This window comes from Mesorhizobium sp. dw_380, assembly GCF_018588885.1.
GTDB lineage: Bacteria > Pseudomonadota > Alphaproteobacteria > Rhizobiales > Rhizobiaceae > Mesorhizobium.
The window spans coordinates 1-56000 of sequence record NZ_JAFFIW010000009.1; the positions used below are offsets into that span (position 1 = coordinate 1).

At 62.6% G+C, this 56000-nt stretch carries 55 protein-coding genes, 1 tRNA gene and 1 pseudogene (1 of these 57 running past the window's edge); 32 read left to right on the plus strand and 25 right to left on the minus strand.

The annotated features are described in order from the left end of the window. The first annotated feature begins 178 nt into the window (after positions 1 to 178). The 4 genes from JT360_RS11270 to JT360_RS11285 all read left to right on the plus strand — a co-directional run bounded on the left by JT360_RS11270 (position 179) and on the right by JT360_RS11285 (position 5427). On the plus strand, positions 179 to 1342 hold the full coding sequence (locus JT360_RS11270) for an ABC transporter permease (protein WP_214471697.1): 1164 nt from the start codon (positions 179 to 181) through the stop codon (positions 1340 to 1342). After that, the gene (locus JT360_RS11275; protein WP_214471698.1) at positions 1339 to 2277 is read left to right on the plus strand and encodes an ABC transporter ATP-binding protein; all 939 of its coding nucleotides are present in this window, start codon (positions 1339 to 1341) and stop codon (positions 2275 to 2277) included. The genes JT360_RS11270 and JT360_RS11275 overlap by 4 nt, the downstream gene beginning before the upstream one ends. After that, positions 2274 to 3023: an ABC transporter permease gene (locus JT360_RS11280; protein WP_214471699.1), complete on the plus strand. Its 750-nt coding sequence runs from the start codon at positions 2274 to 2276 to the stop codon at positions 3021 to 3023. The genes JT360_RS11275 and JT360_RS11280 overlap by 4 nt, the downstream gene beginning before the upstream one ends. Positions 3024 to 3285: 262 nt before the next feature. Then, a complete protein-coding gene (locus tag JT360_RS11285; protein ID WP_214471700.1) occupies positions 3286 to 5427 on the plus strand; it encodes a sodium-translocating pyrophosphatase in 2142 nt (713 codons plus the stop codon). 218 nt (positions 5428 to 5645) lie between these two features. Here the strand turns inward: JT360_RS11285 and JT360_RS11290 are convergent, their stop codons facing one another. After that, positions 5646 to 6161: an outer membrane protein assembly factor BamE gene (locus JT360_RS11290; RefSeq protein WP_214471701.1), complete on the minus strand. Its 516-nt coding sequence runs from the start codon at positions 6159 to 6161 to the stop codon at positions 5646 to 5648. Between the two features lie 114 nt (positions 6162 to 6275). Between JT360_RS11290 and JT360_RS11295 the strand changes: the two genes are divergently transcribed. From JT360_RS11295 to JT360_RS11325, 7 genes are all read left to right on the plus strand, one after another. Next, positions 6276 to 6818, plus strand: coding sequence for a ubiquinol-cytochrome C chaperone family protein (locus JT360_RS11295; protein WP_214471906.1), 543 nt, complete (start codon positions 6276 to 6278; stop codon positions 6816 to 6818). A gap of 3 nt (positions 6819 to 6821) precedes the next feature. Further along, positions 6822 to 7370, plus strand: a complete 549-nt coding sequence (locus JT360_RS11300; RefSeq protein ID WP_214471702.1) for a YceD family protein — start codon at positions 6822 to 6824, stop codon at positions 7368 to 7370. A 113-nt stretch (positions 7371 to 7483) separates the two neighbouring features. After that, on the plus strand, positions 7484 to 8554 hold the full coding sequence (gene plsX / locus JT360_RS11305; protein ID WP_214471703.1) for a phosphate acyltransferase PlsX: 1071 nt from the start codon (positions 7484 to 7486) through the stop codon (positions 8552 to 8554). Positions 8555 to 8563: 9 nt separating this feature from the next. After that, on the plus strand, positions 8564 to 9535 hold the full coding sequence (locus tag JT360_RS11310) for a beta-ketoacyl-ACP synthase III (protein WP_214471705.1): 972 nt from the start codon (positions 8564 to 8566) through the stop codon (positions 9533 to 9535). A gap of 102 nt (positions 9536 to 9637) precedes the next feature. Further along, complete coding sequence (locus JT360_RS11315; RefSeq protein WP_010915609.1) at positions 9638 to 9961, plus strand: integration host factor subunit alpha; 324 nt, start codon at positions 9638 to 9640, stop codon at positions 9959 to 9961. A 210-nt stretch (positions 9962 to 10171) separates the two neighbouring features. Further along, the gene (locus tag JT360_RS11320; protein ID WP_013895974.1) at positions 10172 to 10711 is read left to right on the plus strand and encodes a MerR family transcriptional regulator; all 540 of its coding nucleotides are present in this window, start codon (positions 10172 to 10174) and stop codon (positions 10709 to 10711) included. Positions 10712 to 10814: 103 nt separating this feature from the next. After that, positions 10815 to 11117 (plus strand): hypothetical protein, encoded by a 303-nt coding sequence (locus tag JT360_RS11325; RefSeq protein ID WP_214471706.1) that lies wholly within the window; start codon positions 10815 to 10817, stop codon positions 11115 to 11117. A 301-nt stretch (positions 11118 to 11418) separates the two neighbouring features. Here the strand turns inward: JT360_RS11325 and JT360_RS11330 are convergent, their stop codons facing one another. Further along, positions 11419 to 11610, minus strand: coding sequence for a hypothetical protein (locus tag JT360_RS11330; protein WP_214471916.1), 192 nt, complete (start codon positions 11608 to 11610; stop codon positions 11419 to 11421). A gap of 195 nt (positions 11611 to 11805) precedes the next feature. Then, positions 11806 to 12417, minus strand: coding sequence for a hypothetical protein (locus JT360_RS11335; RefSeq protein WP_214471708.1), 612 nt, complete (start codon positions 12415 to 12417; stop codon positions 11806 to 11808). Positions 12418 to 12685: 268 nt separating this feature from the next. On the opposite strand from JT360_RS11335, the gene JT360_RS11340 reads away from it, so the two are divergent. The 3 genes from JT360_RS11340 (at position 12686) to JT360_RS11350 (ending at position 13772) form a co-directional block, all read left to right on the plus strand. Then, the gene (locus JT360_RS11340) at positions 12686 to 12970 is read left to right on the plus strand and encodes a helix-turn-helix domain-containing protein (RefSeq protein WP_214471710.1); all 285 of its coding nucleotides are present in this window, start codon (positions 12686 to 12688) and stop codon (positions 12968 to 12970) included. A gap of 178 nt (positions 12971 to 13148) precedes the next feature. After that, positions 13149 to 13610: a YbaK/EbsC family protein gene (locus JT360_RS11345; protein WP_214471712.1), complete on the plus strand. Its 462-nt coding sequence runs from the start codon at positions 13149 to 13151 to the stop codon at positions 13608 to 13610. Positions 13611 to 13695: 85 nt separating this feature from the next. Then, a tRNA-Pro gene (locus JT360_RS11350) sits at positions 13696 to 13772 on the plus strand. 988 nt (positions 13773 to 14760) lie between these two features. On the opposite strand, the gene JT360_RS11355 is transcribed toward JT360_RS11350, so the two are convergent. The 4 genes from JT360_RS11355 to JT360_RS11370 all read right to left on the minus strand — a co-directional run bounded on the left by JT360_RS11355 (position 14761) and on the right by JT360_RS11370 (position 19334). Further along, positions 14761 to 16008, minus strand: coding sequence for an O-antigen ligase family protein (locus JT360_RS11355; protein ID WP_214471713.1), 1248 nt, complete (start codon positions 16006 to 16008; stop codon positions 14761 to 14763). Beyond that, positions 16005 to 17540 (minus strand): undecaprenyl-phosphate glucose phosphotransferase, encoded by a 1536-nt coding sequence (locus JT360_RS11360; RefSeq protein WP_214471715.1) that lies wholly within the window; start codon positions 17538 to 17540, stop codon positions 16005 to 16007. Before JT360_RS11360 ends, JT360_RS11355 begins: the two co-directional genes overlap by 4 nt. Before the next feature lie 89 nt (positions 17541 to 17629). Next, positions 17630 to 18760, minus strand: coding sequence for a glycosyltransferase (locus JT360_RS11365; RefSeq protein WP_214471716.1), 1131 nt, complete (start codon positions 18758 to 18760; stop codon positions 17630 to 17632). A 10-nt stretch (positions 18761 to 18770) separates the two neighbouring features. Beyond that, the gene (locus JT360_RS11370; protein WP_214471717.1) at positions 18771 to 19334 is read right to left on the minus strand and encodes a polysaccharide biosynthesis/export family protein; all 564 of its coding nucleotides are present in this window, start codon (positions 19332 to 19334) and stop codon (positions 18771 to 18773) included. A 257-nt stretch (positions 19335 to 19591) separates the two neighbouring features. On the opposite strand from JT360_RS11370, the gene JT360_RS11375 reads away from it, so the two are divergent. Then, positions 19592 to 21883, plus strand: a complete 2292-nt coding sequence (locus JT360_RS11375) for a GumC family protein (protein WP_214471718.1) — start codon at positions 19592 to 19594, stop codon at positions 21881 to 21883. A 30-nt stretch (positions 21884 to 21913) separates the two neighbouring features. On the opposite strand, the gene JT360_RS11380 is transcribed toward JT360_RS11375, so the two are convergent. From JT360_RS11380 to JT360_RS11405, 6 genes are all read right to left on the minus strand, one after another. After that, complete coding sequence (locus JT360_RS11380; protein ID WP_214471719.1) at positions 21914 to 22750, minus strand: GNAT family N-acetyltransferase; 837 nt, start codon at positions 22748 to 22750, stop codon at positions 21914 to 21916. Positions 22751 to 22756: 6 nt separating this feature from the next. Continuing rightward, complete coding sequence (locus JT360_RS11385; protein ID WP_214471907.1) at positions 22757 to 23503, minus strand: aspartate/glutamate racemase family protein; 747 nt, start codon at positions 23501 to 23503, stop codon at positions 22757 to 22759. A gap of 2 nt (positions 23504 to 23505) precedes the next feature. After that, on the minus strand, positions 23506 to 24324 hold the full coding sequence (locus JT360_RS11390; RefSeq protein WP_214471720.1) for an ABC transporter permease: 819 nt from the start codon (positions 24322 to 24324) through the stop codon (positions 23506 to 23508). A 1-nt stretch (position 24325) separates the two neighbouring features. Further along, positions 24326 to 25237, minus strand: a complete 912-nt coding sequence (locus JT360_RS11395; protein ID WP_214471721.1) for an ABC transporter permease — start codon at positions 25235 to 25237, stop codon at positions 24326 to 24328. Between the two features lie 87 nt (positions 25238 to 25324). After that, on the minus strand, positions 25325 to 26614 hold the full coding sequence (locus JT360_RS11400; RefSeq protein ID WP_214471722.1) for an ABC transporter substrate-binding protein: 1290 nt from the start codon (positions 26612 to 26614) through the stop codon (positions 25325 to 25327). Between the two features lie 34 nt (positions 26615 to 26648). Next, positions 26649 to 27737: an ABC transporter ATP-binding protein gene (locus tag JT360_RS11405; RefSeq protein WP_214471723.1), complete on the minus strand. Its 1089-nt coding sequence runs from the start codon at positions 27735 to 27737 to the stop codon at positions 26649 to 26651. Between the two features lie 263 nt (positions 27738 to 28000). Between JT360_RS11405 and JT360_RS11410 the strand changes: the two genes are divergently transcribed. Then, positions 28001 to 28714: a GntR family transcriptional regulator gene (locus tag JT360_RS11410; protein WP_214471724.1), complete on the plus strand. Its 714-nt coding sequence runs from the start codon at positions 28001 to 28003 to the stop codon at positions 28712 to 28714. A gap of 3 nt (positions 28715 to 28717) precedes the next feature. On the opposite strand, the gene JT360_RS11415 is transcribed toward JT360_RS11410, so the two are convergent. Beyond that, complete coding sequence (locus JT360_RS11415) at positions 28718 to 29947, minus strand: GNAT family N-acetyltransferase (protein WP_214471725.1); 1230 nt, start codon at positions 29945 to 29947, stop codon at positions 28718 to 28720. A 90-nt stretch (positions 29948 to 30037) separates the two neighbouring features. Between JT360_RS11415 and JT360_RS11420 the strand changes: the two genes are divergently transcribed. After that, on the plus strand, positions 30038 to 31096 hold the full coding sequence (locus JT360_RS11420) for a polysaccharide deacetylase family protein (RefSeq protein ID WP_214471726.1): 1059 nt from the start codon (positions 30038 to 30040) through the stop codon (positions 31094 to 31096). Positions 31097 to 31120: 24 nt separating this feature from the next. Here the strand turns inward: JT360_RS11420 and JT360_RS11425 are convergent, their stop codons facing one another. Then, a complete protein-coding gene (locus JT360_RS11425) occupies positions 31121 to 31336 on the minus strand; it encodes a DUF2842 domain-containing protein (protein ID WP_214471727.1) in 216 nt (71 codons plus the stop codon). A 152-nt stretch (positions 31337 to 31488) separates the two neighbouring features. On the opposite strand from JT360_RS11425, the gene JT360_RS11430 reads away from it, so the two are divergent. Continuing rightward, a complete protein-coding gene (locus JT360_RS11430) occupies positions 31489 to 32580 on the plus strand; it encodes a COX15/CtaA family protein (RefSeq protein ID WP_214471728.1) in 1092 nt (363 codons plus the stop codon). Positions 32581 to 32719: 139 nt separating this feature from the next. On the opposite strand, the gene JT360_RS11435 is transcribed toward JT360_RS11430, so the two are convergent. The 4 genes and pseudogenes from JT360_RS11435 to speB form a co-directional block, all read right to left on the minus strand. Continuing rightward, on the minus strand, positions 32720 to 33037 hold the full coding sequence (locus JT360_RS11435) for a hypothetical protein (RefSeq protein ID WP_214471729.1): 318 nt from the start codon (positions 33035 to 33037) through the stop codon (positions 32720 to 32722). A 77-nt stretch (positions 33038 to 33114) separates the two neighbouring features. Next, a pseudogene (locus tag JT360_RS11440) lies at positions 33115 to 33953 on the minus strand (aminoglycoside phosphotransferase family protein). Beyond that, positions 33953 to 34879, minus strand: coding sequence for an N-acetyl-gamma-glutamyl-phosphate reductase (gene argC / locus JT360_RS11445; protein WP_214471730.1), 927 nt, complete (start codon positions 34877 to 34879; stop codon positions 33953 to 33955). The pseudogene JT360_RS11440 and the gene argC overlap by 1 nt, the downstream one beginning before the upstream one ends. A gap of 30 nt (positions 34880 to 34909) precedes the next feature. Beyond that, on the minus strand, positions 34910 to 35917 hold the full coding sequence (gene speB, locus JT360_RS11450; protein ID WP_214471731.1) for an agmatinase: 1008 nt from the start codon (positions 35915 to 35917) through the stop codon (positions 34910 to 34912). Positions 35918 to 36040: 123 nt separating this feature from the next. Here speB and JT360_RS11455 point away from each other — a divergent pair, with 123 nt between their 5' ends. Both JT360_RS11455 and JT360_RS11460 read left to right on the plus strand, forming a co-directional pair. Further along, positions 36041 to 37249: an acyltransferase family protein gene (locus JT360_RS11455; protein ID WP_214471732.1), complete on the plus strand. Its 1209-nt coding sequence runs from the start codon at positions 36041 to 36043 to the stop codon at positions 37247 to 37249. A gap of 150 nt (positions 37250 to 37399) precedes the next feature. Further along, positions 37400 to 38458, plus strand: coding sequence for a glycerophosphodiester phosphodiesterase family protein (locus JT360_RS11460; protein ID WP_214471733.1), 1059 nt, complete (start codon positions 37400 to 37402; stop codon positions 38456 to 38458). A 301-nt stretch (positions 38459 to 38759) separates the two neighbouring features. Here JT360_RS11460 and rpsI read toward each other — a convergent pair whose 3' ends face one another. The 3 genes from rpsI to JT360_RS11475 all read right to left on the minus strand — a co-directional run bounded on the left by rpsI (position 38760) and on the right by JT360_RS11475 (position 40388). Beyond that, positions 38760 to 39242 carry a 30S ribosomal protein S9 gene (rpsI, locus tag JT360_RS11465; RefSeq protein ID WP_214471734.1) on the minus strand — a complete coding sequence of 161 codons (483 nt, stop codon included), beginning with the start codon at positions 39240 to 39242 and terminating at the stop codon, positions 38760 to 38762. 1 nt (position 39243) lies between these two features. After that, positions 39244 to 39708, minus strand: coding sequence for a 50S ribosomal protein L13 (gene rplM / locus JT360_RS11470; protein ID WP_010915638.1), 465 nt, complete (start codon positions 39706 to 39708; stop codon positions 39244 to 39246). A gap of 215 nt (positions 39709 to 39923) precedes the next feature. Then, positions 39924 to 40388 carry a PaaI family thioesterase gene (locus JT360_RS11475; RefSeq protein WP_214471735.1) on the minus strand — a complete coding sequence of 155 codons (465 nt, stop codon included), beginning with the start codon at positions 40386 to 40388 and terminating at the stop codon, positions 39924 to 39926. Between the two features lie 154 nt (positions 40389 to 40542). Here JT360_RS11475 and JT360_RS11480 point away from each other — a divergent pair, with 154 nt between their 5' ends. The 7 genes from JT360_RS11480 to JT360_RS11510 all read left to right on the plus strand — a co-directional run bounded on the left by JT360_RS11480 (position 40543) and on the right by JT360_RS11510 (position 46591). Further along, positions 40543 to 41364 carry an enoyl-CoA hydratase gene (locus JT360_RS11480; protein ID WP_214471736.1) on the plus strand — a complete coding sequence of 274 codons (822 nt, stop codon included), beginning with the start codon at positions 40543 to 40545 and terminating at the stop codon, positions 41362 to 41364. Between the two features lie 13 nt (positions 41365 to 41377). Beyond that, positions 41378 to 41800 (plus strand): VOC family protein, encoded by a 423-nt coding sequence (locus JT360_RS11485; RefSeq protein ID WP_214471737.1) that lies wholly within the window; start codon positions 41378 to 41380, stop codon positions 41798 to 41800. After that, entirely contained in the window at positions 41800 to 42576 is a 777-nt protein-coding gene (locus JT360_RS11490) for an AAA family ATPase (RefSeq protein WP_214471738.1), read from the plus strand. Before JT360_RS11485 ends, JT360_RS11490 begins: the two co-directional genes overlap by 1 nt. Then, positions 42573 to 43094, plus strand: a complete 522-nt coding sequence (locus JT360_RS11495; protein ID WP_214471739.1) for a CoA-binding protein — start codon at positions 42573 to 42575, stop codon at positions 43092 to 43094. The genes JT360_RS11490 and JT360_RS11495 overlap by 4 nt, the downstream gene beginning before the upstream one ends. A 158-nt stretch (positions 43095 to 43252) precedes the next feature. Next, positions 43253 to 44533 carry an O-acetylhomoserine aminocarboxypropyltransferase gene (locus tag JT360_RS11500; RefSeq protein WP_214471740.1) on the plus strand — a complete coding sequence of 427 codons (1281 nt, stop codon included), beginning with the start codon at positions 43253 to 43255 and terminating at the stop codon, positions 44531 to 44533. A 355-nt stretch (positions 44534 to 44888) separates the two neighbouring features. After that, positions 44889 to 46094, plus strand: coding sequence for an NAD-dependent formate dehydrogenase (locus JT360_RS11505; protein WP_214471741.1), 1206 nt, complete (start codon positions 44889 to 44891; stop codon positions 46092 to 46094). Positions 46095 to 46240: 146 nt separating this feature from the next. After that, positions 46241 to 46591 (plus strand): cupin domain-containing protein, encoded by a 351-nt coding sequence (locus tag JT360_RS11510; RefSeq protein ID WP_214471742.1) that lies wholly within the window; start codon positions 46241 to 46243, stop codon positions 46589 to 46591. 55 nt (positions 46592 to 46646) lie between these two features. On the opposite strand, the gene JT360_RS11515 is transcribed toward JT360_RS11510, so the two are convergent. Further along, positions 46647 to 47897: a cytochrome P450 gene (locus JT360_RS11515; protein WP_214471743.1), complete on the minus strand. Its 1251-nt coding sequence runs from the start codon at positions 47895 to 47897 to the stop codon at positions 46647 to 46649. Positions 47898 to 48001: 104 nt separating this feature from the next. On the opposite strand from JT360_RS11515, the gene JT360_RS11520 reads away from it, so the two are divergent. Continuing rightward, a complete protein-coding gene (locus JT360_RS11520) occupies positions 48002 to 49105 on the plus strand; it encodes an NAD(P)/FAD-dependent oxidoreductase (protein ID WP_214471744.1) in 1104 nt (367 codons plus the stop codon). A 12-nt stretch (positions 49106 to 49117) separates the two neighbouring features. Here the strand turns inward: JT360_RS11520 and JT360_RS11525 are convergent, their stop codons facing one another. Then, the gene (locus tag JT360_RS11525) at positions 49118 to 49708 is read right to left on the minus strand and encodes a hypothetical protein (protein ID WP_214471745.1); all 591 of its coding nucleotides are present in this window, start codon (positions 49706 to 49708) and stop codon (positions 49118 to 49120) included. A gap of 340 nt (positions 49709 to 50048) precedes the next feature. Between JT360_RS11525 and clpP the strand changes: the two genes are divergently transcribed. The 4 genes from clpP to JT360_RS11545 all read left to right on the plus strand — a co-directional run bounded on the left by clpP (position 50049) and on the right by JT360_RS11545 (position 55505). Next, the gene (gene clpP, locus JT360_RS11530) at positions 50049 to 50678 is read left to right on the plus strand and encodes an ATP-dependent Clp endopeptidase proteolytic subunit ClpP (RefSeq protein WP_214471746.1); all 630 of its coding nucleotides are present in this window, start codon (positions 50049 to 50051) and stop codon (positions 50676 to 50678) included. A gap of 295 nt (positions 50679 to 50973) precedes the next feature. Further along, the gene (clpX, locus tag JT360_RS11535) at positions 50974 to 52248 is read left to right on the plus strand and encodes an ATP-dependent Clp protease ATP-binding subunit ClpX (RefSeq protein WP_023759839.1); all 1275 of its coding nucleotides are present in this window, start codon (positions 50974 to 50976) and stop codon (positions 52246 to 52248) included. A gap of 273 nt (positions 52249 to 52521) precedes the next feature. Then, entirely contained in the window at positions 52522 to 54933 is a 2412-nt protein-coding gene (gene lon, locus JT360_RS11540) for an endopeptidase La (protein ID WP_214471747.1), read from the plus strand. A gap of 299 nt (positions 54934 to 55232) precedes the next feature. After that, entirely contained in the window at positions 55233 to 55505 is a 273-nt protein-coding gene (locus JT360_RS11545; protein WP_023798342.1) for an HU family DNA-binding protein, read from the plus strand. Positions 55506 to 55582: 77 nt separating this feature from the next. On the opposite strand, the gene JT360_RS11550 is transcribed toward JT360_RS11545, so the two are convergent. Further along, positions 55583 to 56000 carry the end of an aldo/keto reductase gene (locus JT360_RS11550; protein WP_214471748.1) on the minus strand. It continues 605 nt past the right edge of the window, so the window shows 418 of its 1023 coding nt (coding positions 606-1023); its start codon lies off the right edge, out of view — the gene reads right to left on this strand; its stop codon occupies positions 55583 to 55585.

The following is a 56000-nucleotide window of genomic DNA, read 5'->3' on the forward strand; positions in this document are numbered from 1 at the left end:
AGCGTCGGCGTCGGCACTCATCTTGCACCGCTGAAAATTGGCGAAAGCCATTGGGCTATCCGATCTCCCCACTTGAGGGGGAGATGGCCGGCAGGCCAGAGGGGGGCGCCTCGCGCAGACGTTACATCAGCGGAGCCGCTTCTCTCCCAGGGACCGTCGCTTCGCACAGATGCGCATCATGACCCTCCGCTTCGACAAGCTCGGCGTGGTCATCGCCGCGATTGCAGCCTACGCGGCGTTCGCCGCACCTTTCGCCACGTTCCGCGCCAACCGCATCGTTCCCGGGCAGGCGCGCTCGATTCTCGAGGCGTTGCCGGCGACGACCGGGCCATTGCTTTTGGCAATCGTGATCGTGGCAGCGCTCATAGCGCTGCTCAGGACACCGCTCGTGCTGCGGCTTGCCGTCAGTGTGGTCGCGCTTGCCGCACTTGCATTGCTCGTCGGCGTTGCCGGCACATTCCTCACGCCGGCCGGCAACACCTTTGCCAGGGTATCTCCAGCCTCCGGCTTCTGGATACTCATCTTTACCTTCACGCTCTTGCTGGCCGACGTGCTTACGCGCCTGAATTTGTCACCGTCGGCACGCATCGGCATGCTTGTCGTTGCGGCGGTGGCGATCGGCCTGCTGCTCGTCTCGGGAGCCTGGAACGATCTTTCCATCCTCAAGGAATACGCCAACCGTGCCGACAGTTTCTGGGCCGAGGGCTCCAAGCATGTGACATTGGCACTCGGCTCCCTGCTCGCCGCGGTGGTCGTGGGCCTGCCGCTCGGCATCCTCTGCCATCGTGTCGAAAGACTGCGCTCCGGCGTGCTCAATGTGCTCAACATCATCCAGACCATTCCCTCGATCGCGCTGTTTGGCCTGCTGATCGCGCCGCTCGGCTGGATCGCCACGCATGTGCCGGGCGCTGCCGGGCTCGGCATTCGCGGCATTGGCACAGCACCTGCCTTTGTCGCCCTGTTCCTCTATTCGCTGCTGCCGGTGGTGGCCAACACGGTGGTCGGCCTTGCCGGCGTTCCGCGTGCCGCCAATGATGCGGCGCGCGGCATGGGCATGACCGATAGGCAACGCCTGTTCGGCGTCGAGTTTCCGCTGGCTTTTCCGGTGATCCTGACCGGTATCCGTATCGTGCTGGTGCAGAATATCGGCCTTGCCACCATCGCAGCACTCATCGGCGGCGGCGGCTTCGGCGTGTTCGTCTTCCAGGGTGTTGGCCAGACGGCGATGGACCTTGTGCTGCTCGGTGCGGTGCCGACCGTGGCGCTGGCCTTCGCCGCCGCTATCATCCTCGACGCAGTGACCGAAATGACCGCCACCAAGCGCAGGGTTGAAACGGCATGATCGAGATTGAAGGCATTACCAAGCGCTACGATGCGACGACGGTGGTCGACGATGTGTCGATGGTCATCGAGCCACGCACGATTGCGGTCATTGTCGGCACTTCCGGCTCCGGCAAGACGACACTGCTGCGCATGATCAACCGGCTGGTCGAGCCGACTGCCGGCATCATCAAGCTCGACGGTGCCGACAATCGTTCGGTGCCCGGTTACGAACTGCGCCGCAGCATCGGTTATGCCATCCAGGGCCACGGCCTGTTTCCGCATCGCACAGTGGCGCAGAACATCGCCACCGTGCCGGTGCTGCTCGGCTGGGACAAGGCCCGCATCAAGGCCCGCGTCGATGAACTGATGACGCTCTACCAGCTCGACCCCCAGGAATTCGGGCCACGCTATCCGCACGAACTGTCCGGTGGCCAGCAGCAGCGCGTCGGCGTGGCCCGCGCGCTCGCCGCCGAACCCAACGTGCTGTTGATGGACGAGCCGTTCGGCGCGCTCGACCCGATCATCCGCACCAAGGCGCAGGAAGACCTGCTGGCGATCCAGAAGCGCTTCGGCACCACCATTATCCTCGTCACCCATGACATGGAGGAGGCCGTGCATATGGGCGACAAGATCGCCGTCATGGATGCCGGCAAGCTCGTGCAATACGCAAAACCCGCAGAGATCCTGGCAAGCCCGGCCAGCAGCTTCGTCGAGACCTTGGTCGGCGCCAGCGAAAGGCCATTCAGGCTGCTGTCGCTCGGACGGGTGCGTGACGCCGTGGAGAACGGCATCGCCGACGGCGAGGCGATCCCCGGCGACGCCAGCCAGCGCGATGCGCTGGCTGAACTCCTGTGGTCGGGCCGGCCGGCGCTGCCGGTGAAAGGCGCCGACGGCAAGCCGCTCGGCCGCGTCACGGTGGACGGACTGATCAAACGCGCGGCGAGGCCGGCATGAAAGCCTGGCTGCCTTTGCTGCTCAGGCTGGCGCTGGTGGTGTTGCTGGTTGCCTTCATCACCAGTCCAGCCTGGTTCGAGCCGCTGCTGAAGCCGCTGACCGAAAACAACGCTCCTGTGATCTACAATCAGGGCAGCCTGCTGACGCTGACGCTGCTGCATCTGCGCACCGTGCTGATCGCCACCGTCGCTGCGACCATCGTTGCGGTGGCTCTGGCCATCCTCGTCACCAGGCCGGCCGGTGCCGAATTCCTGCCGTTGTCACGCAGCCTGGTCAACATCGGCCAGACCTTTCCGCCGGTGGCGGTGCTGGCGCTCGCCGTGCCGGCTGTCGGCTTCGGCGAGAAGCCGACGTTGATCGCCCTGTTTCTCTACGGCCTGCTGCCGATCTTCGAGAATGCACTGACCGGGCTGACGACGCTGCCGGCCAATGTCGTCGAGGCGGCGCGCGGCGCCGGCATGACCGGCTGGCAAAGGCTCACCAAGGTCGAACTGCCGCTCAGCGCACCGATCATCCTTGGCGGCATCAGGCTCTCCGTGGTGATCAGCCTGGCCACCGCCACCATCGGCTCGACCGTGGCCGCCAAGACGCTGGGCGAGGTGATCATCGCCGGCCTGTTGTCCAACAACCTTGCCTTCATCCTGCAGGGCGGCCTGATCGTGGCGGCCCTTGCCGTGCTGATCTATGACGGGCTGTCGGCGGTTGAGCGCTACGCGGCGCGGCGGATGGGACGCGAGGCGGAGTAGTCCTCAGGGAAGCCAGCATCTTGTGCGAGTGGTTCCCTCGCGTCATTTTAATCGATCTAAATTGAAGACCATGCCGGCGGGGCCGTCCCACCCTATGCCTTTTGGGCGAAAGCCGGACAAAAACCGAACAATATCTTGACGTTCGCGACCCTGTTTCGCATACACCGCTGCGAAGAGGTGGATTCCGTCCGCGGATTCCGGTCTTTGTCTCAACGGCCCAGGGAGGGGTTCTTTTGGGCCATCAATCGAGGAAAATCCGGCAATGACAATTATTTCCGCCGTCATCGCCTGCGGTCTGCTTTCTGTCCTTTACGCCATCTGGGCGACACGTTCGGTTCTCGCGTCCGATCAGGGCAATGCACGCATGCAGGAAATCTCCGCGGCCATCCGCGAGGGCGCACAAGCCTATCTGGCGCGCCAGTACACCACGATCGCCATGGTCGGCGTCGTCGTGCTCGTGCTCGCCTGGTGGCTGCTTTCAATCACCGCCGCGATCGGCTTCCTGATCGGTGCCGTGCTTTCGGGCGCCGCCGGCTTCATCGGCATGCATGTTTCGGTGCGGGCCAATGTGCGCACCGCGCAAGCCGCGTCCAACAGCCTGGCCGCCGGTCTCGACATCGCCTTCAAGTCGGGCGCCATCACCGGCATGCTGGTGGCGGGCCTGGCGCTGCTCGGCGTCTCGATCTACTACCTGATCCTGACCCACTTCATGGGTCTTCAGCCTAACGATCGTATCGTCATCGACTCGCTGGTTTCGCTCGGTTTCGGCGCCTCGCTGATCTCGATCTTCGCCCGTCTCGGCGGCGGCATCTTCACCAAGGGCGCCGACGTCGGCGGCGATCTGGTCGGCAAGGTTGAGGCCGGTATCCCGGAAGATGATCCGCGCAATCCAGCCACCATCGCCGACAATGTCGGCGACAATGTCGGCGACTGCGCCGGCATGGCTGCCGACCTGTTCGAGACCTACGCGGTGACGGTCGTCGCCACCATGGTTCTCAGCTCCATCTTCTTCGGCGGTACTGCCGTTCTTGGTGCCGCGATGCTCTATCCGCTCGCAATCTGCGGTGCCTGCATCCTGACCTCGATCGTCGGCACCTTCTTCGTCAAGCTCGGCTCCAACGGCTCGATCATGGGCGCGCTCTACAAGGGCCTCATCGTCACCGGCCTGTTGTCGATCGTCGGCCTTGGTGTCGCCACTTCGGCGACGCTCGGCTGGGGCGAGGTCGGCACCGTCGCCGGCATGGTCATCACCGGAAAGAACCTGTTCATCTGCGGCCTGATCGGCCTTGTGGTGACCGGTCTCATCGTCGTGATCACTGAATATTATACCGGCACCAACAAGCGCCCGGTCAACTCGATCGCCCAGGCCTCGGTGACCGGCCACGGCACCAACGTCATCCAGGGCCTCGCGGTCTCGCTGGAATCGACGGCGCTGCCGGCAATCGTCATCGTCGGCGGCATCATCTCGACCTATCAGCTCGCCGGCCTCTATGGCACGGCGATCGCCGTGACGACGATGCTCGGCCTTGCCGGCATGATCGTGGCGCTCGACGCCTTCGGCCCGGTCACCGACAATGCCGGCGGCATTGCCGAAATGGCCGGCCTGCCCAAGGAAGTGCGCCACTCCACCGATGCGCTCGACGCGGTCGGCAACACCACCAAGGCGGTGACCAAGGGCTATGCCATCGGTTCGGCCGGCCTTGGCGCATTGGTGCTGTTTGCCGCCTATTCGAACGACCTGAAGTTCTTTGCCGCCAACGGCGACAAATATCCGTACTTCCAGGGCATGGGCGAGATCTCCTTCGATCTCTCCAATCCATACGTCGTCGCCGGCCTGATCTTCGGCGGTCTCATCCCGTATCTGTTCGGCGGCATCGCCATGACGGCCGTCGGCCGTGCGGCGGGCGCTATCGTCGAGGAGGTGCGCAAGCAGTTCCGCGAGGATCCGGGCATCATGGCCGGCACCTCGAAGCCGAACTACGCGCGCGCGGTCGATCTTCTGACCAAGGCGGCAATCCGCGAGATGATCATCCCGTCGCTGCTGCCGGTGCTGGCGCCGCTCGTCGTCTATTTCGGCGTGCTGCTGATCTCGGGCTCCAAGGCCTCGGCTTTCGCAGCCCTCGGCGCCTCGCTGCTCGGCGTCATCGTCAATGGCCTGTTCGTCGCCATCTCGATGACCTCGGGCGGCGGCGCCTGGGACAACGCGAAAAAGTCGTTCGAGGACGGTTTCGTCGACAAGAACGGCGTCAAGCACGTGAAGGGCTCCGAGGCGCACAAGGCCTCGGTGACAGGCGATACGGTCGGCGATCCCTACAAGGACACAGCCGGCCCGGCAGTCAATCCGGCGATCAAGATCACCAATATCGTGGCGCTCCTGCTGCTGGCTGTGCTCGCACACGGCTGAAAGGAGCGTTCTGAAATGAATATCCGCGGGGAGCGATCCTCGCGGATTTTTTTCGGCAGAGCGGTTCTGGTTGGAATGGATGCCGTCAACTGTCCTGGCGCCCCATTGCTGGCAAGTCGGCCTTGGCTTGGGCAAACAAAAACCCGTGGGATCGCTCCCACGGGTTTCCGGTCGCCTGAGATGGTGCTGCTTCCAGAGCGGAAGACAGGATCTGAAGATCAGGGAGTGCCGCCGCCGGGTATGCCGGGCGCCAGCTTGCTGGCGCCGTTGATGATCTGGCTGAGGAAGTTCTGGTCCTTGCCGCCAGTCGGCGTGGTGCGCGAGATGAAGTCGAAAATCTTGCCGTCCTTCAAGCCGTAATTGGCGATCTGGGTGACGCGGCCATCATCGCCGAAATACACCGCCAGCACTTTCTGGTCGACCAGCCTGGGCTTGTCGAAGGCGACGTAGCGCTTGCGCGTTTGCGAGATATAATAAAACGCCTCGTTGTCGAAAGTCGCCGTCGTCGACGGCGTACCCAGGGCCAGAAGCACCTGCTCGCGGCTGGAGCCGACGGGCACCGAATCGACTGCCTGCTGGTCGATGACATACCCTTGCGTGAACGTCTCGCTCGGACTGAGGTCGCCGACCATCTTGTTGGTGTGACATGCCGAAAGCGCCGAAACGACGAGCAGCAGCGAGATCGCGCCAGCGGGCCTGGACGAGAAGGTCGACTTGAAATTCAGCGCGCGCAACAACAATTCTCCATTATATCGCCGCAACTTGCGCTGGGCCGCAAAACCGGTAAACCAGCTTGCTTGCCGATGCAACAAGGCCAATTCAACAAACGGTCCCCGGAGACCATCCCCATGTTCCAGCGCCTTTTTGGCCGCGAACGCCACGCCAACCGCGCCATCACCGACGCGCTGTACGCACAAATCGTGGCGGCGGCGCGGCAGACTGTATTTTATTCCCACTGGAATGTGCCGGATACGCCGCTCGGCCGTTTCGAGATGGTTTCGCTGCACATGTTCTTGTTTCAGCATCGTTTGCGCGGCGAAGACGGCGTGGCGCAGGAGATCGCACAGGTGCTGATCGACGAGTTCTTCCTCGACGTCGATCATTCGCTGCGGGAACTGGGCATTGGTGACGTCGGCGTACCCAAACGCATGAAGAAACTGGCGAAGATGTTTTATGGCCGCACCGCCGCCTATGATGATGCGCTGGAAAGAAGCGATCGCGACGGGCTGACCGCTGCCCTTGCCCGCAATGTCAGGCCCGACGCCGACGTCTGGCCGGAAGCATCGCGACTGGCTCTCTATGTCACCGAAGCCTGCAATCAATTGGCTGCGCAGCCATCCGAATCGATTGTCTCCGGCACGGTGGCGTTTCCCGTCGCCAACGGAGGTTGATCGATGAAGCATGTTGATCCGCAAAGCCCGGTATCCTTCCGCGCAAACGTCGCCCGGCTGCCGCAGAAGGGTTTGCCTGTTGTGATCGAGGCCGATGCCGCACAGCGTGCGGCGCTCGCCGAGGAGCATGGATTGCTGTCGGTCGAAGCCTATCGCGCGGAACTCCTTGTGGCCTCCTGGAAGCGCAATGGCGTGAAGGTCAGCGGCCGCGTCGAGGCCGACATCACGCAGGCCTGCATCGTCACGCTCGATCCCGTCGAGGCGCATATCGACGAGCCGGTCGAAGCGCTGCTGCTGCCCGAGGATTCCAAGCTTGGACGGCAGGGATTCGAAGGTGGCGGCGAGATCCTGCTCGATGCGGAAGGACCCGACAGCCCCGAAACATTTTCCGGCGACACGATCGATGTCGGGGCGCTCGCCGAACAGTTCTTCGGACTGGCGATCGACCCCTATCCGCGCAAGCAGGGCGCGTCGCTGGATGCCGGCGGCGAGACTGAAGCGGCGGAGAATGAATTTCAGCAAAAACTGCGATCGTTGCTTGGAAAATCCTGAAAACCTCGCCCGCGATGGAAAAGCCGGTTGTGTGAAAACCCAAAACCGCTATTTTCGCCCAACCTTCGCGACCACTAAAGCGACCTGCCGCCAAACCGTGAGATGAACACCGCGTGATCAGGATTTCCATCGATGCCATGGGCGGCGATCACGGACCAGCCGTGGTCATTCCGGCGCTCATGACGGTCGCGACCCGCCGTCCCGACATACGCTTCGTCATCTATGGGCGTGAGGAACTCGTGCGCCCCGAACTGGCCAAGTTTCCCAAGCTCGCCGATATCAGCGAATTCTTCCACTGCGAGGTCGCGGTCAGGATGGACGACAAGCCGAGCCAGGCATTGCGCCATGGCCGCTGGAAGTCGTCGATGTGGAAGGCGGTCGAAGCGGTCAAGTCCGGTGCCGCGGACGCCTGCATCTCCGCCGGCAACACCGGTGCATTGATGGCCATGTCGAAATTCTGCCTGCGCACGATGGCCACCATCGAGCGCCCCGCGATCGCGGCGTTGTGGCCGACATTGCGCGGCGAGAGCGTGGTTCTGGACGTCGGCGCCACGATTGGCGCAGACGCGCACCAGCTCATCGATTTTGCAATTCTCGGCACCGGCATGGCGCGCTCCGTATTCGGCGTCGCCCGGCCCACCGTCGGCCTGCTCAATGTCGGCGTGGAAGAGATCAAGGGCCAGGAAGAGGTCAAGGAGGCGGGACGCATGCTGCGCGAAGCCAACATGGCCTCGATGAACTATCATGGCTTTGTCGAAGGCGACGATATCGGCAAGGGCACGGTCGACGTGGTGGTGACGGAAGGCTTTGCCGGCAACATCGCGCTGAAGACGGCGGAGGGCACCGCGCGCCAGATCGCAGGTTATCTGCGCGCCGCGATGAGCCGCACCCTGATGGCCAAGATCGGCTATGTCTTCGCCAAGGGCGCCTTCGATCGCCTGCGCGAAAAGATGGATGTCGGTCGCTCCAATGGCGGCGTCTTCCTGGGGCTGAACGGCATCGTCGTCAAAAGCCACGGCGGTGCTGATTCGGACGGTTTTGCCGCTGCGATCGAACTCGGCTACGATATGGTGCGCAACAATCTGCTCGACCGCATTGAGGCCGACCTGGACCTGTTTCATGCGCGCAACCCGCATGCCCTGTCATCTCGGAAATCCGACGTCGTTAGCGACGCGAAGGAATAGGAAAGAATTTTGATCAGATCAGTCGTGCGCGGCACGGGCGCCGCGCTGCCCCGCCGCATCATGAAGAATGCCGATTTCGAAGGCATGGTCGAAACCTCGGATGAGTGGATCGCCCAGCGCACCGGCATCCGCCAGCGTCATATCGCGGCCGACGACGAGACGACGGCTTCGTTGGGCGAGGCCGCGGCTCGTGCGGCCCTGGCCAATGCCGGGCTGACGCCAGATGACATCGACCTGATCGTGCTGGCGACCTCGACGCCAAACAACACGTTCCCGGCCACCGCGGTCGAGATCCAGAACCGGCTTGGCATGCATCATGGCTTTGCCTTTGACATGCAGGCAGTGTGCTCCGGCTTCGTCTATGGTGTGACCACAGCCGATCTCTACATCCGGGGCGGCCTGGCCAAACGCGTGCTGGTGATCGGTTCGGAGACATTCTCGCGCATCCTCGACTGGAGTGACCGCTCGACCTGCGTTCTGTTCGGCGACGGCGCCGGGGCGCTGGTCCTGGAGGCAGGCGAGGGCGGCGGCACGATTGCCGACCACGGCGTTCTGGCTGCCAGCCTGCGCTCGGACGGCACCCACAAGGACAAGCTCTTCGTCGACGGCGGACCGTCGACGACTGGAACCGTCGGCCACCTCAGGATGGAAGGCCGCGAAGTCTTCAAGCATGCGGTCGGCATGATCACCGACGTCATCGAGGCGACCTTCTCTGCGGCCGGCATCACTGCGGCCGACCTCGACTGGTTCGTGCCGCACCAGGCCAATAAACGAATTATTGACGCTTCCGCCAAGAAGCTCGGGATTGCAGAGCAAAAGGTGGTGGTCACGGTCGATTTGCACGGTAACACGTCGGCTGCTTCCGTGCCGCTGGCGCTGTCGGTGGCCGTCGCCGACGGCCGCATCAAGAAGGGCGACCTGGTGCTCCTGGAAGCGATGGGCGGCGGCTTCACCTGGGGTGCTGTTCTGGTTCGCTGGTAAGTGCAAAACGGTCCGGTTTCGGTCCTTGACCTTGCCGGATCAATTACTTAGGCTCTATCGTTGTTGTGCCGATTTTTATGTTTGAGCTGATGGGACGGTCGCATGGGGGGAAAGACACTTACGCGCGCCGACCTTGCCGAGGCCGTCTACCGCAAGGTCGGTTTGTCGCGCACTGAATCCGCTGAACTCGTTGAGGCTGTTCTGGACGAAATCTGCGAAGCCATCGTCCGCGGCGAGACGGTCAAGCTGTCGTCCTTCGCGACGTTCCATGTTCGCTCCAAGAATGAGCGCATCGGGCGCAATCCCAAGACCGGTGAAGAGGTGCCGATCCTGCCGCGCCGGGTGATGACCTTCAAGTCGTCGAACGTGCTGAAGAACCGCATCTTGCGCTCTCACCAGAACAGCAAGGCCAAGGGCGGCAAATAGCTCCATTGTACGGTTGAAAACCGGCCCCGCCATGACGCGGGGCTTGAATATTGCTTCACAAACCGCTGAAATAAGGTCCGATTCGGCAGCATGGCCGGATGGGTGTTCAGCGTATGATCCATTCCGCGCAACGGAATGAGCTTCTCTTTGGTGAGCCTGATCTCGTTGAAGACCGTTCCGGATCACGCTCCAGCGTGAGGATTTTCGCCCATGGACAAGAGCCCTGACGCCTTCCGCACCATCAGCGAGGTCGCCGAAGATCTCGACCTGCCGCAACATGTGTTGCGCTTCTGGGAAACGCGCTTCAACCAGATCAAGCCGATGAAGCGCGGCGGCGGCCGTCGCTACTACCGGCCGCAGGATGTCGAGCTGATCAAGGGCATCCGCCACATGCTCTATGACCAGGGCTACACCATCAAGGGCGTGCAGAAGCTGCTGCGCGAAAACGGCAATCATTTCCTGGTCGCCATCGGCAATGGCGACATGGCCGCCGTCGAGGCGATCTCGCAGCGAAAGCAGGCCGACCAGGTGCCGCTGACGCCGGCAGCGCAGCCGCGCGGCGGGGACGATGAACTGGTTGGCCAGCCGAGGGTCAAGCCCAGCCGCCGCTTTTTCGGCCTGGGCAAGGGCGATGAGGAAGGTCCGGTTCAGCCGGACGCGTCGAAACTCTCGCGCGACAATCGCGCGCTGCTGCAGGAAGCACTGTTCGACCTGCTGGAGTGCAAGCGACTGCTCGACCAGGTGCGCTGACCGCGGCGCGAAGTGCTGAAGCCTCGAAACCGGAACCCGCCTTGGCGTGGGGCGTTACGTTTCCTTCTGCAAGACGTCGTTTAGCAAGACAAGGAAACGCATGATGGCATCATTTTCGACCCTTTCGGACATCGACCTCGAAAAGCAGGTCGCGGCCCTGTCGAGGGAGATCGCGGCGTTGCGCAAGGCAGTGTCAAAGCGGGGCGGCGCATACTACGAAGACAGCCGCGATGCCGCTCTGGAAACATATTCGGATCTTGCCGGACGTCTGCGCGATGCCATGCCGGCGATCCGCAAACAAGGCAAGGTGATCGAGAGGTCGGCCCGCGATCATCCGGCGGTGGCCGCCACGGTGGGCCTTGTGGTGCTCGGCTTGATCGCCAGCCTGTTGTTCAGCCGCCGCTGAGGTGCCTGCGGGTGATGACTTCGAGGCGGAAAAGATCGCGGCTCACCTCGGGCGGCCGCCATTAGCGATGCCGGTCGTTGCTCTGGCATCTGGCGCGTAGCGCGTCGGCATCGCGATTTGGCTCCGCCTGAAAGATTCCGCTTACCGTCGCGGTATCGGGATTAGCGCCGAAAGTCCTGGGCCAGCGGTGTCGTCACGCTAAGGTCGATAGCCCCCGCTTCACGTCGAAGCCTTGGATGACCCAGGAGAGGCCAGCCTTGAGCAAGATCCCAAGGCCGGTCTTCTCGCTGGCAGTCTGTACTTAGTAGGCCTTATTCACGTGGTGGTGATGGTGAACGCGGTGGTGGTGACGAACATGATGACGATGATGAATGCGGTGATGACGGTGATGCTTCGCCATCGGGGCGGCATCCGCGCTGGTCGCGCCGATGACCGGCACCGTGAAAGCAAGTGCAACTGCAAGCCCAAGGGCCGAGAGGAGGGACTTCTTCATGGATCGTTTCCTTTTTCGCGGGCAGATTTATAATCGGGTCGACGCCCGACCGCCGCGCATGGAATTACGCGCCCGAATTTTTTCGTCAGTATTTCCTGATTGTAGAATTTTGTTTCTGGAGTGTTTCCGCGCAATCGGGGGCTGTACCGTCACCATCGCGCAGGCCGAAGGCTGCGCCCATGGCACCTGTTCTGGCTACATCGGCGGGACCACGCCGTTGTTTCCCACCACGACACGGCTGGAACTCAGCGTCCCGTCAGACTCCCGCTGAGCGGGAATGAAGACGGTCGTGCCCGGCTTGAGATCGGTCGGCGTGGCCGGGGCGAAGGTCACGACAGGCGTGCTGTCGGGGATCGAAATCTTCTTTGTCTGGCCGTTGTCATAGGTCAGCGTGACGGCGCGTCCGTTTATGTCGGTAACGCCGGCGACGGTGCCGTTGGTCATGCGGCTATTCGGCTGCAGGTCCCACGGGCGATCACCCTCGCCAGTGCCCTTCAAGGCGGCTGGGAAAATCACCACCTCCAGTGCGCCGCTGCCGCCATCTGCCTTCGAGACGGAGGCGATGCCGAGGAAATCGCCCTGCTTGATGTCCTTTTCGGAGGCGCTGGCGACGCCGGAAATCTTCCAGCCGGTATTGAGCTTAATCGCCGAGGTATCGCCCTGGCGGGTTTTAACGGTCAGCAGCGATGGCTCGAAGTTGACCACAGTGCCCCGCACGCGCATCGCGTCCGCCGCCTGGGCGCCCGCAGCGGCAATGGAAAGGCTGGTGATCGCGCCAAGCACGACCATGACTGTCTTGAAGTTCATTGCAGATATCCTTCTGGGAACGGGCTGGCTGGAACCGGATGGTTTTCACGCCAGCGCATCAGAACAACGAACAGGTGGGCCTAAACCTCCGAGCAAAAAGGTGGCTGGGGTGTTCAAAAGAACTTGATGGCGTGTGAAACCGCCTCGCAGGCATCCGGTTCACGATAGCGTGACGGGGTCTTGGCAAATCGCCGGCGAGCGGGCATCTTCCTGCTCGTCTCAGGCAACATCCATTTTGATCAAACTCTTTCAGCCACCGGAGTTGCCAATGCCCCACAATGCAAAAAGCCATGCCCTCTCCGAACCGTTAGCCAGTGAGGTCGGGCCTCATTACAGCTCCCTCAGAGCCATGCGGGAAGCCCGCGGATACAGTCTGGAAGAGCTTTCTCTGACCTGCGGCCTCGCGGTCGACGAAATCGAGGACATCGAGAACGGCAGGGCGGCCGATCCGGCGAAGCTGCGTCGTATCGCGTCCGCGCTTCGGCTGCCTCAGGACGCTCCCATTGCTTCCGCCGCACCGACACGGGCCCCACAAGGCCGGCCGCTGGCATAGAATCAGCAACAGGCATGCCCGAGAAACCCGCCAAGGCCCGCTTGGCGGGTTTCTTGTTGACGCCGCATTGGTCTCCAGCAGGCCGGGCTTGCCGAATTGTCAATCGCACGTGTTTATACGTGCGGCATCCAAATCCGCCTCAATCGCGCCGTGCATTTTTGAATCGTGGTTTTTCGATATGAGCCTGGAATCTGTTCGTGCTTTCTTCGCCGTTTATGCGCCTGATATCGAGGTTGTCGTTACGGAAGCGAGTTCGGCGACGGTAACGCTGGCGGCGGAGGCGCATGGCGTCCTGCCGGCGCAGATCGCCAAGACCATCTGCCTGCGCGTCGGCGATCGCACCATGCTCGTCGTGACCAGCGGCATCGCCAGACTGGACAACCGCAAGTTCAAGGACCAGTTCGGCGGCAAGCCGCGCATGCTCGACGCCGCCGAGGTTCTCGAGGCCACAAGTCATCCGGTTGGCGGCGTCTGCCCGTTCGGCCTGCCGTCGCCGCTGCCGGTCTATTGCGACCTATCGCTGCGCGAATTCGACGAGGTCGTCCCCGCCGCCGGCGCCACCAACGCGGCGGTACGGATCGCGCCGCAGCGCATGGTCGAGCTTGCCGGCGCTGAATGGGTGGACGTCTGTCAAGGCTAGGTGAGGTTCGGGAATGCCAACATCACGACAGTCGCCGAATTTCGGTTGACCCGAGCGGGGTTATCACGATACATCGCGACCGGTCCGGAGTGTAGCGCAGCCCGGTAGCGCACTTGACTGGGGGTCAAGGGGTCGTCGGTTCGAATCCGGCCACTCCGACCATTAGTTCCTTGAAATCCCTAGTTTTATCGAAGGCGCCTGTGGGCGCCCTTTCTCGTTTTCGGAACGGAAAGGCGATCCAATCGCCCGAGTCGGACCTCGGAGCCGCGAAAAAGTCCGAACTGGCAGCGAATGTTCCTGCATCCGTGCACGTCGGCGATTGTGGAATTCTCCTACAATTCAGCCCTTCGCTGTTCCTTGGGTGCCCACACCCACAGCCCGCTGCACTCCCAAAGAAGTCCCAGCGGCGGGTTGATCCCCGTGCGAGCCAACATTTTTTATTTTGGCGATGGCGGCTGAGCCGAGTTCAGCCGGCGGGCGACCGTGTAGGCAAACACTACCCCCCGAGCTTCATCAGTTACGCGAATCCAGTCCCTCGCCCATCTTTGAGATGCTGTCTCGCAGGCATTCATTTGCGATGCGGCCACAGCAGGGCCGGTCGCTTCGACTGCCTTGGATCTGATTACCCGATCGTAGCGCATTTCCGCGACATCGTAGATTGGCATGCCACCCGCCCTGCAAACCCTACACCCCATAAGGTAGTATTGCGCGGCGCAAGCTCGCCCGCAAGTGGCAAGGTATGGGGCAGATCTGGCGTTGGACACTTCACCGATGCTTAAGTCGAGACCAAAATCCCGGAGATTTCTGAAGTTTCAAGGCGGCCCGGTACCCGCGTTGGGTTGATTGGGGCACCGGGCCTAGCCAGCGGACTGTTAAGGGACCACGCGCTGGCTGGCGAATATATGCACAGACGCTAATATGCCGAAGCATGCAAATGAAGGAACCTGGCGATGAAAAGCCGGTTGCGATCTTCGTCGTTTCCGTTTTGAGAAGCACATCGGCGCACGGTCCTGACGACGAATGATGTTCGCGATGGCGCAGGAGATTGGCGACAAGGTGCGCATCAGTGGCCTAAGGGATTGGGAACTTGTCCATTTCGAACCAGGACTTCTCTGAGTCCGCCTGAGCTGGACCTGGCCAGATCAGGCCTTTACCTTCTTGTTGGAGCCAGAGTCGGCGGCAACCGCTGATGGCGGTATTCCAATGCGATGGCGCCCCAGATCAGGCCGAGCAGCAGGTAGACATGGCGCCAGTGGTCGATGTCGATGAAGGTGCCGAGCCCGATATTGCCGATGAAGGCGACATAGGCGCACAGGAGATAGGGCTGCCACGGCCGGTCGCGCAGAAGGATTCGAAATCCGGCTCCGATGGTCCACAGGACGAGCGTCAGGAACGACACGAAGCCTAGCCAGCCATAGTCCATCAGCATCTTCAGCCAGATGTCGTGCGTGTCCTCCCCGAAGATCGTGCCGAAGACCAGCGGCCCGATGCCGAATGGGTGCTCCATCGCCATCTGGAATCCGAGCGTGTAGCGGGCGAAGCGGCCGAGGCGGGCGGTGTCGTAGCTCTGCTCGAGATGCGCGCGGTTGGAGAACATCTCCGACACCCCGGGCAGCTGCAAGATGACGATGATGGCGACCGCAAGCAACGACAATGCGGCGATGGTCATGATCACCACGCGCAGCCGGAACATGCCGCTGGCGCTCTGCAGGAACAGGCAGCCGGTGAGCAGGATCGCCGAAATGGCGAACATGCCCCAGGCGCCGCGCGAGAAGGAGAAGAAGATGCCGGCCGTTATGATCAGCAGCGGCACCGCCAGCAGCGGCATGCGCGAGACCGACCCAGTCAGGATCAGATAGAGCAGGTAGATGCCGGGCAGCACCAGGAAAGGTCCGAAGACGTTCGGATCCTGGAACGCGCCGGCGGCGCGGTCATATTTGGTGAACATTTCCGCGCCGGGAAAGGCGTGGAAGTAGCCGGCTATGCCGAGCAGCGAGGTCATCACGGCCGAGATCACATAAGCAATGAAGATCAACCGGTAGAGGCTCGGCCGTGTGGCCGTGACGGAGGCGAAGAACACCGCGCTGAAAGCAAGAAACAGCGATACCGAGAGATAGAGCGGCGTGTTGGCGAGGTCCGCCATCTGCGTCATCGAAATCATGCCGCCGATATTCATCGTCACCAGCAGCACCAGCAAAGGCACGGCAGCACGGGAAATCTTCAGGCTGAAGAGAGCCCAGATGATGATCAGCCCGGCCATGTAGATTTCGTAAGGCGCCGGCTCGCTGATGACGAAGCCGGACAGAAGGATGCCGAACACCACCGCACTGGAAGAAATCAGCGCGATCAGCTTGGCGTTGACCGCGCCCGGTGACAGTTCGTGGGAAATCGCGCTCAATAGGCGTTTTCCGTGTTGAGCAACCGGACCGGAGTCAGGAACAGGATCCGCAGGTCGAACAGCAGCGACCAGTTCTCGATGTAATAGAGGTCATACTCCGTCCGCATGCGGATCTTCTCGTTGGTGTCCATCTCGCCGCGCCAGCCGTTGATCTGCGCCCAGCCGGTGACACCGGGCTTGACCTTGTGGCGTGCGAAATAGCCGTCGACCACCTCGTTGTAGAGAAGGTTGTGCGACTGCGCGGCGATGGCGTGCGGGCGCGGCCCGACCAGCGACAGCGTACCGAGCAGCGAGTTGAAGAACTGCGGCAACTCGTCGATCGAGGTCTTGCGGATGAAGCGGCCGACACGGGTGACGCGCGAGTCGTTCTTGGTCACCGTCTGCTTGGCGGTCGGGTCCGACCTGTCGGCATACATCGAGCGGAATTTGTAGACCTCGATCACCTCGTTGTTGAAACCATGCCTCTTCTGGCGAAACAGCACCGGCCCCTTGCTGTCGAGCTTGATGGCGATTGCGGTGGCCAGCATGACCGGCGAGAACACCACGATGCCGATAAGGCTGAAGATGATGTCGAAGGCACGCTTGGCGACTGAATCCCAGTCGTTGATCGGCTTGTCGAAGATGTCGAGCATCGGCACCGAGCCGATGAAGGAATAGGCGCGCGGACGGAACTGCAGCGCGTTTGAATGCGCAGAAAGCCGGATATCGACCGGCAGCACCCACAGCTTCTTCAACAACTGCAGCACGCGTGTTTCAGCGGTCAGCGGCAGCGATACGATCAGCATGTCGATGCGGGCGATGCGGGCGAACTCGATCAGCTCCGAAATGGTGCCGAGCTTGGGATAGCCGGCGACGATGGGCGGCGAGCGCTTGTCGCCGCGGTCATCGAAAATGCCGCAGATGCGGATGTCGTTGTAAGGCTGCTTTTCGACCGAGCGGATCAGGACTTCCGCGGCCTTGCCGCCGCCCACGATGACGGCGCGCCGCTCCATGCGGCCATCGCGCGCCCAGCGCCGGATCAGCTTCGACATCACCAGCCTGAGGCCGAAGAGGAGAACGAAACCGACGACGAACCAGGTGCCGAACAGCAGGCGCGAATAGTCTTCCGATATCTTCACGGTGAACGCGGTCAACGCCATCAGCGCGAAGGCTCCGGCCCAGGCCAGCAGGATGCGGCTAAAATTGGCGACCGGCCGCATCAGGGAAACAACCTGGTAGCAGTCGGTGACATCGAGCAGCACCACCGCGAGGAACGACGCGGCAGCGATCGTCACCGGATACTGCCAGGCGAAGTAGTTGAAGAAACCGACATAGTAGAAATAGACGCAGAGCCCCGAAACAAACAGCAACCCGAATTCGACCATGCGCAGGACACCGCTGACCATGATCGGCGACATCGTATCGCGCCGGTACTGCGTGGCGACCTGTCGGGCGACGTCGTTCATGCCGCCGGGCGCATCGCCATCGGCAGGGCCGTCGAATTTGCGCACCGCTTCTGATGAAAAGCGACGCGCGGGGTCGATCTCGTTCATGGAACAGTCCGCAAGCTTCCACGGGTGATTAGCAAAAGAGAGCTAAGAAACCCTTGAAACAACCCATGGTTTTGGAAAGGCTTGGAGAACTACCTGCCGAGCGCGGCGAAATAGGCCTTCTCGATTTCGGCGGCCATGACGTCGGCGCCGAAGCGCGCCCTGAGATCGGCGGCATCGGGCATCGATTTGCTGTAGGCTGCAACGTCCGCCAGCGCTTCACTCATCTTGTCGGCGAGTTCGATCGGGTCGGGCCGGATCAGAGCAGGGGAGTCGGAACCCAGAATCTCCGGTATGCCGCCGACCGCGGTCGCAATGATGGGTCTTGCCGCGGCAAGTGTTTCCAGCACGATATACGGCATGGCTTCGGCCCGCGAGGGAACCACGACCAGCGCCGCCAGCGCGAAGGCCTCCCGGGCCGACATCGGCGGCAGGAACCGGACATGGCCTTCAAGGCCCAGCCGCTTCACCTGTGCGTGGTAGTGCGGCAGGTCGTCGCCGTCGCCGATCATCACGGCGCTCAGCGCGCGGCCGAGCTGCGGGCCGGCAGCGGCGAGGGCGTCGATGAAGATGTCCGGTCCCTTGAGGTCGCGCATCATGCCGATATAGAGCAGATCGGCGGCATCGGCGCTGATGATCACCGGTTCGAATTCGGCGGCGCGCAGTCCGTTGTAGACCAGCATGTTCGGGATCGGCGGCTCGCCCACCTTCCTGCGATAGGTCCGCCGCTCATAGTCGGAGACGAAGAGCAGGCAATCGGTGAAGCGCGCCATGAAGCGCTCCAGCGCGAAGAACAGCTTTCCGGTGGCTGTGGTTTCGTCATAGTGGAGGGAGCCGCCATGCGGCGAATAAAGGCGGGCCACGCGAGACCTTGATACCCGCAACAATGAGCCGAACAGACGGGCATAGGCGCCACCCTTGGCGCCGTGCCCGTGCAGCACGTCCGGCCGCAATTCCTTGATGATGCTGTAGGTGCGCCGGGCCGAGGCGAGATCGCCCGGGCCGACATGGCGCTGCATCGGCGTGCGATGAATGCCCAGCGCCAGCATGTCCTTCATCTGCCCGAACAGACGCTCCTCGAATTCGCCGCCGGTGGTCGAATCGCAGACAATGCCGACCATATGACCGGCCGCGACCTGCGCTTCCGTCAGGTCGCGCACATGCCGGAAAATTCCTCCGACGGGTGAGCGAAAGCAGTGGACGATCCTGAGAGTGTCCGCCACGTGGTGTCTGTCAGAACAGGCGTTCGCGGACGTAGACCGTATCTCCGGGCAGCAGCGGATCGGACGTCACCACGCGGCCCGTCATCACCTTGCCGTTGATGTCGCGGGTGATGTCGACGCTTTCCTGGTTGGCGCGTGGGGTGAAGCCGCCGGCAATGGCGATGGCCTTCTGCACGGTCAGGCCGGGCACGTAGGAATACTGACCGGCAGCGCCCACTTCGCCCATGACGAAGATCGGCCGGTAGCGATCGATCTCGACCGAGACGTCGGGGTCGCGCAGATAGCCTTGCCGCAATTTGTCGGCGATCTCCTTTTCCATCTGCTGCGCGGTGTGGCCACGGGCCGGAATGGCGCCGACAAGCGGGAAGGAGATGTAGCCGGACTGGTCGACACTGTAGGTGTTGGTCAGTCCGTCCTGCTCGAAGACCGTAACGCGGACGCGGTCGCCCGCGCCCAGACGATAAGGCTGGTCAAGGACTTCGTGGAAGGCCGCGGGCGTTGGCCGGTAACTGGAGCAGCCGGCGAGCATCGACACGGCAAGCAGCGCGTGAAAGAGGGAAGCAGTGCTTTTCATGACCGGATACGTACCTTCGACTGGCCGCTGCGGCGTCGCAGCAAACATCTGGGATCGGGTTCGTTATCATCCTGTTAGGGTTAATGGCCGGTAAAGGGGCCGGCCGATACCGCTCGCGGCGATAAGCATTTTGCCATTTTGTCGATTTTTTCTTGTCGCGCGCCAGTAAAGCCTAACGGTTCCTTACCGCGATCTTAACGGCTGAGTTACCATAGTTGTTTACGGTGCGTGCTGACCCAGTTTCGGAGTAGGGATGCATGTCCGTTCAGTCCGCGGCCGCAGATGTCGACGTTGACCTCAGGCAGCTCTTCGCCAGCCTGGCGAGGAACTGGCTGCGCATATTGCTCTTCGTTCTGGTGGTGACGGGCCTGGCGTTTGCATTCGCTTCGTTCGCGACCCGGCACTACAAGGCCCAGACGCAGATCGAAATCGCCCCGCGGGAATCTGTCTACACCCGTCCGGCCGGCAGCAACAATGACGGCGACAAGCCGATCCTCGACGAGCAAGGCGTCGCCACACAGGTCCAGATAATTTCGTCCAACGAAATCCTCAAACAGGTGGCGCAGAAGCTCGGCCTGTCGCGGCTGCCTGAGTTCGACGAAACGATCAACATGTCGTCCCTGAGCCGTGTGCTGATCCTGCTTGGGCTGAGAAACGACCCGATGGATGTTCCGGCCGATGAACGCGTGTTGAAGAAGATGCGCGAGAAGCTCAACGTCTATGGCGTTGAGAAGACCCGCATCATCGCCATCGAGTTCTCCTCCGAGGATCCCAAGCTCGCCGCGGCCATCCCCGATGCCATTGCAGCTGCCTATATTGCGGGGCAGGGCGCGGCCAAGAGCGAATCGAACACCGCCGCCGCCGATTTCCTGGCGCCTGAGATCGCCGACCTGTCGAAACAGGTCAGGGATGCCGAGGCCAAGGTCGCGGCTTACCGCGCCCAGTCCGGCCTCCTGATCGGCGGTAACAATTCGGTCCTCGCCACCCAGCAGCTGGCCGAGCTGTCGACCGAATTGTCGCGCGTGCGGGCCAACCGCGCCGCGGCCGAAGGCACCGCCGACAGCGTGCGCAAGGCGCTGCAGAATGGCGGCTCGCTGGATTCGCTGCCGGAAGTGCTGTCGTCCGACCTGATCCAGCGTTTGCGGGAGCGGCAGGTCGAGTTGCGCGCCAACATCGCCGATCTGTCGACGACGATGCTCGACAACCATCCGCGCGTTCGCGCCGCGAAATCACAGCTGGCCGATCTCGACGCGCAGATCCGCAGCGAAGCCCAGAAGGTCATGAAGGGCCTGGTAATGCAGGCCGATGCCGCCAAGGCGCGCGAAAACCAGCTCGTCGCCGACGTCAACACGCTGAAGGCGGCCTCGGCTCAGGCCGGCGAACAGCAGGTCGGTCTCGACGCGCTGCAGCGCGATGCCGCCGCCAAGCGCCAGCAGCTCGAACTCTACCTGACCAATTACCGCGAGGCAGCTTCGCGTCAGGACCGCAACTACGTACCGGTCGACGCCCGGGTTTCCTCGCCGGCTTCGGTGCCCGCCGAACCCTACTTTCCCAAGGTCGGGCCGATCGTTGGCGCTGCCGCCGCGGCCTCGCTTCTGCTGGCGGCGGTCTACACACTGCTGCGGGAACTCTTCTCCGGCCGCGCCATGCGTCCGGCGACGGGGGCACGTTTCGCACCGATCGACGAAGTGGCGATGCCGCCAACCGCCCGCCAGGAACCGGCCGCCTCCCTGGAGCCATCCGCCCGCCTGGATCCGGTTGCCGCCAGCGAGTTCGCCGATGGTCCCGCCGAGGCGTCGCGGCCTGAAAGGGTCGCGGATCCGCAGCCTGCTGCCTTGTCCGAGCCCGTCGCCGACGCCGAGCCTGCCGCCAAAGCCGAACCTGTGACCCAGGCTGAATCCGTGGCCAAGTCCGAGCCGGTCATGGAGGTCCAGCGGCCGCGTTCTGTGCTTGGCGAGATCGACGTCGAGAAGGCCGCCGAGAAGCTGATCGCCAGCGGAGCCGCGCGTGCCATATTTGTCTCGCCCGAAGGCGACGAGGCGGCCGCTTCGGCGATCCTGGTGGCGCGCGAGGTGTCCGACGCCGGCCTGCGCGTCCTGCTCCTCGACCTGACCGCCTCGGGCGCTGCTTCGCGGCCGATGCTGGACAGCGGGCTTTTCCCCGGCATCACCGACCTGCTTGCTTCGCAGGCGCAGTTCAGCGACGTGATCCATGCCGATCTCTATTCCGACTGCCACGTCATTCCCGTCGGTACCGCCGACCCGGTCCGCGCCATGCGCGCCGCCGACCGGCTGCCGATCATCATGCAGTCGCTGACCACCGCCTATGATCTGGTGGTGGTCGAATGCGGACCGGCCGATGCGCAAGGCATCAGCCGCCTGGGCGGTAACGCCACCGAGGTGTTCCTGTCCATGCTCGAGGCGGACGACGAGGTGACGCAGGCCGCGGTCAGGCTGATCGAGAACGGCTACCCCGACCTGACGCTGGTGACGCCGCTTGGCCACGAGCCGCCGGGCAATCCGGTGCCGGGCCGGCGCTCCGCAGCCTGAGACAGAACCGCCCTTGGAGGCAAGCGTGGCCTATCCCAGTTCCAGGGTGGTCACACCGAATATCCTGCTGGCATCGAGCGTCGGGGGCGGGCCTTTGTACATGCGGGTGGTGGTGAAGGTCGGTGAGAAGCCTGCCGCATCGAGCGCCCCGATGAACTCCACCTTGGTGGCCGGGACGTCGATGTGAAGGTCGCCACCGTCGCACGCGCTCGCCAGGTCCTCGAACAATTCGAATGCGGTCTGCATGTCGTCGGCGAAGAGTGGGCCGATCTTGAAGCCGCTGCGGCAGGGTCGCGCCACCGCATAGCCGGCCGTTCCCTGCGATGTTATCGCAGCCAGAGCACGGTGAGGCGGCTGCAGCCATCGTTGCAGGAAGGAGCGCCGGGGCGCGGGAAAGCAAAGCGCGTCATATCTGATGATGTCGGGCACCAGTTGCGCGGTCACCATGCGGGACCGCGCGGCGCCGACCGGCAGGGCAGCAAGGCGTCCGCTGTAGCGGATGGTCTCGTAGGCCGGCCTGAATCCTTTGCTCTGATAGTTGGCCCGTTGCTCTTCGACGCCATCGAGCCCGATGGTGCGCCCGGCCAGCCTGCTCATCCCAGCGGTCCACACCGCCTTGCCGTAGCCCTTGCCGCGCATGTCCGGACGGCAAATGTAGAGACCGATGAAACCGAAATCGTGCCCATAGGCCACCGCCGAGATCGCGGCGGCCATTTCGTTGCCGACAAAGGCGCCGATGAAACCCTCCGGATCCGCTGCCTGGAACATCGCCGCATCTCCGAGGCCGGGGTTCCAGCCCTCGGCGGCCGCCCAGTCGATGAGCTCAGCCAATTCCTGAAGCGACAGCGTGCGGATGGTCGGTTTCATGGGTGCTCATTTCGCAGCGACGGCTTCGGGCGAGAACGATTTCAGCATACCACGATAGGGCTTGGCGAGTGGGTTCGCATAGGCGCCGCGCTTCGATGTCGAGAGGCCGAGAGCCACCAGGGCCTCGGCTTGCTTCAAAGCCGCTCCGACGCCATCGACGACAGGCAGACCGAACTCGCTCTGCAACTGGTGGGCAAGATCTGCCATGCCGGCGCAGCCAAGCACGATAGCCTCGGCACGATCCTCCTCCACGGCCCGGGCGATCTCGTCGCGCAGCTTGCCAACCGCTCCTGATGCCGGATCCTCGAGCGCCAGCACCGGAATGTCGGCGGCCCGCACGCGCACCCGGCCCGACATGCCGTAGCGTTGCACCAGTCCCTCCACCGGCACGCGCGAGCGTTCGGTGGTGGTTACGACGCTGAAGCGCTGCGCGATGAAGGAGGCCAGGCTGAGTGCGGCCTCGCAGATGCCGATAACGGGAATGGCGGCCATAGCCCGGGCGGCATCGAGCCCGGTGTCGTCGAAGCAGGCGATGATGGCGGCCTGAACGCCGCGACGTTCGCCGGCGGCGATCTCCATCAGCAGGCCGGGCACGGCCAGCGCTTCATCATAATAGCCCTCGATCGAAGCCGGTCCCGTGGACGAGGTGACGGCGACGATTTCGGTCCGGACGCCGGCGACGCCGCGCGCGGCCGCCGCGATCGTCTCGGTCATGCTCGCCGTCGTGTTGGGGTTCACCACCAGTATTTGCACGGTCACGCTCTCGCCCGGCGGCGGCCGACATAGAGGATCGCGCCCAGCGTCGCCAGGATTATCAGGAAGGAGAACACGGTGGTCACCGTGCCCAGCGCATAGAGCACCGGCGTGGTGACATTGGTGGTCATGCCGTAGATCTCGAGCGGCAGTGTGTTGAAGGTTCCTGAGGTCATCAGTGTGCGGGCAAACTCGTCATAGGAGAGCGTAAAGCCGAACAGGCCGACACCGATCAGGCTCGGCGCGATCATCGGCAGCACGACATGGGCGAAGGTTTGCCAGGAGGTGGCGCCGAGGTCGCGCGCGGCCTCCTCATAGGCCGGCGAGAAGCGGTTGAAGACGGCGAACATGATCAGCACGCCGAAGGGCAAGGTCCAGGTCAGATGCGCGCCGAAGGCCGATGTGTACCAGGCCGGCCGAAAGCCGATCTGCTGGAAGACGACGCCGATACCCAGCGAAATGATGATCGACGGGACGACCAGGCTGGCGACCGCCAGGTAGAACAAAGCGGTGGCACCGCGAAATTTCCGGCGGAAAGCAAGGCCGGCGAGCAGCGACACCACGACGGTGACGATCATCACCATCACGCCCAGCACCAGCGAGCGCTTGAAGCTGCCGCCGAAATCGCCAACGGCCTGGCGCTCGAACAGATTGGCGAACCAGTGCAGCGACACGCCGTTGAGCGGGAAGGTGAGGCCGCCGGTCTCGCCCTGGAAAGACAAGATCAGGATCGCCGACAGCGGCCCGTAGAGGAACAGCACGAACAAGGCGAAAAAGGCCGCGAGCACGTAGAATTCGAGGGTGCGTCTTTCGTGGCTCACGTCAAAGCTCCCTGCGGATGTCGACGATGCGCAGGATGCCGGCGACCATGAGCAGCACCAGCACCAGAAGCACCACGGCGTTGGCGGCGGCGGCCGGATATTGCAGCAGCGACATCTGGTTCTTCATCATCAGCGCCACCGAAGCGCTCTGGCCGCCCGACATCACCTGCACGGTAGAGAAGTCGGCCATCACCAGGGTGACGACAAAGATGGTGCCGATCGCCATGCCGGGCTTGGCCAGCGGAATGATGACGTTCCACAACACCTGCCAGCCGGACGCACCGGCATCGCGCGCGGCCTCGACCAGCGAACGGTCGATGCGCATCAGCGTGTTGAAGATCGGCGTCACCATGAACAGCGTGTAGAGGTGCACCATGGCGAGCACGACCGCGAATTCGGAATAGAGCAGCCATTCGATCGGTTTGGGCACGAGGCCCATATGCACCAGCATCGAGTTGATCAGCCCATTGCGGCCGAGCACCGGAATCCACGAGATCATGCGGATGATGTTGGAGGTCAGGAACGGCACCGTACAGACCAGGAACAGCACCATCTGCATGGCGGTGGTGCGGATGTGAAACGCGAGGAAATAGGCGACCCAGAAGCCGATGAACAAGGTCAACGCCCAGACGATGGCGGCGAATTTGATGGTGTTCAGATAGGTCTTCCAGGTGACCCAGGAGCCCAGCACGTCGGAATAGTTGGTGGTCAGAAAATCCGGATACATGGCGGCGAAGTCGTAGTCCCAGAAGGAGACCACCACGATCATGATGATCGGCAACAGCAAAAACGCGCCGAGGATCAGCGCCAGCGGCGCCGACTGCAGATAGGGCGCGACGGCGCTCAGCGAGAAGCGCCGGCGCCTTGCGGGCTTGGCGGCGGCGATGGTGGAGCGTTCGAGCGCGACTGTCATCAATGCTCTCGGTTTTGGCAATGCGGCCTGAACCGCGGCCCCTTCTCCCACGAGGGGAGAAGGGGAAGAGGAGAGGCGCTTGTTCCCTTACGCCGCGATGAATTCGTTCCAGCGCTTCACCATGTAGCGGTCCTCGTCCATGACCGAGTTCCAGCAGGCGACCTTGCCCATGCGCTCTTCGAACGAGCCGCCGTCGCGCACCGCGCCGGCCTTTTCCATGACCGTGCCGTCGGGCGCCTTGATCTCGCCCTTGGCCGGCTTACCCTCGATCCAGTAGCCCCACTCGTCCTCGGTCATGAACTTCTTGGCCGAGACCATGTTGGCCGAATAGTACCCCTGGCGGTTGAGGTAGCCGCCGACCCAGCCCGACGTGTACCAGTTGATGTATTCATAGGCCGCGTCGAGTTCGGCGCCCTTGAGATGGGCGGCCAGGCCAAGACCGCCGCCCCATGAGCGGTAGCCTTCCTTGAGCGGCTGGAAGCGGCAGGCAATGCCTTTGGAGCGCACGGCGGCAACAGCCGGCGACCACATGGACTGGATGACCACTTCACCCGACGCCATCAAATTGACGCTCTCGTCGAAGGACTTCCAGAAGGCGCGAAACTGGCCGCCCTGCTTGGCTTTGATCAGGAAGTCGATCGTCTTGTCGATCTCCTCCTTGGTCATGTTGCCCTTGTCGGCATATTTGATATTGCCCATCGCTTCCATGATCATGGCCGCGTCCATGATGCCGATGGAAGGGATGTTGAGGATGGCTGTCTTGCCCTTGAAGGCCGGGTCCATGATGTCGGCCCAGCTGGTGATGTCACGGCCGACGAGGTCGGGGCGGATGCCCAGCGTGTCGGCGTTGTAGATGGTGGGCACCATGGTGAACCAGTTGGTCGGCGATTTCGCGAAGGTCTTTGAATCCTGCGCCTCGACGAAGCCCACCGTGTGCGGCGCTGTGCCCTGGGCAATTACGCTGTCCGGTGTCAGCTTGCCGGTTTTGAACAGCGGCACCAGCTCGTCGTAGTATTTCAGCTTGCTGACATCCATAGGCTGCAGCACGCCGGTGGGGAACACCTTCTTGCAGATCCAGTATTCGATGTCGGCGATGTCGTAGCTGTCGGGCTGGGTCACGGCGCGCTGGGCGGCGGCATCGGAATCGGTCGCCGTCATCTCCAGTGTGATGCCGAGATCGGCCTTGCACTTGTCGGCGATGGCATTGAGGTTCGACACGCCGGTGCCGAACTGGCGCAGCGTGATGTTGGACTGCGCCCAGATGGTCGGGAAGCCTGATATGGCGCCGGAGCCGGCGGCAAGGCCGACGGCGGCGGCACCTGTCTTGAGCAGCGAGCGGCGCGAAATGCCAGTCTTGGTTTCCATGGTGTTTGTCATGCCTATTCCCCTATTTTGTTTGGCTTCGTTGAACTCATGAATGAAGGCGGCCGAGGACGATGGCATCCTCGGAATCCCAGGCGAGCGGTACGGCGTCGCCAATGGCGACGGGTCTGGCGAAGAAGTCGGAATCGTCGATGATGACGGTGAAGTCGTCGATGCCGGCGCCGGTCACCGAGAGCTTCACCGTGGCGCCGCGATATTCGATGTTGGAGACGATGCCGGTGAAGCCGAGACCAGGCGAGGGCGCCCCGCCGATGCGCACATGGTCTGTGCGAATGGCGATGTCGATCGGCTCTCCCGCCTCCTGGCTCTGACCGCGGGCCGCGAGCGAGCCACCGCCATTGACATCGAAGACGACCATGCCGTCTTGGCTGCCGGTCACCCGGCCGGAGATGACATTGTGGTCGCCCATGAAGCGCGCGACAAAGGCCGTGGCCGGCCGTTCGAACACGTCGCGCGGAGGTGCCGCCTGCTCGATGCGGCCATCATTCATCACCACGATCAGATCCGCCAAGGCCATGGCCTCCTCCTGGCTGTGGGTGACATGGACGAAGGTGATGCCGAGCGAGGTCTGCAATTTCTTCAGCTCGGCACGCATGCGTATCTTCAGGAATGGGTCGAGCGCCGACAGCGGCTCGTCGAGCAGCAGCGCCTCCGGGTCGGTGATCAGCGCCCGGGCCAATGCCACGCGCTGCTGCTGGCCACCGGAAAGCTGCGCGGGGCGGCGCGTCGCATAGGCCTCCATCTGCATGAGCTTCAGCATGTCGAGCGCCTTGGCGCGGCGCTGCTCCTTGTCGACGCCCTTCATCTTCAGACTGAAGGCGACATTGTCGATGAGGTCGAGATGCGGGAACAGCGCGTAGGACTGGAACATCATCGCCGTGCCGCGCTTGGCCGGCGGCAGGTCGGTAACGACGGTGTTGCCGAGGCGAACATCGCCCGACGAGATGCTCTCGTGGCCGGCGATCATGCGCAGCGTCGAGGTCTTGCCGCAGCCGGAGGGGCCGAGCAGGCAACAATAGGTGCCCGCCGGTATCTTCAGGCTGATGTCCTCGACGGCGGTCGTCGTTCCATAGACTTTCGAAACGGACACGATGTCGATCTCGGCGGCTTTGGACATTCAGGCTTTCCCGTTTGGTCGCATTAACCAAAGCATCATGCGTGCCAATCTCGGGATGAACGGCCAAGCGCTTGAATTGGCGGAAAAATCAGGATTCTTGCCCGCTGCCTATGTGGAAGGCTGTCTTGTGCGTTGCACAAATTTTGGGCGATTGTGCGCGATCTGCACAACAATCGTATGCAATCTTTTTTGGCTTCGTGTTCACTTTGCCTCTCGTGCGCACGGGACGAGTCGCGTTAGAAGAGGGTGGGGACGTCAGCGCCATGAACATTGCCGATCAGATCTATTCCGCCGCCGACAGCGCCAACCAGGATCGCGCCCAGGCGATCCGCGACAATCTGCGCGACGCCATCGTCGACCGCCGGCTGGCGCCAGGCACCAAGCTGTCGGAAGGCGAGGTCGGCACGCTGTTCGACGTCAGCCGCACCGTCGCGCGCGCGGCGCTGCAGATGCTGTCCTTCGAAGGCCTGGTGCGCACGGAGCGCAATCGCGGCGCCTTCGTTGCCAACCCGTCGCCGGAAGAGGCGCGGCAGGTGTTCGCCTCGCGGCGGCTGATCGAGCCGGGCATTGCCACTGCCGCTTGTGAACGCGTCACCGCCGCCGATATCGCTGCCTTCAGGGCGCAGCTCGACGAGGAGGGCCGCTTCATCGTCGAGCGCGGTCCGACCGCACGGCGTTCCGAAATCAAGGCGTCGGGCGATTTCCATCTGCTGCTCACTTCGGTCGCCGGCAATGCCATCCTGCAGCGCTTCATGGAGGAGCTGGTTGCGCGCTCCTCGCTTGTCATCGCGCTTTACGGACGGTCTGGCGTGTCAGCCTGTGGCCACAGCGAGCACACGGATATTGTGGGCGCGCTGGAGAGCCGCGATTCCGGGCTGGCGAGCCGCTTGATGCTGCACCACATCGACCACATCGAGGCTGATCTCGATCTGCGCGTCAGGGCCGGGCCAGCGCTCCGCGAGGCTTTAAATTTCTGACGGCTAGTTTTCGTCTTCCGTGGGAGCGGAAGCTGCCTGCCCGGCGGCCTTGCGGCGCAGCATCTTGGTCAGCTTCCAGATCCTCGGGCTGTTCTTGACGAAAGCCTTCAGCCGCGCGCCCTGGCGAAGCGCCTGCGCCAGCGTGCGGCCCTTCAATGTCAGCGGGACCAGCACCTCGAAATGCCGCGTTTCGATATCGCACCACTGCCGCTTGTAGGGTTCGTCTCCGACTGAGAAATCATAGATTTCGAAACCCGTCTCGCAAGCTTCCTGGATGTTGTCGAAGAACAGGAAATCGCCGGGACTGGTATTGGCGAGATCGTCCTCGGCGATCGCTCCGAACTCGCAGATCAAGCGTTTCCCGGAGCGGCTTGACCCGGTGACGGCGCGCAGCCTGCCGGCGACCTCCAGTCCATGCAGCACGAAAGGCGGCTTGTCCTCGGCCAGGGCCTGCGTGAACAGCGCCCGAAAGAAGGCGCGGGTCTGAATGTCTCCAAAGACGTCGGCAATACCCATCCTGCGAAAGCGGAGTTCCTTCATCTCGAAAAAAGCCTCGAGCAGTCTCTTCACCTCATCCGCAGTGCGCGCCTCGATGCGCCGATGGCTGCCGACGGCCTCGAATTTGCGTGTCTGCGAACGATGTTTCTTGCGTTTGCGCTTGCCGCTGGCGCGCAGCAGCAGCGCATCGAACCCACCGGCAAGGTCGACGGCCAGCGAAAGGTTGGGGCTGGCGAAATGATCGAGTGATGCGAGTGGATTGGCGATGCCGTCAAGATCGGGCAGCAATCGCTCCAGCGCGATGAGATCGATGTCGGGACGGGCCTTGGCGATGGCCGCCAGCATCGAGCGGACGGCAGCGATATCCGCCCTGGCCAGCCATTGCGGATCGGCGGCCGCGAAATTGCCGTTGGCGTGGCGGCCGCCCATGAAACGGGCGACCCGGAACGGACCGCGGCTGACAACTTCCAGCGCCAGTGCGAAGACCGGTTTGCCTTCGAGAGTGAGCGTCGCCACGGCGAGATCCGGCTTGACCTGCGCGGCCCAGTTCAGGATCCATGCCGCGCCCTGCGCTGGCGCGCTGAGGGCCGAACGGCAGAACCGCGCATAGTCCGCCAGCCCGTCGGCGGCGGCAACGGAAACCGACAGCCTCTCGGCATCATTCGACAGGGCGCGTGGCGAAGCCTCGATCGCTGCAAGCCCATTGCCGTCAAATGACGCCATTGCGTCAACCATACCTCAATCCTTAGGGCGTATTGATCCCGATTTGGGGGGCGCTCAGGCGTATTCCGTGCTTGGATCAGCCTAGGCGCAAAAGGTGAATGAATGATCGACGGCGGGGAGGCAATCCGGAAACTGGCGCTCAACGTCGCCCGCTATACCGGCCTCGCTCCGCTGGCCAGGCCGTTTGTCGGCGGCATCGGCGCCATCCTGATGCTGCACCGCGTGACGGCGACGCCGGAGAAGCCCGACAGCGTCAACCGGCACCTCAACATCGCGCCCGGTTTCCTCGACGCGCTGATCGCCGACATGAAGGCGGACGGCTATGCGTTCGTCTCGATGGACGAAGCCGTGGAACGCATCAAGGCAGGTGGCAAGCGCGGCCGGTTTGCCACCATCACCGCCGACGATGCCTATCGTGACAACATGACCGAGGCTCTACCGGTGCTGGAAAAGCATGGCGCGCCGATCACCATCTATGTCGCGCCCGGGCTGATCGATGGCACCGCCGATCTGTGGTGGGATGTGGCCGAGGATATCGTCAATGCGTCCGATCGGCTGACCCTGGTGACTTCGAACGGTCCGGCGGTGATCGATTGCGCGACCCCCGCCAGGAAACAGCAGGCGGTGGCCCGGCTGCACGCTTACCTTGGCACCGAGGTTCGCGAGGAAGAATTGCGGGCCGTGCTGCGCGATCTGGCTGCTTCAACTGGCGTCGACGCGGATGCGCCGCGCCTGCGGACACTGATGAACTGGGATGAGATTCGCACTGTCGCCGCGCATCCGCTGGTGACGATCGGCGCCCATACGATCAACCACAGCAATCTGAAGCGGCTTGCCGAAGCCGATGCGCGACACGAGATCGGCGCTGTAAAGGACGTATTGCGGGCCGAACTCGGCAGGGAGCCGCGGCATTTCGCTTACCCCTATGGCTATGCGAGCGCTGTCGGCTGCCGCGAGCTGGGCTTCGCCCGCGACGCAGGCTATGTCTCCGCCGTGACGACCCGACATGGCGTGCTGCGCGCCGAACATGCCGGCTTCCTGCATGCCTTGCCGCGCATTTCGGTCAATGGCCGCTACCAAAACCTCGCCCACATCCGCACCATGCTGTCGGGCGTGACGACGCCGCTCGCCAATGCCGGCAAGATGGTGGTGACGATCTGACGGACCGTCTGGCCCGGCCAAGACTCACCGCTTGGCGCGTGGCTCCAGCATCAGCCATTTGATGATGCCCATCGCCGGCAACACCCACACCAGGCCGCTCAGCAGGAAGAACAGGAATTGCACCAACGCGCTCGATTCCGACAGCCGGGCGACCGCGAAGATCGATGCGACCAGCGCATAGATGATGACCAGCGCCACCAGCAGGAACATTCCGATCAGCTTTTTCAGGCGAATGGGCATGGCTCGGCCTCGTTGATTGCACTCGCTTAGGCCGAACGCAGGGCACGCGCAACCCGCGACATCAGGCGCGACGGCGTGCCGCGCCGCATGGTCTTGCCAGCACTTGTGCGATGGTCCACCAATCCGCGACTTCAACCTGCCAGGACAAGATCATGGCTGCCATATCAGCCGCCGCGCCGTACGTGGCCCGCGACCGCGACCTGCACAACCGCGCGCTGCTGCGCGGCTGGCTCTATGTCGTGCTTCTGGTGCTGTTTGCGCTAGTGTTGGTGGGCGGTGCCACGCGGCTCACCGAATCCGGCCTGTCGATCACGCAATGGCAGCCGATCCATGGTGTCATCCCGCCGCTCAACGACGCCGAGTGGCAAGAGGAATTCCAGCGCTATCAGCAGATCCCGCAATACACCGAGCTCAACAATGGCATGAGCATCGAGGCGTTCAAGTCGATCTTCTGGTGGGAATGGGCGCACCGCATCCTGGCGCGCAGCGTCGGCGTGGTCTTTGCCTTGCCGCTTTTGTTCTTCTGGGCGACACGCCGCATCGAGCGCGGCCTGGGGCAGAAACTGGTGGGAATTCTACTCCTCGGCGGCCTGCAGGGCGCCATCGGCTGGTGGATGGTGGCCTCCGGCCTGGTCGACCGTGTGTCGGTGAGCCAGTACAGGCTGGCGACCCACCTGACGCTGGCGGCGTTGATCTTCACCGCCACCATGGTCGTGGCGCGCGGGCTGGCGCCGCATTCCGAGCCCGCGGCCGATCGTTCGACGCAGCGCCTGGCCGGCTTCATCGTGCTTCTGGCGCTGATCCAGATCTATCTCGGTGGTCTGGTCGCCGGCCTCGACGCCGGCCTGAGCTACAACACCTGGCCGTTGATGGACGGCAAGATCATCCCCGGTGATCTCCTGATCCTCGAACCGGCATGGCGCAACTTCTTCGAAAGTCCGAAAACGGTGCAGTTCGTCCACCGGCTCGGCGCTTATACGGTCTTCGCCGTCGCGCTCTGGCACATGATCGCCACGCGTCGGCGGCTGCCCGGCTCAACCCATGCGCGCCGCGCGACGCTGTTGTTTCTGCTGGTGCTGGTGCAGGCCTCGATCGGCATCGGCACGCTGCTGATGCATGTGCCGCTGCACATGGCGCTGACACATCAGGCATTTGCTTTGATCGTATTGGGTTTTGCCGCCGCGCATTGGCGTGGCACCAAGGGGGCTTATCCCTTGCCGCACCAGATCGCACTCGGAAGCTGACCCGGAGCCTAGATCAATTCCAGGAGAATTGTGAAGCGGTTTTCCCGGGAAAAGCGGCTTTCCCTTGGGAATTGCGCCAAAACAAGGAATTAGAGCGGTTCGCTGTTTCCGTAAAACGGTGAACTGCTCTATCGGCCCGTCACATCCAGAATTCGTTTGATTGCGTGGTCTTCTCGCCGTCGAACTCCGCCTGACGCAAGGCGGCGGCGGACGGCGTTGATTGGCTCTGAGCGGCCGCCTTGTCGGCGTCGGCGGCTCTGAGCGCGTCAAGCTTGGCCTGGGCCGTGGCGATATCCTGCCGCACCTGGGCGGCCTTGACCTCATCCGTGATCGCCATGGCCTGGTCTTCCAGGTCCTGGATCTGCTTTTCGAGCGCGGCCTCCTGGGCTGCATTGCTCGAGGAACTGGACGAGGAATACTGAGTTGCCTGGGAGGAACCCGAGATCGCGCTGACCATGACATATCCCTGAAGGGAGACCGAACATCTCAGTAGCCGATCATGGTGAAGAAGCGGTTACTTCAGCTGTTCCGGAGTCAGAAACTCGCCCGCACCGCCCGGACCGCCTTGGCAATCGCCAGTTCGCGGTTCTCCTCGACTGCGTTTTCGTCCTCATGATGCCAGGCCGCGGACAGGCAGCCATAGGCGATGGCATGGTCCAATATCGCTGCCGGTGACTGTCCCAGCGTGACGGCGAAAACTTCGGCCATATGCGCGATGCGCAGGGGATCGAGGCAAAGCGCGTCGCGGTCGAGCGGGTTGTAGAACATGTTGGCGGCGTCGAAGCCGGGATCGCCGAGCACGCCCTTCGGATCGATCACCAGCCAGCCGCGCGGTCCGCGCAGGATGTTTTCGTGGTGCAGGTCGCCATGCAGCGGCCTGATGTCGTGCGGGTTGGACAGCAGCCGTTCGGCGATTGCGCCGGCCCCGACATAGAGGCTGTCCTGGCCGGCGTCGCGATCGGTCGCGGCTTTCTTGAACAGGCTGGCGAACCGCTCCCTGAGCGGCTGAAGCTCGGGCGGGAAGGGTGCTTCGACGGCGAAAACTGTTTCGCCATCACATCCGCCGTGATTGCGGTTGCGGCGTTGTCGCCCTTCTGGTCGAGAACTTCCGACAGCAGGGTTTCGCCGGCATATTCCAGCAGCATGCTGTGGCCGTCGCGGCCAAGCAGGCGCACCGCGCCTTCGCCGCGCCGCCAGGCAAGGAAATGTTCGCCACGCAACTCATCGGCGACATCGTCGAACGGCTTCAGCGCCTTCACGACGGCCGGTGAGCCGTCTTCGCGCCGCACCTTCCAGATGCGGCTCGAAAAGGTTTCTGCCATAAGCTCGGGTGCGCTGACCTTCCAACGCGCCGGGAAGGCTGGTGCGTCCATCAAAGCCCGAGCATCAGGTCCATGTTCTGGACGGCGGCACCCGAGGCGCCCTTGCCGAGATTGTCGTAGACCGCCAGCAGCAGCGCCTGCGCGCGTTTGTCGTTGGCGAAAACATAGACCTTCATACGGTTGGTGCCGTTGTAGATTTCCGGATCGATCTCCGGCATGCGCTCCAGATGCGCATAGGGCGCCACTTCGACCACGCCGCCCTTGATCGCCGCGAAATGGTCGGCAATGGCGGCATGAAGCTCCGCACCCGTCGGCACATGGTTGAGCCCGCCGAGCTGCAGCGGCACCACGGTGATCATGCCCTGGGCGAAATTGCCGACCGCCGGCTGCATGATCGGATCATGCGACAGCTTCGCATAGGCTCTCAGCTCCGGCACGTGCTTGTGCTGCAGGGTCAGGCCATAGGGCAGGAACTCCGAAGCGTTTTCGCCCTTGGCGACATAGTCTTCGATCATCGGGCGGCCGCCGCCCGAATAGCCCGAAATGCCGTTGACGGTGATCGGGAAATCGGCCGGCAGCAGGCCGGCGTTGACCAGCGGCCGCAGCGTTGCGATCGGTCCCTGCGGCCAGCAGCCGGGATTGGCGATGCGCTTGGCCGAGGCGATCGTCTTCGCCTGATTCTTGTCCATTTCGGCGAAGCCATATGCCCAGCCTTCGGCCACGCGATGCGCGGTCGACGCATCGATGACCTTGGTGGTGTCATTGACGATCAGCGAAACGCTCTCCTTCGCCGCATCGTCCGGAAGGCACAGGATCGCGATGTCGGCGGCATTGAGGAATTCTGCGCGCGCCGCCGTCTCCTTGCGGCGCTCGGCGGGAATGGAAATGATCTCCAGGTCGCCACGCTCGGCAAGCAGCGCCCGGATCTGGAGGCCGGTGGTGCCGTGCTCGCCGTCGATGAAGATTTTTGGTTTCATGACCCGATCAAATTCCCTGACATCTCAAGACTATATACCGTTACCCTGATTCACAGCGGCACCGTTGTGATTGCCGTTGCTCAGCTCTTCAAGCCGGGCCTTCCGCTCCGCCAGCAAGCCGAGATACTGCATGGCCACCATCGAGCCGGCGATCGCCGTTATATCGGCGTGATCATAGGCCGGCGCAACCTCCACCACATCGGCACCGACAATATCGACCTGGTTGAGCTGACGCAGCGTCGACAGGATTTTCGCCGAGGACGGACCCCCGGCAACCGGCGTGCCGGTTCCGGGCGCATAGGCCGGGTCGAGGCAGTCGATGTCGAAGGTGAGGTAGGTCTTCCTGCCGCCGGTACGGTCGACGATGGCGTAGGCGATGTCGGACGCACGCATCTCCTCGATTTCGTGGCCATGGAGGATCTTGATGCCGAACGTATCGGGCGCATGGGTGCGGATGCCGATCTGGATCGACCGGTCGGGATCGATGATGCCTTCCTTGACCGCGCGACCGACGAAGGATCCGTGGTCGATGCGCTTGCCGTCATCCTCCCACGTATCCTGATGCGCGTCGAACTGCACCAGGGCGAGCGGCCCATGGATGGCGGCGTGCGCCTTGAGCAGCGGCCAGGTGACGAAATGATCGCCGCCGAGCGTCAGCAGAAAGGCGCCCGACTTCAGGATCTTGGCCGCTTCGCGCTCGATCGTTGCAGGCGTCTTCTGATGGTTGCCGGAGTCGAGCAGGCAGTCGCCGTAATCGACCACGGCGAGATGCTCGAACAGATCGCGCGAGAACGGGTATTGCGGGTCGTTGTCGAGGATCGCCGAGGCGCGGCGAATCGCCTGCGGCCCGAAACGAGCGCCGGGCCGGTTGGTGACGGCGGCGTCGAAGGGAATGCCCCACACCACCGCGTCCGCGCCCTTCACGTCCTTGGTGTATTTGCGCCGCATGAACGACAGCGCGCCGGAATAGGTCGGCTCAAGAGCGCCGCCCGTTTTGGAGCGGGCGGTGAAGGCATGGTCGATGGTCTTGGTCGCCATTACTGGTCCTCGTTTTCATCGGGGTGCAACAACTACAGAACCGGCATGGAAGATGCCAGTCACAGCTTGGGGATACGAAACGGCGCCGCCCGGGTGCCACGGCAAGACAGGATTTGTATCATCATGACGCAGACCGCGTTTCTTAATCCGTCCCATGCCGTGATGTCGACCCACACCGGCACGATCGCCGGCGAGCGCTTCCAGGTTCTCGATTCGTGGCGCGGCATCTGCGCCCTGCTGGTGGCGCTGTTTCATTTCCCGACCGCATCGGCGATCTCGCAGAGCAGCTTCATCGGTTCGTCCTATCTTTTCGTCGACTTCTTCTTCGTCCTTTCCGGTTTCGTTATCGCCAGCGGCTACGCCAACCGGCTGAGCCAGCCTGCACAGGTCGCCCGCTTCGCGCTGGTGCGTTTCGGCCGCATCTATCCGCTGCATATCTTCATGCTTGCCGCCTTCGCGGGTTTCGAACTGCTGCGGCTGGTGCTGCCGCAACTGCACGGCACCGGCGCCGCACCCTTCACCGGCGGTTTCGATCTCAAAAGCCTGCTCGCCAATCTTTTGCTGCTGCAAGGTGTCGGCTTCGAGGATCGACTGACCTGGAACGCACCAAGCTGGAGCATTTCGGCGGAGTTCTTCGCCTATCTCCTGTTCGCGGGCGTGGTATTCGTCGCCGGCGCGCGCGCCTGGGTTTGGTTTGTCGCCGCCGCCGTCACCGCACCGCTGTTCCTGCTCGGCTTCTCAACGCATCACATGGATGTGTCCTACGATTTCGGCTTCATCCGCTGCCTCTACGGCTTCTCGCTCGGCGCCCTGCTTGCCTGGTTTCAGCATGATTCCATTGCAGCGGCGCGACAGGTCCTTGCCGGGAGCGGCCCGCGGATGAGCTGGGCTCTTGCCGAAATCGTCATGGTGGCCGTCATCGTCGTTTTCGTCTCGCTGGCTGGCGACAATGATTTCGGCATCGCGGCACCCCTGATGTTCGCGCTGGCGCTGTTCCTGTTCGCCCACGAAGGCGGCTGGATTTCCGCCTTGCTGCGGGCGCCGTTCATGCTGACGCTCGGTGCGCTGTCCTACTCGATCTACATGGTCCACATTTTCGTCCAGGCGCGCCTGATCAATGTTGCCGGGCTCGTCGAGCGAAAGCTCGGCCTCGGCCTGATCGGCGAGATCATGCTGCGCGGCCAGCCCGCGACCGGCTTCGGCGCCGGCGGGACCGGGACTGTGGCGATCGTCGTCATGCTCGCCGCCACCATCGCCGTGTCGTGGATCACCTGGCGCCTTGTCGAAATGCCTGCAATGGCCTGGTTCCGCCGCCTCGCGAAACGCGTCTGACGCCAGATATCGCGAGCATGATCCCGAAAAGTGGAAGCCGGTTTTCGGAAAAGATCATGCTCAAACAGGATGTCCGCTAGCCGGCTTCGTTCACTTGGATGTCACGGGCTTCGCCTATGCCGATTTCGATCCGGCAAGGAGCGATTCTCGATGCGGACCCCATGGCTGAGCCTTCTGCTTTCCGCGGCACTTGCGGCCGCTTCAGGCCACGCCCTGGCCGGCGAAAGCCGCGCAAGGCAGATCCTCGACCGCTTCGAGCATGCCAACCAGTGGCGTGACCACGTCATGGTGGCCGCGCATCGCGCCGGCAGCATGCAGGCCGGCAAGACGCTCTATGCGGAAAATTCGCTGGCAGCCGTCGAAGGCTCGATCGCCATGGGCGCGGAGATCGTCGAGGTCGATATCAGGCGCTCGAAGGACGGCGAGTTCGTCGTCATGCACGACAGTTGGCTCGACCGCACCACAACCTGCAAGGGCGAGGTGGTGAAATACACTCTGGCCGAACTGAAGACGTGCCGGCTGGTGATCGAGGGCACACGCGCCGTCACCGACGAGAAGGTCTCGACGTTGCGCGAGATGCTGCTGGCGACCCGGGACAGGATCCTCATCAATCTCGACAACAAGCTCGACGTCGGCGACCTCCCGGGCATGATCGCGGTGGCGCGCGATCTCGGCATGGCCGATCAGGTCATCGTCAAGGACAACCTCTGGAACCAGAACCGGATTGCGACGGTCAGGGCCGCGATGGCCACGATCGGCGGTGGCGTCCAGTTCATGCCGATCATTGCTGATGACGCGGTGCATGATGCCGGTTTCGCCGAGACGGTCGACCACGCTTTCTCGCCGCGCGCGATCGAACTGATCAACTGGCGAGCGGGCGCCGAGACGCTGACCGAAACCGGCGGACCGCTGTTCACCACGCGCATGCGCGCGGCCGCGGTGCGGGGCAACTGGCACATCTGGGCCGACACCTATGCCATAGTCAACAAGCCGGGAGGCTTCCTGGCCGGCGGCCGTGGCGACGAACTGGCGGTCCAGGCCAGCCTGCCGCGCGAAGCCTGGGGTTTTTGGGCTGACCGCGGCGCCACCATCATCCAGACCGACGAGCCGAAGGCGGCAATCGGCTGGCTGGCGGCGAACGGTTTTCGAGTGCCTTATTCCGATGAGGTACGGCCGGTTGAGGCCGCCAGCACCGCCAGCATCAACTAGGAAAAAACCAGGAAATCCGACACTGGCGCCATCACCCCACCCGGCGCTACGCGCCGACCTCCCCATCGAGGGGAGGTAGGGCGCCAGGTTTTGGTTGGTCACGAATCCCGACCGTTCCGACACTGCATTGGCCGGTGAAAAAAACACGCGCTCTTCTACCTCCCCTTGATGGGGAGGTCGCGCCGTAGGCGCGGGTGGGGTGACTGCCGAGCCGCAAAAAAAGGCCGCCCGGAGGCGGCCTTTTCGATTGTCCAAAACTGCGGTGCGCTTAGCGCTTCGAGAACTTGGCCCGAAGCGCTCTTTAGCGCTTCGAGAACTGGAAGCTGCGGCGGGCTTTCGCCTTGCCGTACTTCTTGCGCTCGACGACGCGGCTGTCGCGGGTCAGGAAGCCACCCTTCTTGAGCACGGCGCGCAGCGACGGCTCGTAGTAGGTCAGCGCCTTGGAGATGCCGTGACGAACGGCACCGGCCTGGCCGGAGAGGCCGCCGCCGACGACAGTGGCGACGATGTCGTACTGACCCGAACGGTTGGAGGCGATGATCGGCTGGTTGAGGATCATCTGCAGCACCGGACGCGCGAAATAGGTCGCGAATTCCTTGTCGTTGACGACGATCTTGCCGGAACCCGGCTTCACCCAGACGCGCGCGATGGCGTTCTTGCGCTTGCCGGTGGCATAGGCGCGGCCCGACTTGTCGAGCTTCTGGACGTGGACGGGTGCCGCGGCCTGCGTATTGGTGTTGCCGGTGGCGGCGCCCAGTTCTGCGAGCGAGGAAAGCTCAGCCATCTTATGCGACCTTCTTGTTCTTGGAATTCAGCTTGGCCACGTCGAGGACTTCTGGCTGCTGGGCGACATGCGGATGCTCGGCACCTGCATAGACGCGCAGGTTCTTCATCTGGCGACGGCCGAGCGGGCCACGCGGCACCATGCGCTCAACGGCCTTCTCGACGACACGCTCGGGGAAACGGCCCTCGAGCAGCTGGCGCGCGGTGCGCTCCTTGATGCCGCCGGGGTGGCCGGTGTGCCAGTAATAGACCTTGTCGGTGAACTTCTTGCCGGTGAACACCACCTTGTCGGCATTGATGACGATGACGTTATCGCCGTCGTCGACATGCGGGGTGAAGGTCGGCTTGTGCTTGCCGCGAAGATGATTGGCGATAACAGTGGCGAGACGGCCGACGACGAGACCCTCGGCGTCGATCAGGATCCACTTCTTCACCACATCCGCAGGCTTCTGCGAAAAGGTTGTCATGTTTTCTGCTCTCGGTTCTGACCTTCACGAGGGAAGGCGTTTCTTGTTGCTTGGATTGGCGAAAAGCACTTGCCCGCCGCCAATAACAAAACGGCGGCCTTTGCGGGCCGCTGCTTCGTGAGGGCTTATAGGCGAGGGCGAGGGGCGCGTCAAGGTGATTGAAAAGTCTTGCGTCACCGAAAAGCTTGTAAAAACAATTCGTTAGATAAAAGGTATCATTTTACCACATCGCCGTTGCGCTTCGGCGGGATCGAATAGGTCCCGGTGGCGTGCGCGATCGTGTGTCCGTCCGGACCGGCGACGATGTCGATGTCGAACACCATCAGGGTCTTTCCAAGCTTCAGGATGCGGCAGTGGCCATCGATTGGTCCTGCCCCGGCCTTGCGGACGAAGTTGATGTTGAGATTAGTGGTAACCGAGAGTGCATCCGGCCCGGCATGGCTGAGCACACAGACATAGCCGCCAATGTCGGCCAGCGTGAACAGGGCAGGGCCTGACACGGTGCCGCCGGGACGCAAATGCCGTTCGCCGGCATTGAGCCGCACGGTGCAGCCGCCCGGAAACACGTCGATCGCCTCATACGCCGAGACTTTTTCGTTGAGCTGCGGAAACACCGTTTCCATCAACGCATTCACTTGTCGTGCGGTCAGCACCGGCTCGAGGTTGGTATGGGCGGGCATGTCGGTCTCTCGTTCTACGCCAGCCCTGTATGGGCGCAGCCGGCCGTTTCTGGCAACACCTTCATCCTTCTGGCGCAAGCGATACGGTGTTGATGAAACCCGATCCGATATTAGATACTCTGTCAGCCCGACCGGAATCGCGGAGACCTCATCCATGGCCGAAATCCTTGCCATCAAGCCTGCCGCTGTCGAGGGCCCGGTCGCGACCAGGCTGGACAAGGGCGTGCTGCGCCTCACGCTTGCAAATCCGCCGGTCAATGCCCTGTCGCTTGCGGTGATGGCGGCGCTGACGGCGGAACTCGACCGCGCCAAGGCCGAGAAGGCCGTGCGTGTGATCGTGCTGTCGGCAGCCGGCAAGGTGTTCTGCGCCGGCCATGATCTCAAGGAAATGACCGCACGGCGCGCCGACGCCGATCGCGGCAAGGCCTTCTTCGAAGAGACGTTTGCCGCTTGCGCCTCGCTGATGCAGGCAATCGTGCGCCATCCCTTGCCTGTCATTGCCGAAGTCGACGGCCTGGCGACAGCAGCGGGCCTTCAATTGGTCGCGAGCTGCGATCTGGCGATCGCCTCGCATGAGGCGACCTTCTGCACGCCGGGCGTCAATATCGGCCTGTTCTGCTCGACGCCGATGGTGGCGCTGTCGCGCAACGTATCGCGCAAGCAGGCGATGGAGATGCTCTTGACCGGCGAGACGATCGACGCGGCAACGGCCAAGGAATTCGGCCTGGTCAACCGCGTCGTGCCGCGCGAATACCTGAATCAGATCGTCACCAAATACGCGCAAACCATTGCTTCCAAATCATCTTTGGTGGTCAAGACCGGTAAGGAAGCCTTTTACGCGCAAGCCGAGATGGGACTGGCGGACGCTTATGCCTATACCGGCCGCGTCATGGTCGAGAACATGCTGGCGCGCGACGCGCAGGAGGGCATCGGCGCCTTCATCGGCAAGCGCAAGCCGGAATGGACGGACGAGTAAGGGAGACGCATTCATGGAACCGCGCATCTCCATCATCACCATCGCGACCGACGATCTCGATCGCGCCGTGCGCTTTTACGAGGCGATGGGCTTGAAACGGCACGCCGGCATCACCGATGGCGTCGCCTTCTTCCAGATGGGCGGCGCCATTCTTGGCCTGTTTCCACGGAAGAGCGCCGAAGAAGACTCCGGCATCACTTTCGCCAAGGCGCCTTCCGCCGTCTATCTCGCCTACAACACGCGTTCCGATCCCGAAGTCGACGAAGTGCTCGCCATGGCGGAAAAAGCCGGCGGCCGCATCGTCAAGCCGGCTGGCCGCGCTTTTTGGGGCGGCTGGTACGGTTATTTCGCCGATGCCGACGGACATGTCTGGGAAGTGGCGCACAATCCGGCCTTTCCGATCGCGGAAGACGGCACGATTTCGCTGCCCGATTGATGGCCCACCGCAAGCAGCTGACACGGCTCAAGGCACCCTATCTCAAGCGCATCCTGCTCGATCCCGAGCGCGTCGCCGACTGGGAAAGATACCCCTGGAACCTGCCGCTGTTTCGCGGCCACGAATTCGAACTCGAATTCACCACCCCGATCACCATCATCGTCGGCGAGAACGGCACCGGTAAATCGACCTTGCTCGAGGCAATCGGCGCGCTGGCGGGCTACGACGAAGCCGGCGGCGGCAAGGGCTACCGGCCGGTCGACCACTCCAGCGCAATCGACAAGAGTGGCGCCGCGTTGGCAGACACATTCCGCGGCCATTGGCTGCCGAAAGTCACCGCCGGCTGGTTCTTTCGCGCTGAGTCCTTCTACTCCGTTGCTCGTTACCTCGACCAGGCGGCGCTGGATTCCGGCGGGGCGCCGCCCGATTTCCTGTCCTGGTCGCATGGCGAGGGATTCATCCGCTTCTTCGAGGAGCGCTGCCGCCGGCAGGGCATCTATATCCTCGACGAGCCCGAAAGCGCGCTCTCCCCGTCGCGCCAGATCGAACTGCTGAAGATGCTGCGGCGCATGGATCGGTCGGGCACTGCGCAAGTGATCATGGCCACGCATTCGCCGCTGCTGATGGCCTGTCCTGGCGCGCGGCTGTTCCGCATCAGCCGGTTCGGGCTCGAGCCCGCCGATTTTCGCGATACGGACCATTTCCGCATGCTGCGCGATTTCAGCAATGACCCGGATGGTTTTCTCACCGAGGCGTTGTATGAGGAAGAGGCATGAATCACGATAGCTACGACAACACCTACATCGCCGGCATCCTCAATTCGGTGAAGACCATCGCCATTGTCGGCGCGTCCGCCAACGATGTGCGACCGAGCTATTTCGTGCTGAAATACCTGCTGGCCAAAGGGTTCTCGGTGACCCCGATCAATCCTGGCCAGGCAGGCAAGGAAATCCTCGGCCGCATGACCTATGCCAAGCTAGCCGATGTTCCCGAAGCGATCGACATGGTCGACATCTTTCGTGCGGCGACCGCGGTGCCGGGCATCGTCGACGACGTGATGCGGCTCGACCCCTTGCCCAAAGTCATCTGGATGCAGCTTGGCGTGCGCCATGACGAGGCGGCCGCGCGCGCCGAGGCCGCCGGCATCAAGGTGGTGATGAACCGCTGCCCCAAGATCGAGTACGGCAAGCTCTCCGGCGAGATCGGCTGGACCGGCGTCAATTCCGGCGTCCTGTCGTCGAAGAAGCCGCTGATGCGCCAGGGCTTTCAGAGTTTTGGCGTGCGCCAGAAATAGGCGATGGGCTAAAGCGCAAAATTATTCCGGCAAACGCCGCATTTTCCTGCAGCTTGGTCGAAGGTCCCACCTCGAAGGGTATTTTCTTCTTTGCATTCCAGCCCGGGCTTCGCCAAGAATGCCCGGCGATTTTTGAGAAGTTCTTGAGGGAGGTTTCAGTGACCCGTTCGCCCGGTTTCAACACGCTCGCCGTCCATGCCGGCGCCAAGCCGGATCCGGCCACCGGCGCGCGCGCCACGCCGATCTACCAGACCACCTCCTTCGTCTTCGACGATGCCGATCACGCCGCCTCGCTGTTCGGCCTGAAGGCCTTCGGCAACATCTACACCCGCATCATGAACCCGACCCAGGCCGTGCTCGAAGAGCGCGTCGCCGCGCTTGAAGGCGGCACGGCTGCCCTGGCCGTCGCGTCCGGTCACGCCGCGCAGGTGATCGTGTTTCACAATCTGATGCAGCCGGGCGACAATTTCGTCGCCGCCAACAAGCTCTATGGCGGCTCGATCAACCAGTTCGGCCATGCCTTCAAGAATTATGGCTGGGAAGTGCGCTGGGCCGACACCAACGACATTTCGACCTTCGAGAGCCAGATAGACGACAGGACCAAGGCGATCTTCATCGAGAGCCTTGCCAATCCGGGCGGCACCTTCGTCGACATCGAAAAGCTCGGCGAGATCGCGCGCAAGCACGGCCTGCCGCTGATCGTCGACAACACGCTGGCTTCACCCTATTTGATCCGGCCGATCGAGCACGGGGCCGACATTGTCGTCCACTCGCTCACCAAGTTCATCGGCGGCCACGGCAATTCGATCGGCGGCGTCATCGTCGATGGCGGCACCTTCGACTGGTCGAAATCGGGCAAGTATCCGATGCTGTCGGAACCGCGCCCCGAATATGGCGGCATTGTCCTGCACGAAACCTTCGGCAATTTCGCCTTCGCCATCGCCGCGCGCGTGCTCGGCCTGCGCGATCTCGGCCCGGCGATCTCGCCTTTCAACGCCTTCCTCATCCTGACCGGGCTCGAAACCTTGCCACTGCGCATGCAGCGCCACTGCGACAATGCAATCACGGTCGCCGGCTGGCTGTCCAACCACCCCAAGATCGCCTGGGTGAACTACCCCGGGCTTCCCAGCGACAAGAACAATGCGCTGCAGAAGAAATACTCGCCGCTCGGCGCCGGCGCCGTGTTCACCTTCGGCCTCAAGGGCGGCTATGAGGCCGGCGTCAAATTCGTCGAGGCGCTCGAACTGTTCTCGCATCTGGCCAATGTCGGCGACACCAAATCGCTGGTCATCCACCCGGCCTCGACGACGCACCGCCAGCTTTCCGACGAGCAGAAGGTCAAGGCGGGCGCCGGTCCGGACACGGTGCGGCTTTCCATCGGCATCGAGGATGTCACCGACATCGTCGCCGACCTCGAACAGGCGCTCGCCAAGGTCTGAGCGCATTACCCTCCCCCTGCGTGGGGAGGGCATAGTGATATCGGAAAGAGGTCATTCTTGTCGCGGTCGACGCCGGCATAAAATCAAGCATTTGTTGTCAGCAGACGTGCGCGAGGTCTGAGACAAGGGAAATCGAACGCGGCACCGTTATCTCCCGCTGGCCTTGAAAGCCACGTCCGGCTCCTCCACCTAATACGCAATAAGCGCACAACTTTCCGAATGAGGAAGCGCCGGCAGATGAGTCTGCTCGCCACCAGCAATTCAACAGCGCATCGCGATGCTGACCATCGTTTTGGCCGGCAGCGTTAACAACAGAGCGTTTTCCTCTTCGTTGTCAGACGAAGGGAGATACACAATGGCAAAGGTCGTTTGCGTCCTCTATGACGATCCGGTCGACGGTTATCCGACAAAATATGCGCGGGACGGCCTGCCAAAGCTCGACCGCTATCCCGGCGGCCAGACACTTCCCACGCCGAAGGCCATCAACTTTGAACCGGGGATCCTGCTCGGCAGCGTGTCCGGCGAACTGGGTCTCCGAAAATTTCTCGAAAGCGCGGGCCACAGCCTGGTGGTGACCTCGGACAAAGACGGTCCCGCCAGCATTTTTGAACGCGAACTCGTTGACGCCGAAATCGTGATCTCGCAGCCGTTCTGGCCGGCATATCTGACCGAAGAACGAATAGCCAAGGCAAGCAGACTGAAGCTTGCGATCACCGCCGGCATCGGATCCGATCATGTCGATCTTCAGGCCGCCATGGACCGCGGCATCACGGTCGCCGAGGTGACTTACTGCAATTCGATCAGCGTGTCCGAGCATGTGGTCATGATGATCCTGGGGCTCGTGCGCAACTACATCCCGTCCTACCAGTGGGTCGTGAAAGGCGGCTGGAATATCGCCGACTGCGTCGCACGCTCCTACGATATCGAGGGAATGCAGATCGGAACCGTCGGTGCCGGCCGGATCGGCAGCGCGGTGTTGCGCCGGCTGAAGCCGTTCGACGTCAAGTTGCACTACACCGATCGCCACCGCCTGCCTGAGGCGGTCGAGAAAGAGCTTGGCGTCACCTTCCACAAGGACCCCGCATCCATGGTCGGCGTCTGCGACGTGGTGACGATCAATGCGCCTCTGCATCCGGAGACGGAAAACCTCTTTGACGAGACGATGATCGCCAGGATGAAACGCGGCGCCTATCTGGTGAACACGGCGCGCGGCAAGATCTGCAATCGTGACGCCATCGCCCGCGCGCTGGAGAGTGGCCAACTCGCTGGCTATGCCGGCGACGTCTGGTTCCCGCAGCCGGCTCCCAAGGATCATCCGTGGCGATCGATGCCGCATCACGGCATGACGCCGCACATTTCAGGATCGTCGCTCTCCGCCCAGGCGCGCTACGCCGCCGGCACCCGCGAGATTCTGGAGTGCTGGTTCGAAGGCAGGTCAATCCGCGAGGAGTATCTGATCGTCGACGGCGGCAAGCTCGCCGGCGCCGGCGCGCATTCCTACAGCGCGGGAGACGCCACTCGCGGTTCGGAAGAGGCGGTACGCTTCACGCGGCGAATATGATCTACAACACGACACATCGAAGTGCGTTCCGAACGCCACAGATTGCTAGTCCAGAGCCCCCGGAAATCGATCCGTTTTTCGGGGACATGCGCTTGACGACCCTCTCCACAAAGGGCGAGGGTAAGCCCGCTACAACGGAGCCTTTCATGAGCGCAGCGACTTTCCTTTCCGTCGACGCCAACGGCGTCGACGCCGAGCCTGGCGCGCCGGCGCCGGATCGCCTGATCTCGGGCGATCCGAAATTCCGCACCTGGAATGTCGAGGAGCGGGACGGCGGCCTCTATGCCGGCATCTGGGAATCTTCTCCCGGCAAGTGGCGCACCGTCTATGATGAATGGGAATTCTGCCACATCCTGTCCGGCGTCTCGGTGATCACGGAGGACGGTGGCGAGGCGCGCACGGTCAAAGCAGGCGACAGTTTCGTGCTGAGACCGGGCTTCAAGGGAAGCTGGGAAGTGCTTGAAACGACCCGCAAGGAGTATGTGATCAAACTCTGATCACTTCGCCGCGCGCACCCTTATGAAAACAGTCTCATCGCAGGCTCGCGATCGTTCAGAAGCCGACGGCGAGCCTTTCCAGCCCATGGAAGTGGTAAGTGTCGCGGAAGCGTGGCTCCTCCGCAAGATGAAGTTGCGGCTGCCGTTCGAACAAAGTCTTCAGCGACACCTGCAATTCGAGCCGGGCCAGCGGCGCGCCGATACAGAAATGAATGCCGGCGCCGAAGGACACGTTCTTCTGGTCAGTCCGGTCCGGCCGGAAAGCTTGTGGTTCGGCAAAGGCGCGCGGATCATGATTGGCCATGCCGAGCAGCAACCCGATCGTCTGACCCGGCTGCACGACGATGCCGGGCGCAATCTCGATCTCCTGATAGGCGTAGCGGGTGAACATGTGAAGCGGTGCGTCGAAGCGCAGGCATTCCTCGACCGTTGCCGCCGTCGCCTCCGGTGAGGTGAAGAAGCGGCGCGGATCGCCGCCTTGCGCCAGGATCGAGCGCACCGCATTGCCGGTCTGGTGCACGGTCGCTTCATGGCCGGCATTGAGCAGCAGGATGGCCGAGGACACCATTTCGTCCTCCGACAGCCTCTCACCGCCCTCCTGTGCCGAAATCAGCAGCGACAGCAGGTCGTCGCCGGGGTTCTTGCGCCGCTCGGTGACGTAGCCGCGCAGGAAATCGGCAAATTCGCCCGCGGCGCGGTTGGCCGTCTCCTCGGTTTCGCGGGTGCGGCCATGGATATACATGGCGACCATCTGATGCGACCAGTCGAGCAGTTGCGGCCCCATCTCGACCGGCACGCCGAGCATTTCGGCAATGATGGTGATCGGCAGGGGAGAGGCGAAGGCGGGCAAAAGGTCAACGGGTCCATTCGCCTCAAAACGGTCGATCAGCTCGTTGGCGAGCGCTTCGACACGTGGCCGCAGCCGTTCGACCTGGCGTGAGACGAAGGCGCGGTTGACCAGCGTCCTCAACCGCGTGTGCACCGGTGGCTCGAGCTCCAGCATGGAATTGGCTTCGATGCCGTCGAACGCCTTGAGATGGCTTCGATCCTCGCCCATGCCGCGACTGTCGGGAATGCCGGCTGGGTTCTGGCGGCCGAAGCGGCGGTCGCGCAGCAACCGGTTGACGACATCGAAGCCGCCAAAGCACCAGAAGCCGAATTCCTCCCAGAAGAAGGCATTCGATACGCTGTGCAGGAATGCATAGGCCTCGTAGGGGTTCAGGAAGAAAGCCGGCTCGTGCGGGTCGAGCCTCAGCTGGCGAGTGGCTGGATCAAGGGTGAGATAAGGGAGCGTCAAATTGGTCATGTCTGACCCATAGCGCGGCTTGCCAGCCTTATTCCAGACCGTATGTTGGCGCGCGGCGGCCCATGAATTGAGCCAGCCAATGCGGCTGCGGAAGGTCTGAACGGATGAATGTGATCGTCGTCGGCGCGGGTATTGCCGGTCTCTCCACGGCGTGGTCGCTGGTCAAGGCGGGTCACCGCGTTTCTATCGTCGAGCAGGGACCTATCCCCAATCCGCTGGCCGCGTCAGGCGACCATCACCGCATCATCCGCCGCGCCTATCGCGCCGGAACCGGTTACGGCAAGCTGATCACCGAAGCCTATCAGGCTTGGGACGAGATGTGGGCCGATCTCGGCGAGAGCCACCTCGACTCGCGTGGATTTGTCTGCATCTCGCGCGAGCCTGGCGACGAGGCCGAGGAATACCGCGAGGGCCTGGAAGAGGGGAATTTTCCTTTCGAATTGCTCGATCCGGACGCAGCCGTGAAACGCTGGCCATTTCTTGAAGCTGGCTCGTTCCGCTATGCCTATTTTTCGACCGAGGGCGGCGCGCTGCATTGCCGCAAGATCGCCTCCGGGCTGGCCAAGTGGCTGCGCGCCAATGGCGCCAATGTCTACGAACACAGCAAAGTGACGGAAGTCGATGCCGAGACGGGCCATATCGTGCTCGAAAGTGGTGAGGCGATGCAGGCCGACCGCATTGTCGTCACCGCCGGCGCCTGGGTTCTGAAACTGTTTCCGGAACTGGGCGGCGAGCTGAAGACATATCGAACCGCTCTTGCCTATGTCGAGCCGCCGGCTGATTTGAAGGCGGCGTGGGATGCGTCGCCTGTCGTCCTGGATATCGGCGGCGCCGTCGACGGCTATGTGATCCCGCCTTCCGGCGGTGCCGGCATGAAATTCGGCTCGGGCCTGCACAGGGTACCAACCAGCGACGCCGACTGGAACCGTGACCCGGTGCCGGGCGAAGGCGAGGCGATCCGCAACCTGTTTTCACCGCCGATTGCCCGGATCGAGGAGTACAGGGTGACCGAGGTCGTCACGTGTGCCTACACCTTCACCGCCGACGAGAAATTCATGGCGCATGAAAAGGGAAAATGCCTTGTTGTCTCGGCCTGCTCCGGCCATGGCTACAAGTTCGGCGCGGCGGTCGGCAGGCGTGTTGCGGCCGCAATCGGCGATGGCGACGTGGCCGGCCTGAAGCGATGGTTGCGGGCCGAGGTGGCTTGAATGCCACTTAAATTAGTCCTGGCAGTGCCTGGGAATATGCACCCGCCGCCAGCCGGATGAACCTTCGTGGACCAGCACGCGCCGGGCGACGGTCTGGTATGACGCGGGTACATCGATGATGCGCCTTTGCTCCGACTGCACCAGCACTTCCTCGGCGATCTGGTCGTATTGCGCCGGGATGACGACACGGCGCGTGCGCTCCGGCTGGATCACCACCGTGTCGGCGACGCGTTCATAGCGCGCCTTGTGCCAGACCTTGCACAGCACCTTGCGGCCATGGATGACGCGCCATTCCCAGGAATAGCCGCCGTCATCGACCTGGACCGTATGGTAGACGGTGCGGGTGATGGCCGGCACGATCTCGTAGGTCACCTGCGCCGGAACCGTCAACACCACGCGTTCGCGCGTGCCATAGATGGGCGGTGTGTAGTCGACCTGCTGGCCGGGCGGGCTGGCCATCACGTCCTCATAGACCGTGTCGTAGACATCAGCCGTGCGGACCGGCTCATAGCATTCGACGGCGCGGCCGCCGGCCGCCGTTTGCGAAATCGTTCCAAGCACGGCCAGCCCGGCAATGGTGAAGCATGCGGTTTTCCCGGACATGACACTCCCCCTGTTGAACCGCAAACACAAGTTCAACGTTGGATTGTAGGGGAAGCGGATGCGGAGAAAAGCGGTTTCGGCGCATTTCGTTAAGTGACGCGGTTAAGAAAATGCTACGCTGCGGGATCGGGCCGTTCCGCTTCAGGCTGGCGGGATTGCTGGGCTGCTGCGAATCCTGGCCATAAAGCTTGATTCGACTTACCCAGATGGCTAGGACGGGGCAGCCTTGCACAAGGATGAGCCGGCATCCTATCTACACAATAACGATCCAGAACCGATTCTGCCCTAATCTGCCAGCATTCCCGGCGCCGGAATCCCACCGCGAGATAAGAGATACCTAATGAAGAACCCCGTCGAAACCTACATGAACCTCGTTCCGATGGTGGTCGAACAGACCAATCGCGGCGAGCGGGCCTACGACATTTTCTCGCGCCTCCTCAAGGAGCGCATCATTTTCATCACCGGTCCGGTCGAGGACGGCATGGCGACGCTGGTCTGCGCGCAGCTTCTGTTCCTCGAAGCCGAGAACCCGAAGAAGGAAATCAACCTCTACATCAATTCGCCGGGTGGTGTCGTCACCTCCGGCATGGCGATCTACGACACCATGCAGTTCATCAAGCCGGCCGTCTCGACGCTCTGCATCGGTCAGGCGGCTTCGATGGGCTCGCTGCTGCTGACCGCCGGCCATAAGGACATGCGCTTCGCCACGCCGAATGCTCGCATCATGGTTCACCAGCCTTCCGGTGGCTTCCAGGGCCAGGCGTCCGACATCGAGCGCCACGCCCAGGACATCATCAAGCTGAAGCGTCGCCTCAACGAGGTCTACGTCAAGCACACCGGCAAGAGCTACGAAGAGATCGAGAAGACGCTCGACCGCGACCATTTCATGACAGCCGACGAAGCCAGGGATTTCGGCCTCATCGACAAGGTCATTTCGTCGCGCGAGGCGGCTGAAGTAGCTGCGGCATAAGGGCTTGTTGGCAGTTGGATGGCGCCATCACGCGCTTTTGGCGCGTCTTGCGGCATTTCGGCCACAATTGGCTGTTCCCTCGAGGGTCGAGATTGCCTACGTTAAGGCTATGTTGATTTTCGACGGCTTAGCTTTGCGTGGGGAAGCTGCGAATCATTGCCACGTTTTCTGATTTGTGTTTCGTACGGAATACGTTGCGGGAGCCGGAAGACTGGCGGCGGCGGATTCCCGCGATAAATAGAGTATGCGCCCTTTCAGCCAGACCATCGGCGGGCGGCCATGAAAGGACATGAAAATGAGCAAGGTCGGCAACAACAGCGGTGATTCCAAGAACACGCTTTATTGCTCGTTTTGCGGCAAGAGCCAGCACGAGGTGCGCAAGCTGATTGCCGGCCCAACGGTCTTCATCTGCGACGAATGCGTCGAGCTGTGCATGGACATCATCCGCGAGGAGAACAAGACCTCGATGGTGAAGTCGCGCGAGGGCGTGCCGACCCCGCAGGAGATCCTCAAGGTTCTCGACGACTACGTCATCGGCCAGCCCTATGCCAAGCGCGTGCTGTCGGTCGCGGTCCACAACCACTACAAGCGCCTCGCGCATGCCGGCAAGAACAACGATGTCGAACTGGCCAAGTCCAATATCCTTTTGATCGGCCCGACCGGTTGCGGCAAGACGCTGCTGGCGCAGACGCTCGCCCGCATTATCGACGTGCCCTTCACCATGGCGGATGCCACGACGCTGACCGAAGCCGGCTATGTCGGCGAGGATGTCGAGAACATCATCCTGAAGCTGTTGCAGTCGGCCGATTACAATGTCGAGCGCGCCCAGCGCGGCATCGTCTACATCGACGAGATCGACAAGATTTCGCGCAAGTCCGACAACCCCTCGATCACCCGCGACGTGTCGGGTGAGGGCGTGCAGCAGGCGCTTTTGAAGATCATGGAAGGCACGGTCGCCTCCGTGCCCCCGCAGGGCGGCAGGAAGCATCCGCAGCAGGAGTTCCTGCAGGTCGACACCGCCAACATCCTGTTCATCTGCGGCGGCGCCTTCGCCGGGCTGGACAAGATCATCTCGGATCGCGGCAGAAAAACCTCGATCGGCTTCGGCGCCATCGTCGCTTCGCCGGAGGATCGCCGCACCGGTGATGTTTTCCGCCTGGTCGAGCCCGAGGATCTGTTGAAATTCGGCCTCATTCCGGAGTTTGTCGGCCGTCTGCCGGTTCTGGCGACGCTGGAGGACCTTGACGAGCCGGCGCTGATCCAGATCCTGACCGAGCCGAAGAACGCGCTGGTCAAGCAGTATCAGCGGCTGTTCGAGATGGAGAATGTCGACCTGACCTTCCACGAGAACGCCCTGTCGGCTATCGCCAAGCGCGCCATCGAGCGCAAGACCGGCGCGCGCGGCCTGCGCTCGATCATGGAAGCGATCCTGCTCGACACCATGTTTGAACTTCCGGCGCTGGAAGGCGTACGCGAAGTGGTGATTTCGGAGGAAGTGGTGACCGGCAGTGCCCGGCCGCTCTACATCTATTCCGAACAGAAGGAAAAGAAGGGCAACGTCAGCGCCTGATATGGCACTTCGCCCTATATTTTTGTGGAACGGCGCCGTTGCGGCGCCGTTTTGCTGTGAGGGGCAGGCGACCTTTGCGATGGATTGGATTGCGGACGATGTTAACTCTTGATCTTTGCCCCGCCTGCATCCACCTAACACGAGAAGGCCGAGGTGCCCGATTTCTGTGCTGTAAAACTCCCGTCACAAACGGTGGTAGGCGGAACGATCCCCGGTCGTTAATATGAGATTCGCGGTTGGCCGATTGGCGGCCGCGACATGAAAGGTTGGACAATGGCCAAAATATCCAAGGCTCCCACCGACGGCGTCTTCGCAGTGCTCCCATTGCGTGACATCGTGGTGTTTCCGCACATGATCGTTCCGCTCTTTGTCGGGCGCGAAAAATCGATCAAGGCGCTGGAAGAGGTGATGGGTCAGGAAAAGCAGATCCTGCTTGCCACCCAGATGAATGCCGCCGATGACGATCCCGAGCCCGATGCCATCTTCGACATCGGCACGCTCGCCAATGTGCTGCAATTGCTGAAGCTGCCCGACGGCACCGTCAAGGTTCTGGTCGAGGGCGCCTCGCGTGCGAAAATCGTCTCCTTCACCGACCGTCCCGACTTCCACGAAGCCCGCGCCACGGCGCTGGTCGAGCCGGAAGAGGAAGAGGTCGAGGTCGAGGCGCTTGCCCGCTCGGTCGTCACCGACTTCGAGAACTACGTCAAGCTGAACAAGAAGATCTCGCCCGAAGTGGTGGGTGCTGCCAGCCAGATCGACGACTATTCCAAGCTCGCCGACACGGTTGCCTCGCATCTCGCCATCAAGATCCCTGAAAAGCAGGAGATGCTGGCCACGCTCTCGGTCAAGGAGCGGCTGGAAAAGGCGATGGGCTTCATGGAAGCCGAAATCTCCGTCCTGCAGGTGGAGAAGCGCATCCGCTCGCGCGTCAAGCGCCAGATGGAGAAGACGCAGCGCGAATACTACCTCAACGAGCAGATGAAGGCGATCCAGAAGGAGCTCGGCGAAGGCGAGGACGGCCGCGACGAGGCCGCCGAGATCGAGGCGCGCATCAAGAAGACCAAGCTCTCCAAGGAGGCCCGCGAAAAGGCGGAAGCCGAGTTGAAGAAGCTGCGGACGATGTCGCCGATGTCGGCTGAATCGACCGTCGTGCGCAACTATCTCGATTGGCTGCTGTCGATCCCGTGGGGCAAGAACTCCAAGGTCAAGCAGGATCTGGCCTACGCGCAGAACGTGCTCGACACCGATCACTTCGGCCTCGACAAGGTCAAAGACCGCATCGTCGAGTACCTGGCCGTGCAAAGCCGTCAGAAGAAGCTGAAGGGGCCGATACTGTGCCTCGTCGGCCCTCCCGGCGTCGGCAAGACCTCGCTCGGCAAGTCGATCGCCAAGGCGACCGGCCGCGAATTCATCCGCATGGCGCTTGGCGGCGTGCGTGACGAAGCCGAGATCCGTGGCCATCGGCGCACCTATATCGGCTCGATGCCCGGCAAGGTCATCCAGTCGATGAAGAAGGCGAAGAAATCCAATCCGCTCTTCCTGCTCGACGAGATCGACAAGATGGGCCAGGACTTCCGCGGCGATCCGTCGTCGGCGCTGCTCGAGGTGCTCGATCCCGAACAGAACTCGACGTTCATGGACCATTACCTCGAGGTCGAATACGACCTGTCGAGCGTGATGTTCGTGACGACGGCGAACACGCTGAACATCCCGGCGCCCTTGATGGACCGCATGGAGATCATCCGTATCGCCGGCTACACCGAGGACGAGAAGATCGAGATCGCCAAGCGGCACCTGATGCCCAAGGTGGTGCGCGATCACGCCCTGCAGCCGAAGGAGTTCTCCGTCGGCGAGGATGCGATCCGCGCCATCATCCAGACCTACACCCGTGAAGCGGGCGTCAGGAGCCTGGAGCGCGAGCTGATGAAGCTCGGGCGCAAGGCGGTGACCGAGATCCTGAAGACGAAGAAGAAGACGGTGAACATCACGGCGGCGAACCTCGCCGACTACCTGGGCGTTCCGCGCTTCCGCTTCGGCCAGGTCGAGGCCGACGATCAGGTCGGTGTCGTCACCGGACTTGCCTGGACGGAAGTCGGCGGCGAGCTGCTGACGGTCGAAGGCGTCATGATGCCCGGCAAGGGTCGCATGACGGTGACCGGCAATCTGCGCGACGTGATGAAGGAATCGATCTCGGCGGCGGCCTCCTATGTCCGCTCGCGTGCTATCGATTTCGGCATCGAGCCGCCGCTGTTCGACAAGCGCGACATCCACGTCCACGTGCCGGAGGGCGCCACGCCTAAGGACGGACCATCGGCAGGTGTGGCGATGGCGACCGCGATCATCTCGGTGCTGACCGGCATTCCGATCAAGGCCGATGTCGCCATGACCGGCGAGATCACGCTGCGCGGCAGGGTGCTGCCGATCGGCGGCCTCAAGGAAAAGCTGCTTGCCGCGTTGCGCGGCGGCATCAAGAAGGTGCTGATCCCGGAAGACAACGCCAAGGATCTGGCGGAGATACCGGACAACGTGAAAAACGGCATGGAAATCATTCCGGTCTCGCGTGTCGGTGAGGTGTTGCGCCACGCATTGGTGCGTATGCCGGAGCCGATCGAGTGGGTCGAACCGGTCAGTACGCCGGCCGCGACCGACGCTGTCGACGATGCCGGAAAGTCGCTGGCGCATTAGAGCGCCGCGCGTCCACTTGGACGCGCAAAGGACGCTCTAACGCTCTAGACTTGCGCATGGTCCTTTCCGAAAACCGACTGCGGTTTTCGGGGCCATGCGTTAGCATTCGCTAAAGTTGCAACGCACAAACAGAAAGCCGGGCCTCGCGCCCGGCTTTTTCATGTTAAAAACCCCGGATTTCCGGGCTTTTTTCCACTTTTCTTGGGCATTGCGACTTGGTTGCGGCAACGCTTCTTTCTAAAGTCCGTCTCCTGCCGGATGAGTCGTAAGTTCCGGTGTTCTCATGGAAGGGAATTTTTATGAACAAGAACGAACTGGTGTCCGCTGTCGCCGACGCCGCGAGCATTTCGAAGGGTGACGCGCAGTCGGCGGTCGATGCGGTGTTTTCCGTCATCACCGGCGAACTGAAGAAGGGCGGCGATGTCCGGCTTGTCGGCTTTGGCAATTTCACCGTGTCAAAGCGTGCGGCTTCGACCGGCCGCAACCCGCAGACCGGCGCCGAAGTCCAGATCCCGGCACGCACCGTGCCGAAGTTCTCGGCCGGCAAGGGCCTCAAGGACGCAGTCAACTAAGCGCGTTTTTTCTTTTTCAGAGACCAGAAAAGCCGGGCCCGCCCGGCTTTTCTTTTTTCGGACCCAACGCCGGGACATTACGTCGTCGGCGCATCCGCGCGCATCAGGCCTTCCTTCTTGAGGTCGGCCCAAAGCGCTGCTGGCAGTTTCGCATCGAGCAGCGCCCGGTTGCTTTCGACTTCGCTCGGCCGCTGGCCGCCGGGGATCACCGACACGACCGACGGATGCAGCAGTGGAAATTGCAGCGCCGCCTCGATCAACCTGATGCCATGGCGCTTGCAGACAGCCTCGATGCCGGTGACGCGCTCGATGATGTCCTTGGGCGCTTCCGAATAATTGTAGTAGGCGCCGGGCTTCGGTCCTGTCGCCAGGATGCCGGAATTGTAGGGGCCGCCGAGAACGATGCCGATGCCACGCTTCTGGCAGAGCGGCAGGAAGGATGTCAGCGCCTCCTGTTCCAGCAGCGTGTAGCGCCCGGCAAGCAGGAACAGGTCG

What these genes read in the sequence shown, in the direction of transcription:
- JT360_RS11270 (WP_214471697.1), top strand. Translation starts at nt 179, where the DNA reads ATGACCCTCCGCTTCGACAAGCTCGGCGTGGTCATCGCCGCGATTGCA.
- JT360_RS11275 (WP_214471698.1), top strand. Translation starts at nt 1,339, where the DNA reads ATGATCGAGATTGAAGGCATTACCAAGCGCTACGATGCGACGACGGTG.
- JT360_RS11280 (WP_214471699.1), top strand. Translation starts at nt 2,274, where the DNA reads ATGAAAGCCTGGCTGCCTTTGCTGCTCAGGCTGGCGCTGGTGGTGTTG.
- JT360_RS11285 (WP_214471700.1), top strand. Translation starts at nt 3,286, where the DNA reads ATGACAATTATTTCCGCCGTCATCGCCTGCGGTCTGCTTTCTGTCCTT.
- JT360_RS11295 (WP_214471906.1), top strand. Translation starts at nt 6,276, where the DNA reads ATGTTCCAGCGCCTTTTTGGCCGCGAACGCCACGCCAACCGCGCCATC.
- JT360_RS11300 (WP_214471702.1), top strand. Translation starts at nt 6,822, where the DNA reads ATGAAGCATGTTGATCCGCAAAGCCCGGTATCCTTCCGCGCAAACGTC.
- JT360_RS11315 (WP_010915609.1), top strand. Translation starts at nt 9,638, where the DNA reads ATGGGGGGAAAGACACTTACGCGCGCCGACCTTGCCGAGGCCGTCTAC.
- JT360_RS11320 (WP_013895974.1), top strand. Translation starts at nt 10,172, where the DNA reads ATGGACAAGAGCCCTGACGCCTTCCGCACCATCAGCGAGGTCGCCGAA.
- JT360_RS11325 (WP_214471706.1), top strand. Translation starts at nt 10,815, where the DNA reads ATGGCATCATTTTCGACCCTTTCGGACATCGACCTCGAAAAGCAGGTC.
- JT360_RS11330 (WP_214471916.1), bottom strand. Translation starts at nt 11,610, where the DNA reads ATGAAGAAGTCCCTCCTCTCGGCCCTTGGGCTTGCAGTTGCACTTGCT.
- JT360_RS11335 (WP_214471708.1), bottom strand. Translation starts at nt 12,417, where the DNA reads ATGAACTTCAAGACAGTCATGGTCGTGCTTGGCGCGATCACCAGCCTT.
- JT360_RS11340 (WP_214471710.1), top strand. Translation starts at nt 12,686, where the DNA reads ATGCCCCACAATGCAAAAAGCCATGCCCTCTCCGAACCGTTAGCCAGT.
- JT360_RS11345 (WP_214471712.1), top strand. Translation starts at nt 13,149, where the DNA reads ATGAGCCTGGAATCTGTTCGTGCTTTCTTCGCCGTTTATGCGCCTGAT.
- JT360_RS11360 (WP_214471715.1), bottom strand. Translation starts at nt 17,540, where the DNA reads ATGAACGAGATCGACCCCGCGCGTCGCTTTTCATCAGAAGCGGTGCGC.
- JT360_RS11370 (WP_214471717.1), bottom strand. Translation starts at nt 19,334, where the DNA reads ATGAAAAGCACTGCTTCCCTCTTTCACGCGCTGCTTGCCGTGTCGATG.
- JT360_RS11375 (WP_214471718.1), top strand. Translation starts at nt 19,592, where the DNA reads ATGTCCGTTCAGTCCGCGGCCGCAGATGTCGACGTTGACCTCAGGCAG.
- JT360_RS11380 (WP_214471719.1), bottom strand. Translation starts at nt 22,750, where the DNA reads ATGAAACCGACCATCCGCACGCTGTCGCTTCAGGAATTGGCTGAGCTC.
- JT360_RS11395 (WP_214471721.1), bottom strand. Translation starts at nt 25,237, where the DNA reads ATGACAGTCGCGCTCGAACGCTCCACCATCGCCGCCGCCAAGCCCGCA.
- JT360_RS11400 (WP_214471722.1), bottom strand. Translation starts at nt 26,614, where the DNA reads ATGACAAACACCATGGAAACCAAGACTGGCATTTCGCGCCGCTCGCTG.
- JT360_RS11405 (WP_214471723.1), bottom strand. Translation starts at nt 27,737, where the DNA reads ATGTCCAAAGCCGCCGAGATCGACATCGTGTCCGTTTCGAAAGTCTAT.
- JT360_RS11410 (WP_214471724.1), top strand. Translation starts at nt 28,001, where the DNA reads ATGAACATTGCCGATCAGATCTATTCCGCCGCCGACAGCGCCAACCAG.
- JT360_RS11415 (WP_214471725.1), bottom strand. Translation starts at nt 29,947, where the DNA reads ATGGTTGACGCAATGGCGTCATTTGACGGCAATGGGCTTGCAGCGATC.
- JT360_RS11420 (WP_214471726.1), top strand. Translation starts at nt 30,038, where the DNA reads ATGATCGACGGCGGGGAGGCAATCCGGAAACTGGCGCTCAACGTCGCC.
- JT360_RS11425 (WP_214471727.1), bottom strand. Translation starts at nt 31,336, where the DNA reads ATGCCCATTCGCCTGAAAAAGCTGATCGGAATGTTCCTGCTGGTGGCG.
- JT360_RS11430 (WP_214471728.1), top strand. Translation starts at nt 31,489, where the DNA reads ATGGCTGCCATATCAGCCGCCGCGCCGTACGTGGCCCGCGACCGCGAC.
- JT360_RS11435 (WP_214471729.1), bottom strand. Translation starts at nt 33,037, where the DNA reads ATGGTCAGCGCGATCTCGGGTTCCTCCCAGGCAACTCAGTATTCCTCG.
- argC (WP_214471730.1), bottom strand. Translation starts at nt 34,879, where the DNA reads ATGAAACCAAAAATCTTCATCGACGGCGAGCACGGCACCACCGGCCTC.
- speB (WP_214471731.1), bottom strand. Translation starts at nt 35,917, where the DNA reads ATGGCGACCAAGACCATCGACCATGCCTTCACCGCCCGCTCCAAAACG.
- JT360_RS11455 (WP_214471732.1), top strand. Translation starts at nt 36,041, where the DNA reads ATGACGCAGACCGCGTTTCTTAATCCGTCCCATGCCGTGATGTCGACC.
- JT360_RS11460 (WP_214471733.1), top strand. Translation starts at nt 37,400, where the DNA reads ATGCGGACCCCATGGCTGAGCCTTCTGCTTTCCGCGGCACTTGCGGCC.
- rpsI (WP_214471734.1), bottom strand. Translation starts at nt 39,242, where the DNA reads ATGGCTGAGCTTTCCTCGCTCGCAGAACTGGGCGCCGCCACCGGCAAC.
- rplM (WP_010915638.1), bottom strand. Translation starts at nt 39,708, where the DNA reads ATGACAACCTTTTCGCAGAAGCCTGCGGATGTGGTGAAGAAGTGGATC.
- JT360_RS11475 (WP_214471735.1), bottom strand. Translation starts at nt 40,388, where the DNA reads ATGCCCGCCCATACCAACCTCGAGCCGGTGCTGACCGCACGACAAGTG.
- JT360_RS11480 (WP_214471736.1), top strand. Translation starts at nt 40,543, where the DNA reads ATGGCCGAAATCCTTGCCATCAAGCCTGCCGCTGTCGAGGGCCCGGTC.
- JT360_RS11485 (WP_214471737.1), top strand. Translation starts at nt 41,378, where the DNA reads ATGGAACCGCGCATCTCCATCATCACCATCGCGACCGACGATCTCGAT.
- JT360_RS11490 (WP_214471738.1), top strand. Translation starts at nt 41,800, where the DNA reads ATGGCCCACCGCAAGCAGCTGACACGGCTCAAGGCACCCTATCTCAAG.
- JT360_RS11495 (WP_214471739.1), top strand. Translation starts at nt 42,573, where the DNA reads ATGAATCACGATAGCTACGACAACACCTACATCGCCGGCATCCTCAAT.
- JT360_RS11505 (WP_214471741.1), top strand. Translation starts at nt 44,889, where the DNA reads ATGGCAAAGGTCGTTTGCGTCCTCTATGACGATCCGGTCGACGGTTAT.
- JT360_RS11510 (WP_214471742.1), top strand. Translation starts at nt 46,241, where the DNA reads ATGAGCGCAGCGACTTTCCTTTCCGTCGACGCCAACGGCGTCGACGCC.
- JT360_RS11515 (WP_214471743.1), bottom strand. Translation starts at nt 47,897, where the DNA reads ATGACCAATTTGACGCTCCCTTATCTCACCCTTGATCCAGCCACTCGC.
- JT360_RS11520 (WP_214471744.1), top strand. Translation starts at nt 48,002, where the DNA reads ATGAATGTGATCGTCGTCGGCGCGGGTATTGCCGGTCTCTCCACGGCG.
- JT360_RS11525 (WP_214471745.1), bottom strand. Translation starts at nt 49,708, where the DNA reads ATGTCCGGGAAAACCGCATGCTTCACCATTGCCGGGCTGGCCGTGCTT.
- clpP (WP_214471746.1), top strand. Translation starts at nt 50,049, where the DNA reads ATGAAGAACCCCGTCGAAACCTACATGAACCTCGTTCCGATGGTGGTC.
- clpX (WP_023759839.1), top strand. Translation starts at nt 50,974, where the DNA reads ATGAGCAAGGTCGGCAACAACAGCGGTGATTCCAAGAACACGCTTTAT.
- lon (WP_214471747.1), top strand. Translation starts at nt 52,522, where the DNA reads ATGGCCAAAATATCCAAGGCTCCCACCGACGGCGTCTTCGCAGTGCTC.
- JT360_RS11545 (WP_023798342.1), top strand. Translation starts at nt 55,233, where the DNA reads ATGAACAAGAACGAACTGGTGTCCGCTGTCGCCGACGCCGCGAGCATT.